Source organism: Jatrophihabitans sp., assembly GCF_035474675.1.
GTDB lineage: Bacteria > Actinomycetota > Actinomycetes > Mycobacteriales > Jatrophihabitantaceae > Jatrophihabitans_A.
The window spans coordinates 1-57,671 of sequence record NZ_DATINC010000029.1 but is presented as its reverse complement, the minus strand read 5'-3'; the positions used below and the strand labels follow the sequence as shown (position 1 = coordinate 57,671).

42 protein-coding genes and 2 tRNA genes (1 of these 44 running past the window's edge) are annotated in these 57,671 nt (G+C 70.5%); 15 read left to right on the top strand and 29 right to left on the bottom strand.

Annotated elements, in window-relative coordinates; translation table 11 throughout:
- Window positions 1-139, bottom strand: the 5' end (the start) of a protein-coding gene (locus VLJ82_RS02860; RefSeq protein ID WP_408661810.1) for a saccharopine dehydrogenase family protein. The gene continues 1,034 nt to the left of window position 1, outside the view; only the first 139 of its 1,173 coding nucleotides appear in the window; it begins with the start codon at window positions 137-139; its stop codon lies beyond the left edge, outside the window.
- Window positions 140-504: 365 nt separating this feature from the next.
- Between VLJ82_RS02860 and VLJ82_RS02855 the strand changes: the two genes are divergently transcribed.
- The 3 genes from VLJ82_RS02855 (at window position 505) to VLJ82_RS02845 (ending at window position 5,350) form a co-directional block, all read left to right on the top strand.
- Window positions 505-1,899: a hypothetical protein gene (locus VLJ82_RS02855; RefSeq protein WP_408661809.1), complete on the top strand. Its 1,395-nt coding sequence runs from the start codon at window positions 505-507 to the stop codon at window positions 1,897-1,899.
- Between the two features lie 113 nt (window positions 1,900-2,012).
- A complete protein-coding gene (locus VLJ82_RS02850) occupies window positions 2,013-3,746 on the top strand; it encodes a GTPase (protein WP_408661808.1) in 1,734 nt (577 codons plus the stop codon).
- Entirely contained in the window at window positions 3,743-5,350 is a 1,608-nt protein-coding gene (locus tag VLJ82_RS02845; protein WP_408661807.1) for a GTPase, read from the top strand. The genes VLJ82_RS02850 and VLJ82_RS02845 overlap by 4 nt, the downstream gene beginning before the upstream one ends.
- 71 nt (window positions 5,351-5,421) lie before the next feature.
- Here the strand turns inward: VLJ82_RS02845 and VLJ82_RS02840 are convergent, their stop codons facing one another.
- Together VLJ82_RS02840 and VLJ82_RS02835 are read right to left on the bottom strand one after the other, a co-directional pair.
- On the bottom strand, window positions 5,422-8,082 hold the full coding sequence (locus tag VLJ82_RS02840; RefSeq protein WP_408661806.1) for a hypothetical protein: 2,661 nt from the start codon (window positions 8,080-8,082) through the stop codon (window positions 5,422-5,424).
- Window positions 8,079-8,453, bottom strand: coding sequence for a hypothetical protein (locus VLJ82_RS02835; RefSeq protein ID WP_408661805.1), 375 nt, complete (start codon window positions 8,451-8,453; stop codon window positions 8,079-8,081). Before VLJ82_RS02835 ends, VLJ82_RS02840 begins: the two co-directional genes overlap by 4 nt.
- A 573-nt stretch (window positions 8,454-9,026) precedes the next feature.
- Here VLJ82_RS02835 and VLJ82_RS02830 point away from each other — a divergent pair.
- Both VLJ82_RS02830 and VLJ82_RS02825 read left to right on the top strand, forming a co-directional pair.
- Window positions 9,027-10,400, top strand: coding sequence for a sialidase family protein (locus VLJ82_RS02830; protein ID WP_408661804.1), 1,374 nt, complete (start codon window positions 9,027-9,029; stop codon window positions 10,398-10,400).
- A gap of 722 nt (window positions 10,401-11,122) precedes the next feature.
- On the top strand, window positions 11,123-12,553 hold the full coding sequence (locus VLJ82_RS02825) for a sialidase family protein (RefSeq protein WP_408661803.1): 1,431 nt from the start codon (window positions 11,123-11,125) through the stop codon (window positions 12,551-12,553).
- A 79-nt stretch (window positions 12,554-12,632) separates the two neighbouring features.
- On the opposite strand, the gene pulA is transcribed toward VLJ82_RS02825, so the two are convergent.
- The 11 genes from pulA to VLJ82_RS02770 form a co-directional block, all read right to left on the bottom strand.
- Window positions 12,633-16,019 (bottom strand): pullulanase-type alpha-1,6-glucosidase, encoded by a 3,387-nt coding sequence (gene pulA / locus VLJ82_RS02820; protein ID WP_408661802.1) that lies wholly within the window; start codon window positions 16,017-16,019, stop codon window positions 12,633-12,635.
- 169 nt (window positions 16,020-16,188) lie between these two features.
- On the bottom strand, window positions 16,189-17,538 hold the full coding sequence (locus VLJ82_RS02815; protein WP_408661801.1) for a peptidoglycan DD-metalloendopeptidase family protein: 1,350 nt from the start codon (window positions 17,536-17,538) through the stop codon (window positions 16,189-16,191).
- A 291-nt stretch (window positions 17,539-17,829) separates the two neighbouring features.
- Window positions 17,830-18,252, bottom strand: coding sequence for a PIN domain nuclease (locus VLJ82_RS02810; protein WP_408661800.1), 423 nt, complete (start codon window positions 18,250-18,252; stop codon window positions 17,830-17,832).
- A complete protein-coding gene (locus VLJ82_RS02805; RefSeq protein WP_408661799.1) occupies window positions 18,249-18,470 on the bottom strand; it encodes an antitoxin in 222 nt (73 codons plus the stop codon). Before VLJ82_RS02805 ends, VLJ82_RS02810 begins: the two co-directional genes overlap by 4 nt.
- 45 nt (window positions 18,471-18,515) lie before the next feature.
- Complete coding sequence (locus VLJ82_RS02800) at window positions 18,516-19,727, bottom strand: ATP-grasp domain-containing protein (RefSeq protein ID WP_408661798.1); 1,212 nt, start codon at window positions 19,725-19,727, stop codon at window positions 18,516-18,518.
- Between the two features lie 5 nt (window positions 19,728-19,732).
- A complete protein-coding gene (locus VLJ82_RS02795; protein WP_408661797.1) occupies window positions 19,733-22,564 on the bottom strand; it encodes an amino acid adenylation domain-containing protein in 2,832 nt (943 codons plus the stop codon).
- Window positions 22,561-23,442 (bottom strand): SDR family oxidoreductase, encoded by an 882-nt coding sequence (locus VLJ82_RS02790; protein WP_408661796.1) that lies wholly within the window; start codon window positions 23,440-23,442, stop codon window positions 22,561-22,563. Before VLJ82_RS02790 ends, VLJ82_RS02795 begins: the two co-directional genes overlap by 4 nt.
- Window positions 23,439-24,146: a thioesterase II family protein gene (locus VLJ82_RS02785; RefSeq protein WP_408661795.1), complete on the bottom strand. Its 708-nt coding sequence runs from the start codon at window positions 24,144-24,146 to the stop codon at window positions 23,439-23,441. The genes VLJ82_RS02790 and VLJ82_RS02785 overlap by 4 nt, the downstream gene beginning before the upstream one ends.
- Window position 24,147: 1 nt before the next feature.
- The gene (locus VLJ82_RS02780) at window positions 24,148-29,097 is read right to left on the bottom strand and encodes an amino acid adenylation domain-containing protein (protein WP_408661794.1); all 4,950 of its coding nucleotides are present in this window, start codon (window positions 29,095-29,097) and stop codon (window positions 24,148-24,150) included.
- A 55-nt stretch (window positions 29,098-29,152) separates the two neighbouring features.
- Window positions 29,153-32,782: an amino acid adenylation domain-containing protein gene (locus VLJ82_RS02775; RefSeq protein ID WP_408661793.1), complete on the bottom strand. Its 3,630-nt coding sequence runs from the start codon at window positions 32,780-32,782 to the stop codon at window positions 29,153-29,155.
- Window positions 32,748-34,004, bottom strand: a complete 1,257-nt coding sequence (locus VLJ82_RS02770; protein WP_408661792.1) for an MFS transporter — start codon at window positions 34,002-34,004, stop codon at window positions 32,748-32,750. The genes VLJ82_RS02775 and VLJ82_RS02770 overlap by 35 nt, the downstream gene beginning before the upstream one ends.
- Window positions 34,005-34,227: 223 nt before the next feature.
- On the opposite strand from VLJ82_RS02770, the gene VLJ82_RS02765 reads away from it, so the two are divergent.
- Window positions 34,228-34,644 carry a VOC family protein gene (locus VLJ82_RS02765; protein WP_408661791.1) on the top strand — a complete coding sequence of 139 codons (417 nt, stop codon included), beginning with the start codon at window positions 34,228-34,230 and terminating at the stop codon, window positions 34,642-34,644.
- A 7-nt stretch (window positions 34,645-34,651) separates the two neighbouring features.
- On the opposite strand, the gene VLJ82_RS02760 is transcribed toward VLJ82_RS02765, so the two are convergent.
- The 4 genes from VLJ82_RS02760 to VLJ82_RS02745 form a co-directional block, all read right to left on the bottom strand.
- Window positions 34,652-35,572: a glycosyltransferase gene (locus tag VLJ82_RS02760; protein ID WP_408661790.1), complete on the bottom strand. Its 921-nt coding sequence runs from the start codon at window positions 35,570-35,572 to the stop codon at window positions 34,652-34,654.
- A gap of 173 nt (window positions 35,573-35,745) precedes the next feature.
- Window positions 35,746-36,690, bottom strand: coding sequence for an RNA polymerase sigma-70 factor (locus VLJ82_RS02755; RefSeq protein WP_408661789.1), 945 nt, complete (start codon window positions 36,688-36,690; stop codon window positions 35,746-35,748).
- A complete protein-coding gene (locus tag VLJ82_RS02750; protein WP_408661788.1) occupies window positions 36,687-37,619 on the bottom strand; it encodes an NAD-dependent epimerase/dehydratase family protein in 933 nt (310 codons plus the stop codon). The genes VLJ82_RS02755 and VLJ82_RS02750 overlap by 4 nt, the downstream gene beginning before the upstream one ends.
- An 88-nt stretch (window positions 37,620-37,707) precedes the next feature.
- Window positions 37,708-41,481: a DUF4157 domain-containing protein gene (locus VLJ82_RS02745; protein WP_408661787.1), complete on the bottom strand. Its 3,774-nt coding sequence runs from the start codon at window positions 41,479-41,481 to the stop codon at window positions 37,708-37,710.
- Window positions 41,482-41,840: 359 nt separating this feature from the next.
- Here VLJ82_RS02745 and VLJ82_RS02740 point away from each other — a divergent pair, with 359 nt between their 5' ends.
- On the top strand, window positions 41,841-42,356 hold the full coding sequence (locus VLJ82_RS02740; protein ID WP_408661786.1) for a Calx-beta domain-containing protein: 516 nt from the start codon (window positions 41,841-41,843) through the stop codon (window positions 42,354-42,356).
- An 8-nt stretch (window positions 42,357-42,364) separates the two neighbouring features.
- Here VLJ82_RS02740 and VLJ82_RS02735 read toward each other — a convergent pair whose 3' ends face one another.
- Both VLJ82_RS02735 and VLJ82_RS02730 read right to left on the bottom strand, forming a co-directional pair.
- Window positions 42,365-43,261, bottom strand: a complete 897-nt coding sequence (locus VLJ82_RS02735; protein ID WP_408661785.1) for an SCO6745 family protein — start codon at window positions 43,259-43,261, stop codon at window positions 42,365-42,367.
- Window positions 43,240-43,968: an alpha/beta fold hydrolase gene (locus tag VLJ82_RS02730; RefSeq protein WP_408661784.1), complete on the bottom strand. Its 729-nt coding sequence runs from the start codon at window positions 43,966-43,968 to the stop codon at window positions 43,240-43,242. The genes VLJ82_RS02735 and VLJ82_RS02730 overlap by 22 nt, the downstream gene beginning before the upstream one ends.
- Window positions 43,969-46,840: 2,872 nt before the next feature.
- Here VLJ82_RS02730 and VLJ82_RS02725 point away from each other — a divergent pair.
- The gene (locus tag VLJ82_RS02725; protein WP_408661783.1) at window positions 46,841-47,353 is read left to right on the top strand and encodes a hypothetical protein; all 513 of its coding nucleotides are present in this window, start codon (window positions 46,841-46,843) and stop codon (window positions 47,351-47,353) included.
- 1,109 nt (window positions 47,354-48,462) lie between these two features.
- Here the strand turns inward: VLJ82_RS02725 and VLJ82_RS02720 are convergent.
- The 5 genes from VLJ82_RS02720 to VLJ82_RS02700 form a co-directional block, all read right to left on the bottom strand.
- A tRNA-Ala gene (locus tag VLJ82_RS02720) sits at window positions 48,463-48,539 on the bottom strand.
- Window positions 48,540-48,644: 105 nt separating this feature from the next.
- Window positions 48,645-49,385: a hypothetical protein gene (locus VLJ82_RS02715; protein WP_408661782.1), complete on the bottom strand. Its 741-nt coding sequence runs from the start codon at window positions 49,383-49,385 to the stop codon at window positions 48,645-48,647.
- A 130-nt stretch (window positions 49,386-49,515) separates the two neighbouring features.
- Complete coding sequence (locus VLJ82_RS02710) at window positions 49,516-50,139, bottom strand: GNAT family N-acetyltransferase (protein ID WP_408661871.1); 624 nt, start codon at window positions 50,137-50,139, stop codon at window positions 49,516-49,518.
- Between the two features lies 1 nt (window position 50,140).
- The gene (gene glp, locus VLJ82_RS02705; RefSeq protein ID WP_408661781.1) at window positions 50,141-51,478 is read right to left on the bottom strand and encodes a gephyrin-like molybdotransferase Glp; all 1,338 of its coding nucleotides are present in this window, start codon (window positions 51,476-51,478) and stop codon (window positions 50,141-50,143) included.
- Between the two features lie 84 nt (window positions 51,479-51,562).
- A complete protein-coding gene (locus tag VLJ82_RS02700; RefSeq protein ID WP_408661780.1) occupies window positions 51,563-52,480 on the bottom strand; it encodes a UTP--glucose-1-phosphate uridylyltransferase in 918 nt (305 codons plus the stop codon).
- 18 nt (window positions 52,481-52,498) lie between these two features.
- On the opposite strand from VLJ82_RS02700, the gene VLJ82_RS02695 reads away from it, so the two are divergent.
- The 4 genes from VLJ82_RS02695 to mscL all read left to right on the top strand — a co-directional run bounded on the left by VLJ82_RS02695 (window position 52,499) and on the right by mscL (window position 54,798).
- On the top strand, window positions 52,499-53,047 hold the full coding sequence (locus VLJ82_RS02695; RefSeq protein ID WP_408661779.1) for a 5-formyltetrahydrofolate cyclo-ligase: 549 nt from the start codon (window positions 52,499-52,501) through the stop codon (window positions 53,045-53,047).
- Window positions 53,048-53,168: 121 nt separating this feature from the next.
- The gene (locus VLJ82_RS02690; RefSeq protein WP_408661778.1) at window positions 53,169-53,522 is read left to right on the top strand and encodes an FmdB family zinc ribbon protein; all 354 of its coding nucleotides are present in this window, start codon (window positions 53,169-53,171) and stop codon (window positions 53,520-53,522) included.
- 116 nt (window positions 53,523-53,638) lie between these two features.
- The gene (gene cpaB / locus VLJ82_RS02685; protein WP_408661777.1) at window positions 53,639-54,304 is read left to right on the top strand and encodes a Flp pilus assembly protein CpaB; all 666 of its coding nucleotides are present in this window, start codon (window positions 53,639-53,641) and stop codon (window positions 54,302-54,304) included.
- A 56-nt stretch (window positions 54,305-54,360) separates the two neighbouring features.
- Window positions 54,361-54,798, top strand: coding sequence for a large conductance mechanosensitive channel protein MscL (mscL, locus tag VLJ82_RS02680; protein WP_408661776.1), 438 nt, complete (start codon window positions 54,361-54,363; stop codon window positions 54,796-54,798).
- A 14-nt stretch (window positions 54,799-54,812) separates the two neighbouring features.
- On the opposite strand, the gene VLJ82_RS02675 is transcribed toward mscL, so the two are convergent.
- Window positions 54,813-55,028, bottom strand: coding sequence for a hypothetical protein (locus VLJ82_RS02675; protein WP_408661775.1), 216 nt, complete (start codon window positions 55,026-55,028; stop codon window positions 54,813-54,815).
- 49 nt (window positions 55,029-55,077) lie between these two features.
- On the opposite strand from VLJ82_RS02675, the gene VLJ82_RS02670 reads away from it, so the two are divergent.
- Both VLJ82_RS02670 and VLJ82_RS02665 read left to right on the top strand, forming a co-directional pair.
- Entirely contained in the window at window positions 55,078-55,608 is a 531-nt protein-coding gene (locus VLJ82_RS02670; protein WP_408661774.1) for an Rv0909 family putative TA system antitoxin, read from the top strand.
- Complete coding sequence (locus VLJ82_RS02665; RefSeq protein WP_408661773.1) at window positions 55,608-55,850, top strand: MoaD/ThiS family protein; 243 nt, start codon at window positions 55,608-55,610, stop codon at window positions 55,848-55,850. Before VLJ82_RS02670 ends, VLJ82_RS02665 begins: the two co-directional genes overlap by 1 nt.
- 92 nt (window positions 55,851-55,942) lie before the next feature.
- On the opposite strand, the gene VLJ82_RS02660 is transcribed toward VLJ82_RS02665, so the two are convergent.
- From VLJ82_RS02660 to moaC, 3 genes are read right to left on the bottom strand one after another with little or no spacing between them, the layout of a single operon-like run.
- On the bottom strand, window positions 55,943-56,362 hold the full coding sequence (locus VLJ82_RS02660; RefSeq protein WP_408661772.1) for a molybdenum cofactor biosynthesis protein MoaE: 420 nt from the start codon (window positions 56,360-56,362) through the stop codon (window positions 55,943-55,945).
- Window positions 56,359-56,859 carry a MogA/MoaB family molybdenum cofactor biosynthesis protein gene (locus VLJ82_RS02655; RefSeq protein WP_408661771.1) on the bottom strand — a complete coding sequence of 167 codons (501 nt, stop codon included), beginning with the start codon at window positions 56,857-56,859 and terminating at the stop codon, window positions 56,359-56,361. The genes VLJ82_RS02660 and VLJ82_RS02655 overlap by 4 nt, the downstream gene beginning before the upstream one ends.
- Complete coding sequence (moaC, locus tag VLJ82_RS02650) at window positions 56,856-57,329, bottom strand: cyclic pyranopterin monophosphate synthase MoaC (protein WP_408661770.1); 474 nt, start codon at window positions 57,327-57,329, stop codon at window positions 56,856-56,858. Before moaC ends, VLJ82_RS02655 begins: the two co-directional genes overlap by 4 nt.
- 119 nt (window positions 57,330-57,448) lie before the next feature.
- Here moaC and VLJ82_RS02645 point away from each other — a divergent pair.
- Window positions 57,449-57,521: transfer RNA gene (locus tag VLJ82_RS02645), tRNA-Arg, on the top strand.
- The last annotated feature ends 150 nt before the right edge of the window (window positions 57,522-57,671 follow it).

The following is a 57,671-nucleotide window of genomic DNA, read 5'->3' as shown; positions in this document are numbered from 1 at the left end:
CTGCCAGCCTGGCCGCGTTGCGGCCGGCCAGCGCCCACCGGCAACCCGCCGGGGCATGCCGGGCCAGGTAGTGCGCGGTCAGCCGGCCGGTGAAGCCGGTGGCGCCGAACAGGACGATGTCGTAACCGCGTTCAGCCACCGGGCCGCTCCCTGATCTCGCCCTGCCGGAGGACCGGACGTCCTCCCGACAGGAAGTGTGCCGGGCCGCGACACCCGGGTTGCGGCCGGTGCGGCGCCGGAACTCCAGGCCCTTATCCGGCGAACAGCTTAAAAATCATTCTCACAGGGTATTGCCCGTTAAATTGGATAAGCCTAGTGTGTGGCTTCCACCCGCATCGCGCACACCGTCGGACCCGCCGTTTCCGCCGACATTCGCCGTATCACCCACCTCGTACCGCATTTTCCTTCTCTCTTCGGCCTGCCCAGGCCTGCTTTGCCCTGTCGCCTCTCCCCGCGCGGCGGCACCGCTCATCCAGACAGCGGGGCAGTCACTCGGGGGTCAGAATGCAGTCACACCAGAGCCTTACCGCCGGCTATCTCGAGGCGTGCGCCGCCGCCGGGGTGCAAGCCGGCGAGATCACCAGCACCGTCGCCGACAGCGTCACCGCCACCAGTTACGGCGCCCGGGCGCTGACCCGCCCGGTGTTCCTCGGTGCCGCCGAGCACCGCCAGCTGACCGAGGACCTGGGCAACATCCACGACGCGGTGGCCGCCATTCCGGCCCGGGTCTTCGACGGGGACCTGGCACGCTTCGGCCAGGCCGTCGGAATGAGCGAGCGGCAGCTGGCGGCGGTGCTGCGCAGCCACCGCGCGGTGCCGCCCCGGCTGTCCCGCGCGGACCTGGCCATGAGCGAGTCCGGGTTCAGGCTGATGGAACTCAACATGGGCAGCACCATCGCCGGCTTCGACAACGGGTTCCTCAACGAGGGCATGCTGCGGAATCCGTTCATCGCGCGGTTCGTCACCGAGCACGGCCTCGGCTACCTCGACACCGTCGCCGAGCTCGCCGCCACCATCCGGGCCGAGTGCCAGGTGCCCGAGGGCACCCGCCCGATGATGGCCATCGTGGACTGGCCGGACAGCTACCTGACCCTGGAACCGCAGTTGCGCAAGAGCTCGGAGCTGCTCGCCCGGCACGAGCTGGACCCGCAGCCCTGCCACATCGGCCAGCTGCGCTTCGCCGACGGCGCGGTGTGGCTGGGCGAGCGGCGGATCGACATCATCTACCGGCTGTTCACCATGACCGACTGGCTGGACGAGACCGGTCCCGCGCTGATCGAGCCGGTGCTGGACGCCGTCGCGCGGGGCGAGGTGAAGATCTTCACGCCGATGGAGGTCTACCTCTACGGCAGCAAGGGCTCGCTGGCGATCCTGTCGGACGAGGCCAACCGGCACCTGCTCAGCGAGGCCCAGCGGCAGAGCATCGACCGGCTGTTGCCGTGGACCAGGATGCTGCGGCCCGGGCCGGTCACCGTCGACGGCGAGCGGGTCGACCTCGAGCGCTACGTCCTCACCCACCAGGACGAGCTGATCCTCAAGCCGACTTTGCTCTATGCCGGCAAGGGAATCGTGCCGGGATGGCTGACCGCTCCGGACGACTGGCGGGAGCAGATCGCGGCGGCGATGGGCGGCCCGTTCCTGGTCCAGCACCGGATTCGCCCGGTGGTCGAATGGTTCCCGTCCGAGGACGGGCTCGCGCCGTGGACGCTGGTGTGGGCGGCCTTCACCATGGCCCGCGGCGCCGGCGGCATGTACATCCGCGGCGCCCGGGGCACGGTGTCCGGCGTGGTCAACATCGCCATGGGGGCGACCGGCACCTGCTGCTTCGTCGCCGGGGGCGCCGGCAGCGACCCGGCTCCGTCGGCGATGCCCGTCGCTGAGGCAGCCGTCGCCGGCTGAGCCCCGGGTCCGGAAAGCCGCGTCGCCCGGCCGGCGCGGAAGATGACGGCATCGGGGCCTGCATGGCAGGGTTGCACCGTGACCCTGTCCGCCTACCCGCTGTCGCCGGGCGCATGACACGCTCCGGGCCGGGGCCGCACGCGGCGCTGCTGGCGGCGCTGCGCGAGTTGCGGGACGTGGCCGCCGGCCTGCCGCTGCACCTGCAGGCGCCGGGCGCCGCCGAGGCCCGGACCCAGCGCGACCAGCTGGTGGCCCAGCTCGACGACTACCTGATCCCCCGGCTGGAGCAGCAGGATGCTCCGCTGCTGGTGGTGATCGGCGGCTCGACCGGAGCGGGCAAGTCGACCCTGGTCAACGCGCTGGTCGGCCACCAGGTCAGCCAGGCCGGCGTGCTGCGCCCGACCACCCGCTCGCCGGTGCTGGTCTTCGCGCCGGACGACGCCGGCTGGTTCACCGGCGACCGGATCCTGCCCGGGCTGGCCCGCACCACCGGCCCGGAGCTGGCCGGCAGCCAGCCGGGCAGGTCGCTGCGGCTGGTCGCCGCACCGTCGCTGACGCCGGGCCTGGCGCTGCTGGACGCCCCCGACGTCGACTCCTTCGTCGAGGCCAACCGGGAACTGGCCGTGCAGCTGCTGGCCGCGGCCGACCTGTGGCTGTTCGTGACCACCGCCGCCCGCTACGCCGACGCGGTGCCCTGGGACCTGCTGCGGGTGGCCCGGGAGCGGGCCACCGCGCTCGCGGTGGTGCTGGACCGGGTGCCGCCGGAGGCACTCGGCGAGGTCGAGGCCCACCTGCGGCAGCTGCTGGACCGCGAGGGGCTGGGCGACGCGCCGCTGCTGGTGGTCCCGGAGGCTCAGCTGTCCGACGGCCGGCTGCCGGAAGAGGCGGTGGCCCCGGTACGGAACTGGATCGGCGCGCTGGCAGCCGACGCCGGCGCCCGGGCCGAGGTCATCCGGGCCACCCTGACCGGCGCGGTGAACAGCCTGCAGCTGCGCGGGGCGGCGCTCGCCTCGGCGATGGATGCCCAGGAGCGGGCGGCACGCGAGCTGGACCAGGCGGTGCTGAGCGCCTACGACGAGGCCCGCGCGGCGGTGGGACACGAGCTGGCCGGCGGCACCCTGCTGCGCGGCGAGGTGCTGGCCCGCTGGCAGGAGCTGGTCGGTACCGGCGAGCTGATGCGCACCCTGGAGTCGAAGATCGGCTGGGCGCGGGACCGGGTGGTGGCGGCGATCCTGGGCCGGCCGTCGGCTGCCGCGCCGGTGGAGCTGGCGCTGGAGAGCAGCCTGGAGGGCCTGCTGCGCGACGCCGCCGAGCGGGCCGCGGCTGCCGCGGCCGCCGCCTGGGCGATCCGGCCGGACGGCCGGGCGTTGCTGGCCGGCAGCCGCATCGAGCTGGACCGGGCCGGCCCGGACTTCGCCGGCCGTGCCGAGCAGGCGGTCCGGGACTGGCAGGGCGAGGTGCTGGAGCTGGTCCGGGCCGAGGGTGCCGACCGCCGGCAGCTGGCCAAGCTGGCCTCCTACGGCGTGAACGGGGCCGGCTCGGTGCTGATCGTGGCGCTGTTCGCCCAGACCGGCGGCCTGACCGGCGGTGAGATCGCGATCGCCGGTGGCACCGCCGCGCTCAGCCAGAAGGTGCTGGAGGCGATCTTCGGCGACCAGGCGGTGCGCTCGCTAGCCGCCCAGGCCCGGCAGGCGCTGCTGGCGCACGTCGACACGCTGCTGGCCGCCGAGGCGGAGCGGTACTCCCGGCTGCTGTCCGAGGTCTCCCCGCCGGCCGGCGCGACCGGCCGGTTCCGGGCTGCCGTGCAGGCCGTCGCCGCCGCCCGCGCCGCGCAGGCCGGATCGTGAGCCGGCGGCCGGCGGAGCTGGGCGCCCGGCTCGACGCGCTGGACCGGGCGGTGCAACTGGCCGGCCGGCGCTGCGAACCGGCGCTGCTGGCCCCGGCGCGGGCCCTGCTGGACCGGGCCGCGGCCCGCCGCCGGTTGTCTCCGAACAGCACCGTGGTGGCGCTGGCCGGCGGCACCGGCAGCGGCAAGTCCAGCCTGTTCAACGCGCTCACCGGCGAGCCGCTGGCCCCTACCGGAGTCCGCCGGCCCACCACCAGCCGCTCCCGGGCGGCCCGCTGGCCGGCCGCCGGCGGCGCGGCCGAGGACGAGGTCACCGAGCTGCTGGACTGGCTGGAGATCCGTGACCGGCACGTCCTCGTCCCGGGCCCGGCCGGTTCGTCGCTGGCCGGGCTGGTGCTGGTGGACCTGCCGGACTTCGACTCGACCGCCGCGGCTCACCGGGCCGAAGCCGAACGGATGACCGGCGTGGTGGACCTGCTGATCTGGGTGCTGGATCCGCAGAAGTACGCCGACGCGGCAGTGCACCGGCGCTACCTGCGCCCGCTGGCCGGGCACCGCGAGGTGATGATGGTGGTGCTCAACCAGGCCGACCGGCTGGACGTCGACGCCCTGGACGCCTGCCGCCGGGACCTCAGCCGGCTGCTGGCCGACGACGGCCTGGCCGGGGTGCCGGTGCTGGCCACCTCGGCCACCCGCGGGGACGGCCTGGCGCAGTTGCGTGCCACGCTGGCCGACCGGGTCAGCACCCGGCAGGCCGCCACCGCCCGGCTGCACGCCGACCTCGACGACGCGGTGGCCGCCCTCGAACCGCTGTGCGTCCAGGAGTCCGGGGCGGCCCGCCGGGACGCCGGCCGCAGCGAGGACCGGCTGGTCGCGGCACTGGCCGCCGCCGCCGGGGTGGGGGCGGTCGCCGATGCCGCGGGGCGCTCCTACCGGATGCGGGCGATCGCCCGCGTCGGGTGGCCGCTGACCCGGTGGCTGGCCCGGTTGCGGCCGGACCCGTTGCGCCGGCTGCACCTGGGGACCGGCTCCACCGGGCTCAGCTCGCGGCCGGAAGCCACCGGCGCGCAGCGCGCTCAGGTGTCCAACGCGGTGCGCGAACTGGTCCGCGAGCGGGCCCGCGGCCTGGCGCCGGCCTGGCAGGCCTCGGCCGCCGCGGTGCTGGAGTCCCGCCAGCAGGAGCTGCCCGGCCAGCTCGACCAGGCGATCCGGACGGCGAAGCTCTCGCAGGCCGACCGGCCGGCCTGGTGGGCGGCGGTGCGTGGGCTGCAGCTGCTCTGGCTGCTGGCTGCGGTCACCGGCCTGGTGTGGTTGGCGGTGCTGGCGGTGTTCGGCTACCTGCAGCTGCCCGGACCCAGCCTGCACCTGGGCCGGGCGCCGGTGCCGACCCTGCTGCTGCTCGGCGGGCTGCTGCTCGGGTTGGCGACGTCCGTGCTGGCCCGGCCGTTCGTGTCCGCAGGCGCCGCCCGCCGGCGCGCCCGGGCCCGTCGGTCGCTGGATGCCGGGGTGCGGCAGGTGGCCCGCGAGGGCGTGCTGGCGCCGCTGGAGGCGGAGCTGGAAACCGCTACCGCATTCTGCCGGGAGCTGTCCGCCGCCCGCCGCTGACGACCGGTCCGTACGCAGCAGGCGGGCCGTGCCCGGCGGAGTGCGGTCCTGCCGGGCCCGGCCCGTTCGAATCAGCCTCCGAACGTGCGGAGCTGGTCCTGCAGCTGGGTGTGCAGTGCCGGGTTCTGGCGAGCGCCGCCGAACAGCGCCGTCACCAGCGCCATCGGATCGCCCCCGTTCGCCAGCGCCGCGATCTGGTCGGGGGCCGGATCCCCGCCGTGGATCGACTTCCAGACATCCAGCCAGCGGGTGGGGTCGAATGTCAGCTGGTCGACCGGCGGCCGACCGGACGACGATTCCGTGCCCTGGAGCTCGACCGTCCGGCAGACGGTCATCTCGATGCCGGACGCGTCGGTGGCGCGGACGCAGAGCTCTCCGCGCAGATCGCCACCCATGGCAGTGTGCACCGTGCAGTGGTCGTTGTTCACCTCGACCCGCGTGACACCTCCCGCCAGCGGACCGTCGCCGTTATGGATCACCGACCCGTTCCAGAACCACTGGTAGGTCACCGGGGAGTGCAGCGTCACCGGGACGGCGAGGCAGGCAAGATCCCAGCTCACCTGCCAGCTGGCCTCGAACGGCCGGTCGGAGGGCATCGTCGGGCCGCGGCGTGACGAGGTGTTGAGCACCAGGCGGAGTACCGCGGGCGTGTCGAAGAGGGCGAAGCGCAGGTGCAGCCGGTGGGTGGCATCCTGCCAGGCGGCACACTTGGCGTACCGCCCCTCACCGGTGCGTACCGCGAACAGCAGCGGATGTGCCGGTTCGAGAACGTCGGTCGGAACACTGGTGGCGAACACCGAACCACCGTGGGCCGGATACGGCAGGCCCGCGACGTGCGCGAGGTGCAGGCCGGCGTAGCTGACGCCCGTCACGGTCGACATCGCCGCGCCGTGCGCGGCCTCCAGCGTCGGTGGAAGCGTGGGACGTAGCCCGTCGAGGGCCGGTGGAAGTTTCGGTCGAATGATCGGGCGAGCCACTTCGGCCCCGGACAGCGCCGCCGTCGTGCGCTGCGGCTGGTAGACGTGGACCACGCGCCACTCGATGTCGCCGCCCGGATCGTTCGCGGCCACCACGGCGCCGCGGTCGAGATCGACGCTCATGCCCGGATCGACGACGAGTTCGGAGACGTTGAGCAGGAGGTGTTGATCCGCCGGCGCCGGGGCGGTGACGTGACCGAACACCGCGAGGTCGTCGAAGTGCAGCGTGGCGGCCTCCAGGCGCCCGAACGCCTGCTGCAGCTCGGTCGGGATCACGTTCAACGCCGTCGACACGCCGTTTCCGATCGCTCCGAGGGCACCCGAGACCGTCGCGGGCAACGCGCTGTTGATCGCGTTGTTGACGGCCACGATGATGATGATTCCGACCACGATGCCGACCACGGCACCGATCGCGGCACCTACGACCACCGCAGTCGTCACGCTGACCGCCGCCGAGACGGCGGCCGCGATCGCGGCGGCGACCCAGCCGAGCGCGCCGCCGATCACCGCGCTGACGACGGCGAGAATGGCGACGATCACCACCTCGATCGCGTAGACCCACCACGCGAGATCGACCTGGACGTCGATCCGCGGAGTGCCGACGATCGGGACCACCGAGCCGCTCTGTACCTGCAGGGTGATCGGAACGTCGACGCTGGCGCGAGCCGACCAGCCGGTGTCGGAGGTCGTCATCTCCAGGTGCATCAGGAACGACTTCGCCGACGGGTTCGACCCGTCGAGCGTCACGCGCACGTCGTGCAGATGGAACTGGCGCCCGTTCATGTCCATCGACACGTCGATCCCCGACCACTCGCAGAACGGGCTCTGGTCGCCGCGCACGGGCTCGACATGGGTTCCGGGCAAACCCCGGAACTGGGGCGCGTGCTCGACGGCGCAGCAGATCGCCGAGATCAGGAAGAAGTTGTCGAAGAACAGGCCGGCGGGCTGCCCCATCGGAAGCGGCGAGGTCAACATCGAGACGTTGCCCGTCGAGGACGGCAGCAGCACCGTCGCGATCGCCAGGCACGGGTCCGTCGCGGGCGTCCCACCCGCTGCCGGGGCACCGGGCAGCAGCACCGCCCGGACGTCGCGCAGCCCGATGTTGCAGAACGCCGCCGGATCGACTGCCGGCAGGGTGAAATCGATCGGTAGCGGGAACAGTCCCGCCAACCGGTTCTGCACCAGGTCGTGGACTGAGGTGGGGATCGCGGTGGCGAGCGCGTTCGCGGTGTTGGTGACCAAGGTCGGCTGCACCGTCCCGATCCCCGTGAGGATCGCGGTCAGCTCGCTGGTGAGCCTGCTGGCGATCGTGGACGACAGGTCCGCCGGGGGGAAATCCGCGCCGAACGTGACCGTGGGGGCGGCGCTGTCGATCACGACCTGATGCACGCCACCACCCGCGGACGCGATCGTGAGACCGAGCGTCACGGTGATCGGGATCGAGACCGCCACCGGCACGTTCGCCAGCGCGCCCGGCACCACGCTACCCACCGGCAGGGACACCATCGACTGCCCGTTGACGCCCATCCGCAGGTCGCCGGTCCCGGTGCCGGTGATCGTCGCGCGGCCCGCGGCGATCGTCGCCGCCGGGGCGAGACTGAGATTGACGTCGAGTGTCGCGAAGGGCGTGTTGGGCAGCGCGAGGTTGGCGTTGCGAAGGGCGTCCCGCGCCAGCGGCTGCAGCCGGCTCTGCAAGGCCTGCCCGACAGCGGTCGACCCCAGGGCGAAGCACACGTCGAAGCCGCCGAGGCTCATGAGGCGCTCTCCTTGCGGTCGACGTTGATCGTGAGCGAGGTGAGCTTGACGTCGGGAACGTCGGCTACGGTGGCGTTCTTGGTGGCCCGCATCGCGGCGAGCTCGGTGTACAGCGCCTTCTCGTCCGGCACGATCTCGCGCAACACCCCGAGCGGGTCGGTCATCAACCGCGTTCGCTCGGCCGGATATTTCTCGAGGTAGTCCAGTACCGCGTGCTCGTGCTTGCCGAGCAGCTCACCGAGCTTGCCCGGCGGCTTGCCGCCGCGGACGTTGACGGTCAGCGTCACCTCCGGCACGAGCGGCGATCCGCCGGCCTGCTGGTACGCGTGGCGCAGGTCAGCTGCCGCGCGAATCCAGGTGTTCCTGTCCATGGGCACCCTCCTAGGGGTCAGATAGGGAGGACACACTCTCACAAGAGTGGCGCCTCCGCAGGGTGTGACAGGTGGCCCGCGAGGGCGTGCTGGCGCCGCTGGGAGGCGGAGCTGGAAACCGCTACCGCATTCTGCCGAGAGCTGGCTGCCGCCGCCGCTGATTAAGTGGCACGGTGAAACCCGAGCTTGCGCAACTTTCTTTCACATGCCGTCCGAATATTTTGTTCCGAACCATATCCCGGAGATCGTCTTGAGCAATTCTTGAAACCATGACTCGGACTCTTGACGAGTTGTCATGATCCAGGATCCTGCGGTAACACAAGGGGATCCAAGCCAGCCTGTTTGCACCGGTGCGTTGGAAATTGTCATTTCCGACCGAGCGGAAATTGCGCGAGAATTTCGCGCCGACCTCTATTTTCCGACGGCTTCGAGGAGTACGTTGCGGGCCGCCCATCTCACCCGAAGGAGCACGCCATGCATCCTATTCGATGGTCTGCGAAAGCTGCCGCACCTGTAACCGCGGCAGTGGCAGTCACCCTGTTGAATCTGCCGGCCGCACATGCGGCGGTTCCGTTGACGCAGATCATTACCGACCCGTTCACCAACAGCACCAGCCAGCACAAGACCGAGGTGGAGCCGGACACCTTCGCCTTCGGCAGCACGATGGTGGTCGCTGCCCAGAGCGGCCGGTTCAACGACGGTGGCGGGTCGGACATCGGCTACGCCACCAGCACCAACAGCGGCTCCACCTGGACCCAGGGCACCCTGCCGGGCATCACCAACAACAACGGTGGCACGGGCACCTTCCAGCGGGTCAGCGACCCGAGCGTGGCCTACGACGCCGCGCACAACGTCTGGCTGATCTCCACCGTCCCGATCACCTCGTCGGTGACCGTGCCCAACGTGTTCGTCAGCCGGTCCACCGACGGCGGCCTGACCTTCGGCAACCCGGTCACCGTGGCCTCCGGCAGCACCAGCTTCGACAAGAACTGGACCGTGTGCGACAACACCGCAGCCAGCCCGTTCTACGGCCACTGCTACACCGAGTTCGACGACAACGCCGACGGTGACCGGCTGAAGATGTCGACCTCCACCGACGGCGGCCTGACCTGGGGGCCGGCCAAGAACACTGCCAACAACGCCACGGGGCTCGGCGGCCAGCCGCTGGTGCAGGCCAACGGCACCGTGATCGTGCCGGCGGCCAACGCCTCCGAGTCCGGGATCATCGCCTTCCGCTCCACCGACGGTGGCGCCACCTGGAGCTCGACGGTGACGATCGCGGCGGTGGTTGACCACGCGGTCGCCGGCAACCTGCGTACCGGTCCGCTGCCCACCGCTGAGATCGACGCGGCCGGCAAGGTGTACGTGGCCTGGCAGGACTGCCGGTTCCGCACCGGCTGCAAGTCCAACGACATCGTGTACTCGACCTCGACCAACGGCACCACCTGGACCGCGGTCACCCGCATTCCGATCGACGCCACCAACAGCGGTGTCGACCACTTCATCCCCGGTCTCGCTGTCGACCCGAGCACCTCGGGTGCCACGGCCAAGCTCGGGCTGACCTACTACTTCTACCGGACGGCCAAGTGCGGCACGAACTGTCAGCTCGAGGTCGGCTACATCCAGTCCAACAACGGCGGCTCCACCTGGAGCGCGCACACCGACGTGGCCGGGCCGTTCAGCATCTCGCTGACCCCGAACACCACCCAGGGCCGGATGGTCGGTGACTACATCTCCACCTCGTGGATCGGCGGCAAGGCGGTCGGCGCGTTCGCGGTTGCCCAGGCACCCAGCGGCGGCTTCGCCTTCGACCAGGCGATCTACGTCCCGGCCACCGGCTTCACCGCAGCGGCGGGCTCCTTCGTGGCCACCTCCAGCGGTGACCACGCCATTCCGGGCGCGGTGGCCGACCACGCCTCGCCCAAGTCCCCGATCCGCAACCGGTAATCCCACTCCACCCTCCAGGGAGTAGACGGGCGGTCGTCGAACGCTTCCGGCGTTCGGCGGCCGCTCCGTTGTGGGGCCGGCACGCATTCATTCTCGGCAACAGCGCAATACCGGAATATGGCTGCCGGCCACCCCGCGCTATTCGGCATCGGAATTGGGACGCACCTGTTGCGGGAGCGCCGCTGAGAAATCGGCGGTGTGCCCCTCGGCTTTCGGCCGCGTAGTCCCCCTGAGGCCGCGCAGCGGCGCATCGAGTTCTTTCCTAGCTGTGGTGGACGATCGGGTCAGCAGCGTAATCGCGAGCCGGACCGGTGGTGAAATCCGAAAGCCGCTCGGAAAGCCGGCTGATCTCCGCCATGCCTGTGCCGCCGCTTGTCAAACCTGCGGTGGAACAAGGCTATCCGAGCCCGACCAGGGAGCTCGGGCCTCGGTCGGACCGGCACGCGCAGAGCATATGGAGAGCATCTTGAACATCTCTAGAGAATTCGCTCTGCTTTCGACGTTCGGCAGCGGCACTGATGTGAATATGATTTGGAATTAGCTGCTCCCTGCAGTAATGGTTGTTCCGCATACCGTACTGGATAGGTATCTCGCAGTCAGAACCTTTGCTCGGGAAAGCTATTTCCAATATGCATTGCGGCGGGTACGTTGCCTGCATTCACCCACTCTGCGAGGAGCAACCTATGCGCCTTATCCGATGGTCTTTGCGAACTACCGCGACGGTGGCCGCGTCGGCAACCGTGCTGGCCCTGAACCTGCCGGCCGCACACGCGGCGGTTCCGTTGACGCAGATCATTACCGACCCGTTCACCAACAGCACCAGCCAGCACAGGACCGAGGTCGAGCCCGATACCTTCGCCTTCGGCAGCACGATCGTGGTCGCCGCCCAGAGCGGCCGGTTCAACGACGGCGGCGGCTCCGACATCGGCTATGCGACGAGCACCGACGGCGGCACCACCTGGACCCAGGCCACGCTGCCAGGAATCACCACCAACAACGGCGGCACCGGCAGCTACCAGCGGGTCAGCGACGCCAGCGTCGCCTACGACGCCAAGCACAACGTCTGGCTGATCTCCTCGATCCCGATCACCTCCTCGGTGACCGTGCCGGTGGTGTTCGTCAGCCGGTCCACCGACGGTGGCCTCACGTTCGGCAGCCCGGTCACCGTCGCCAGTGGCAGCACCAGCTTCGACAAGAACTGGACCGTGTGCGACAACAACGCCACCAGCCCCTTCTACGGCAACTGCTACACCGAGTTCGACGACAACGCCGCCGGTGATCGGCTGAAGATGTCCACCTCGTCCGACGGCGGCCTGACCTGGGGCGCGGCCAAGAACACCGCCAACAGCGCCACCGGTCTCGGCGGCCAGCCGGTCGTGCAGCCGAACGGCACTGTGATCGTGCCGGCGTCGAACGCCAGCGAGTCCGGGATCATCGCCTTCCGCTCCACCGACGGCGGCGCCACCTGGAGCTCGACGGTGACGGTCTCGGCGGTGTCCGACCACGCGGTGGCCAACAGCCTGCGCACCGAGCCGCTGCCTTCGGCCGAGATCGACGCGGCGGGCAAGGTCTACGTGGCCTGGCAGGACTGCCGGTTCCGCACCGCGTGCCGGGCCAACGACATCGTCTACTCGACCTCGACCAACGGCACCACCTGGACCGCCGTCACCCGGGTGCCGATCGATGCCACCAACAGCGGGGTGGACCACTTCATCCCCGGCCTGGCCGTGGACCCGTCGACGTCCGGCAGCACCGCCAAGCTCGGCCTGACGTACTACTTTTACCGGACCGCGGCCTGCGGCACGAGCTGCCAGCTCGAGGTCGGCTACATCCAGTCCAACAACGGCGGCTCCACCTGGAGCGCGCACACCGACGTGGCCGGTCCGTTCGCGGTGTCGCTGACCCCGAACACCACCCAGGGCCGGATGGTCGGTGACTACATCTCCACCTCGTGGGTCGGCGGCAAGGCCGTCGGCGCGTTCGCGGTCGCCAAGACCCCGAGCGGTTCCGCCTTCGACCAGGCGATCTACGTGCCGGCCACCGGCTTCACCGCGGCGGCGGGCTCGTTCGTGGCCACCTCCAGCGGTGACCACGCCATCCCGGGCGCGGTGTCCGACCACGCCTCACCGAAGTCGCCGATCCGCAACAGCTAGCTCCCTCGGTAACACCACGAGCGGCCGTCGGTCCCTGACCGACGGCCGCTCGGCCGTGCCGAGCCGGTAGCAGCGAAGCTCAGTGCTGGCGGGCGACGAACACCGCGACGGTCCGGCCGGGCACGGTGAACGTGCCGGTGGCCGAGTCGAAGCGGGCGGTGCGCACCACCCGGTCCGTACCGCCGGCCTGGATGGGGTCCAGCGCGTAGTGCCGGCCGGCGAGCGCGCTGACCGTCTGGGTGGTGGCCTGCGGCGTCGCGTTGAACACCACGACCAGGCCGGACAGGTGCCGGTCGACATCGGCGCCCACGGTGTCGTCGATGCGCATGGTGATCACGCCCGGGGTGGCGCCCGGCCCGCTGTTCGGGAAGCTCAGCTTCTGCTGGATCAGCGCCGCGGTGCCCAGGTGGAACAGCGGGGTGCTCTTGCGCAGCCGCAGCAGCGTTTCCGACTGCCCCAGTGCGGAAAGAATGTCGGCGCGGGCCGGCTGTAGCGCCGGGTCGGCCAGCAGCGGCTTGAAGTACGGCCACATCGCGGAGTTCGACGCGGCCGGCGGCAGTCCGCGACCGAAACCGTTGGTGGCGTAGGACCAGTCGAGGACGTTGAACCAGTCGCCGGAGTTGTAGCTGTTGCTGTCGAAGGACTTGCTGCGCAGGTTCTCGGTGCCGGCCTGCCAGAACGACACGCCCTGCGAGAGCGCGGTGGTGGCCAGCGACAGAGTCTGCATCCGAATCCGGTCGGCCATCGAGGTCGGCTGCGGCAGCTTGAGGGCCAGCGTGTCGAACAGGCTCTGGCCGTCGTGGGCGTCGACGTAGGTGATGGCCTCGGCCGGGTCGGCGGTGTAGCCGGCCGGCTGGCCGTTGTAGTCCACCCCGGCGCCGGTCACCGTCTGCCCTGCGGCGTCAACGAATCGGTAGTCCCGCAGGTTGCCGGCCAGGCCCACCTTGACCAGGTCCTCGTCGTGCAGCAGGGTCGCCTTCCGGGCGGCGGCATCGCCGTTGACCGGGTCGCCGTTGGGGTCGGTGTACTGCCCGCTGCCGAATCCCTGGATGCGCGGGTTGGTGTCGAACGGGCCGCCGCCGCGCACCGCGTCGCGCAGCCGGTCGTTGAAGGTGCCGATCCCGGTGCCGGCCATATTGACCTGGGTGGCGTTGACGAACAGCGCGTTGCCGGCCACCTCGCCGAAGTCCCAGCCCTCGCCGTAGAGGTAGATCTTGCGGCCGTCCACGCCGTCCTTCGCCATGGTCAGCCGGTTCAGCGCGGCCCGGACGTCCAGGATGTTCTGCTTGGGATGATGGCCCATCAGGTCGAAGCGGAAGCCGTCCAGCTTGTACTGCTTGGCCCAGGTGACCACCGAGTCGACCACCAGCTTGCCCATCATGGTGTGCTCGGTGGCGGTGTTGGGACAGCAGGTGGACGTCTCGACGTTGCCGGTGGCGTTGAGCCGGTGGTAGTAGCCGGGCACGATCCGGTCCAGGTCGTTGGTGCCGGACTGGCCGGCGTCGGCGGTGTGGTTGTAGACCACGTCCAGCACCACCCGCAGGTGCTGGCGGTTCAGCGCGGCGACCATGGCCCGGAACTCCCGGGTCCGGGCGGCGCCGTTCGGGTCGGTGGCGTAGGACCCTTCGGGGACGGTGTAGTGCATCGGGTCGTAACCCCAGTTGTAGCCGTCGGTGTCGGCGACCGAGGTGGTGCAGGCCTGCTGCTGGTCGCTGTCGGGCGGGTAGGAGGCCAGGTCGCACGGCGGATTCTGCCAGGCTGACTTGTCCTCGTTGACCGAGCGGGTCGCGAAGTCGAAGGACGGCAGCAGGTGCACGGTGGTCAGGCCCGCCCGGGCCAGCGAGCGCAGGTGCTGGACGGCGTTGCTCGAGGTGTCGGTGAACGCCCGGAAGGTGCCCCGGTCGGCGGCCGGCACGGTGGGGTCGCCGATCGAGAAGTCCCGGACGTGCAGCTCGGTGATCGACTGGTACTCGGGTATGGGCAGCGCGGGCTTGGCCAATCGCGTCCAGCCGGCGGGCTTGAGGGCCGGGTCTGAGAGGTTGACCAGCAGGCTGCGGGTCGAGTTGGCCGACAGCCCCACGCTGTACGGGTCGGTGACCAGGTTGTGCTCGACCTTGCCGGTCTCGGGAACGTAGACGCTGATCTCGAACAGGTAGTAGTCGCCCCGCCAGCCGCGCGGACCAGTGACGCTCCACACCCCGTCGTGGTCGCGGGCCAGCCGGATGCGGGCGAGCGGGGTGGCGCCGGTGGCGTCCGGGTAGACCAGCACCGAGACGTCCTGCGCGGTCGGTGCCCACAGCGCGAGGTTCGGGCGGCCGGAGCGGGTCCAGCCGATGCCCAGCCGGCGGTGCGCGGCGCCGGCGTAGAGGTCGTCCAGCACGCCGGGGATCTGCAGGCCGGCCCCGTCGACCAGGGTGCCGGCGGAGTCGAAGGCGGCCACCGCCACCTGCCCGGTGAGGATGCTCGGCAGCAGGCCGAGGTAGGAGTCCGGGATGCCCAGCGCGCCGAGTGCCGCCTGGGCCGGGAACTTCGCCCGCAGCGCGGCCGGCAGGCCGTTCGGGTCGTAGCTCAGCGGCAGGTAGTTGCCACCGGTGACTCCGGCCTCGTCGACGCCCAGGCCGCCGGTGCGGGAGTAGTACAGCCGGTAGCTGCGGTCGGCGGCCGCGGCGCCCAACGCCCAGCCGATGTAGTGCCGGGACAGCCAGTAGGCGGTGGGGGTGGTGAGGTCGACACTCGCCGCTGCACCGGCCAGCACCGTCAGCAGGTGGCTGGCGGAGTCGAAGCTGAAGGTGATCGACTCGCCGGCCGCCGAGACCTCGAACGGGATGTTGGCGCCACCGGGCACCCCGCCGGCGCCATAGTTGACGTCCCAGGACAGGCCCACGGTGGCCTTGACCTCGTAGTTGCCAGGCGGGATCGCGGTGGTGGTGAAGGTGTAGGTGCCGTCGCCGTCCGGGTCCTGCAGCCAGGAGGCCAGGCAGTCCGGCGACCAGTCGGCGGGGCAGCCCAGTTCGGACTGGAAGCTGCCGGCCGCCGTGACGATCGGGGTGTTCAGGTCGTCCGTCACCCAGTGGGTGGCGTTGTCGTAGTAGAAGGTGACGTTCTTGCCACCGGCCGGCACGGTGATCGCGATGTTGGGACCGCCCTGCACGCCGCCCTTGCCGTAGTTGACGTCCCAGCTCTTGTCCAGCGCGGCCTTGTACTCGTAGCTGCCGGCCGGCAGTGCCAGGGTGCGCGACCAGACGCCGTCGTTGGCGCGCCGGGTCAGCTGCACCTGGTCGCAGTCCGGTTGCCAGTCGCCGGGACAGCCGACCTCGGAGCCGAAGCTGCCCGGCACCGAGACCGCGCCCGGCTGCGGATCGGCCGCGCCGGCGGGGGCCGCCAGGGTCAGGGCCGTGATCGCCGCCGCTGGCATCAGCAGGGCGATCAGGCTGGTCAGCAGGGTCCGCGGCGTCCGACGCTTCATGGCGCTCCCTCAGCTGGTACTACCCGCAGAGCCGCCAGCGCACGGTAACAGCGAGTAACAACTCTCTACTCGACGCTAGCAATTCGGCACCGGCATGGGAAGCGCCGGACTTGGGCGCAATCACCGGCCCGGCTGCCGGCGCCGCGCCGGGCGCCAGCTGCCGACGGTCTCAGATATAGACGCCGCGCCGGGCCAGGAACACCTGCGGATCGACCCGCGGGCCGAACATCCCGCCGACCCGGACCTCCAGGTGCAGGTGCGGTCCGGTGGACTGGCCCTCGCTGCCGACGTAGGCGATCTTCTGCCCCACCGAGACGTACTGGCCGGCCGAGACGGCGAGCACCTTCATGTGCCCGTAGATGGAGGTGAAGCCGTTGCCGTGGTCGATGACCACCCAGTTGCCGAAGCCGGACGCCGGCCCGGCCGCCACCACGGTGCCCGAGCCGATGGCATAGATCGGGGTGCCGTATCCCGCCGCCAGGTCGTCGCCGGTGTGGAACTCGCCCCAGCGCATGCAGAAGCAGGTGCTCATGTAGAAGCTGCCGGCCGGCAGCGGCAGCGTCCACGGCTGGTCGTCGGACGGCGGTGCGGCCGACGGCAGCGGCGCCGGGGACGGAGCGGAATGCTGCTGCTGTTGCTGCTGGCGTCGCAGCGCCTCCTGGCGGGCCCATTCGGCGGCCTGCCTGCGGCGCTCGGCGGCCTGCCTGCGACGCTCGGCCGCTTGCCTGGCCCGCTCGCGGGCCTGCCTGGCCCGCTCCTCGGCCTGCCAGCGTTCGAAGGCACGGCGCTGGTTGGTCAGGGCGGCCAGCCGCTTGGCGGCAGCCGCCGTCTGGGCGGTCAGCTCGGCGCGGCGCCGGTTGAAGTCGGTCTGCTGCTGGCGGAACGCGGCCAGCTTGGCCATCGCCCGGTTCTTCTGGTCCTCGGCCTGCCGCTGCAGCCGCTCGGCGCGCTGCAGGGCGCGCTTGCGGCCGGCCTCGGCGTTCGACAGCGCGACGGTGTTGGTCTGGGCGGTGGCCAGGTGCTGCTGCTGCGCGGCACCGAGGTAGCGCTGGTAGGCCATCGCCTCCAGGGCACTGTTCGGGTCGGTGCCGGACAGCAGCGTGGTGATCGAGGGCTGCCGGCCGTAGACGTAGGAGGAGAAGACGTAGTCGGCGATCTGGTGGCGGGCCTTGGCCACCGTGGTGCGGGCGGTGTCGACGGCCTGGTTGGCGGCGGTGACGTCGTCGACCGCTTCGGACAGGGCGATGTTGGTCGCGTCGTAGGCGGCGATCGCGGCGTCGGTGTCGGCGGCGGCCCGGTCCAGCTGGCCCTTGAGCAGCACCAGCTGGGCCGTCACGGCGCCGAGCTGCTGCGCGGCACGCTGCTTGGTGGCCTGGGCAGCGGCCAGTTGCTTGTCCGTCGGGTTCACCGGTTTCGGGGCTGCCTGTACCGGGGTGCTGAGTCCTAGCAGCAGGCCCAGCACGGTCACCGAGGCGAGAGCAGCGCCGGAACCGGTCCGGCACGCGGTGCGCAAACCCACCCGGTAGCCCTCCTCACACTGCTGCGACGGCACATTGCACTGGCCGTGCGACAGCATGACACACCAGTCACATCTGTGCCGTGCGCCTCATCCGTAACACAACGGCGAGTTTTCCCGGCCGGCCCGTCCTCACAGCCGGGAAACTCGCCCTGCTTTCCCTTCGGCCGGAGGCGGCGGGGACTTGAGAGCGACGAGGCATCGGGATTTCCGGCGGGTGTCCCGGAACGAAATCAGGTCAAGCCCGCAGAAGCTGTAGCAGAAACTCTTGGAACGCGCCCGGTCATGACGGCGCTACTGAAGACGAAGACGTTCCATCGGCTGGGAGGTAACTTCCGCGATCAGTTCGAAGTCCTTGTCGACGTGCAGCACGGTGAGCCCGGCCAACTCGGCAGTGGCGGCGATGATGAGGTCGGGAATCGATGGTGCTCGATGCTGACCTCGCTGAGCCAGCAGGTGCTGGATCTCGACGGCTCTCGACTCGACCCGCGCGGTCATGTATTCAATCGGCATTGCCGCGAGAGGAGACCTGCTCAACAGCTGACCGAGACCTTCCGCCGACCGGGCGGAGTACCCCACTTCCAGGACCGTAACGGTAGCGATGCGTACCAGCCCGCGCTCGATGCGCGCAATCCATTCCGGCCCGTCGACGCTCTCGCTCAACCGGACCAATGCCGACTTGTCGATGAGCCAGTGACGGAGTTCGCCAGCCGTCACGACCAAGCCTGGCGCATCACCTCTGGATCGGTGAGATCACCGAAGGTATCGGTGAACCACTGCAGATCCGCCATGGTGACCCGCACTGCAGACCGGTGCGCATCCTGGGCGAGTTGCCGGCGGAGGTATTCGTTGCGAGAAAGACCCAAAGTCGCGGCATGCGAATCCACTGCGGCCAGCACCTCTTCAGGGACGTCCCGGATCAGGATGTCAGGCATCGGCACCTCCTTGATATCTGATGATATCAGGGTACCTCGCTTCCCCTACAGCCAGCGCAGCACGTTCAGCCGAACCGCGGCGGCGGCCTTGTCCAGGCCGGCCAGGCAGTCGGCGTCGCTGTCGGCGACCGTGGTGATCAGGGCGTACCGGCTCGCTCCGAAACCGTGCGGCGGCAAGCGCAACTCCTGGCCGGGCAGCACCACCGGGGTGGCGCTGTCGACTTCAGCCGGCAGCGCCGCGGCGTCGACCTCGACCGAGCGCACGATGCAGTCCCGTTCCGGATAGCGGAAACGCACCGCCGCGACCCGGTCCAGCGTCGGCTCCAGGTCCGGACGGCGCCCGCAGGCCAGCGCCGCGGCGGCCCGTCCGGTGTCCACCCCGAGCGCGAGCCTGGCCAGGTCCGGGATCCGGTCGCCGCCCACCCTGGCGTTGATCTCCACCACCTTCGGTCCGTCCGGGGTGAGCCGCAGCTCGGTGTGCGTCCAGCCGGTGGTGTAGCCGACCGCGGCATGCGCTGCCCGTAGCACGCCGAGCAGCGCCTCGTCGCGCAGCAGCGGGTCGTTCGCCCGGACCAGGTGGCCGACCTCCTCGAAGTACGGCGGGAAGTCGCACCGCTTGCGCGCCACGAACCCCATCGACAGCTCACCGTCCAGCCAGCCGGCATCCACGCTGATCTCCGGGCCGTCCAGGTACTGCTCGATCAGCACGTCACTGCCGGCCAGTTCGCCCCCACCGTCCCGGCTCGCACCCCGGGCCACCCGGAACCGGCCGGCCAGCTGGTCGGCCGTGTCCACCCGCACCACCCCGACGCTGGCGTAGAGCGCGCGGGGTTTGAGCACCAGCGGATAGCCCAGCCCGGCGGCGGCCTGCCGGGCCTGCGGCAGGGACGTCACCAGCACCGAGCCCGCCTGTGGCACGCCGGCCGCCCGCAACGCCTGCCGGGTGCCGTGCTTGTCCCGGCACAGCAGCACCGCCTCCGGCGGGCTGGTCGGCAGGTCCAGCCGCTGCGCCAGCCGGGCGGCCTGCACCACCAGGGTGTCGTCCCAGGTGAGCACGCCGGACGGCCGCACCGGCCGGGCCGCCGCGGCCAGCGCGTCGGCATCGGCGAGGTCGAGCACCGTGGCACCGGCCAGGTAGCGCGATTCCCAGGTCGGCGGGTGGTCCGACAGCAGCCACACCTGGTGTTCGCGGGCCAGCGCGGCGAGCAGGTACTCCCGGTACACCGGCAGCCGGCGGATGGCGAGCAGGATCAACACGGAAGCTATCCGGCTCTCCGGTCCAGCACCTCGGCGAGCCCGCGCACCGTCCGGTTCAGGTACAGCTCGCGCAGCCCCGGAGTGGGCAGGCCCGCACCGCGCATCGCGGCGAACAGCTGGACGCCGAGCAGCGAATTGCCGCCGAGGGCGAAGAAATCGTCGTCCAGGCCGACCCGGAAGCCGAACACCTGCTGCCATACCGCGTGCAACCGGGCCTGCAGGTCGGTGGCGCCGTCCGGTGCGTCGAGCTCCCCATCTGGTGCCGTCGGGTCGAGCGGCTCGGGCAGCCGGGCGGAATCCAGTTTGCCGTTCGGGGTGAGCGGCAACGCCGGCAACACGGTGAAGGTGCTGGGCACCATGTGCTCGGGCAGGAACCGGGCGGCATGCGCGCGGACCTCCTCGACGTCGCCACCGGACAGCACCAGGTAGGCGTCCAGCCGAGCATTCGCCGCGTTGTCGGGATCCTGGCGCAGCAGCACCGCCGCCGCCCCGACGCCCGGCGCGTCCAGCAGCCGGGCCCGGATCTCGTCCAGCTCGATCCGGAAGCCGCGCAGCTTGACCTGGTTGTCCAGCCGGCCCAGGTGCTCCAGCCGGCCGTCGGGCAGCAACCGGCCCCGGTCACCGCTGCGGTAGCGCAGCCCGGCCGATTGCGAATCCCCTTCCGGATCGGGGACGAAACGCTGCGCGGTCAGCTCGGGCCGGCCGAGGTAACCCGCGGCCACCCCGGCACCGCCGACGTAGATCTCGCCGGCCACTCCGGGCGGCACCGGCCGGCCGGCCGGGTCCAGCACGCTCACCGACCAGCCCGGCAGCGGCCGGCCCACCGACTTCGAGCCAGCCAGTGCCTCGCGCCGGCCCAGGGTCTGGGCGGTCACGTGCACGGTGGTCTCGGTGATGCCGAACATGTTGACCAGCCGGCACCGGCTTTCCGGATGCCGGTCGAACCAGGCCAGCAGCGGCCGGGTGTCCAGCGGCTCGCCGCCGAAGATCACCAGCCGCAGCGAGTCCGGCAGCCGGCGGGTGCGGTCCACCTCGGCCAGCTGGCTGAACGCGCTCGGGGTCTGGTTCAGCACGCTGACCTGCTCGGCGTGCAGCAACTCGGCGAACTGCTGCGGGTCGCGGGCGGTCCAGTGCGGCACCACCACCAGCCGGCCGCCGGTGGCCAGGCATCCCCAGATCTCCCAGACCGAGAAGTCGAAGGCACTGGAGTGGAACAGCGTCCAGACGTCGTCGGTGCCGAGTCCGAAGTCGGCTTCGGTGGCCGCCAGCAGGCCGGCCACGTTGCGGTGCGAGACCAGCACTCCCTTGGGACGGCCGGTGGACCCGGAGGTGTAGATGACGTAGGCGGTGTCGTCGGGAGTGCCGGGCTGCTCCGGTGCGGTGCTCGGTCCTTCCCGCAGGGCAGCCGGGGCGAGCACCCGGACGCCGGGCAGCTGCGGGAACTCCTCGGCGATCACCACGGCCAGCCCGGCGTCGGTCGCGGTGTAGGCCAGCCGCTCGTCCGGGTTGCCGGCGTCCATCGGGACGTAGGCCGCGCCGGCCCTGAGCACTGCCAGCAGCATCACCACCAGATCGAGCGAGCGTTCCAGGCAGACCCCGACCCGGTCTCCAGTCCGGACGCCGGCCGCCCGCAGCGCGTGCGCTGCCCGGTTGGCCCGCTCGTCCAGCTCGCGGTAGCTCAGCCGGTTCGCCTCGAAGCACAGCGCGATCGCGTCCGGACGGAACTCGGCCTGCGCCCGGACCGCCTCGTCGATCCGCCGGCCGGTTCCGGACGCCGGCAGCGGGCGGCCGCGGCCGCCGAGTTCGGCCAGCTCGCGCAGCTGCCCGGCGTCGAGCAGCGCCAGCTCCCCGATCGGGGTGTCCGGGTGTGCCGTTGCCAGGCCGCGGTAGGCGGTGCCGAGCATTCCGGCCAGCCGTTCTGCCACCGCCGGCGCGAAGGCGCTGCGCCGGAACCAGAGGCTGCCCGGCAGCTCGCCGCCGGCGGCTTCGCCGATCCAGATCGCCAATGGATGCAGCGGATCCAGGAACGGCCTTTGCGCACCGACGGCCAGGCCGGCCACCGGTGCCGTGTCGGCAACCGGGTGGTCCAGGGCATGCCGCACCGCGGCGAGGTAACCGGCCACCGGAGTGCCGCCGGCACAGTCGAGGTCCGCGCTGTTCAGCGGATCGAGCCCGATGCCGGCCCGCTCCGCGCCGGTGCAGCGGGCCAGCACCAGGCCGAGCGCGCCGGCCAGCAGTGCCTCGGGGTCGGTGGTTTCTGCCGTTGCGGAAAGGGTGAACGGCAGCACCTCGGCACCGGTTGCCTCGGGGTTGCCGAGGCCCCAGTCCGGAGCCCCGACCCGGTCCAGCCGGGCCAGGCCGTCCCGCAGCCGCTGGTGCAGCTGAGGATCTGTCGCTGGGAGCGGGGTGGACGAGAGCACCGCCCGCAGCACGGAGCGCGGGTCGGCCACCGCCCGATGCGCCACCACCACCAGGTCGGCGACCTGGTCGGCGTAGCGCAGCAGCACCACCCGGACGCCCGGGCCGGTCGCCGGATCGGCCGGCCGGGCCAGCTCGCGGTCCCGCCGCTGCGCCGCGGCGCCGGAATCGGCCGGGCCCGAAACCCATTCCTGCCAGAGCCGGGTGCCGGTGGCCCGGCTTACCCGCTCGGCCAGCCCTTCCAGGTCGGCGCCGGGGTCGAGCCGGGCCAGCACCGACTGGCACAGCCGGCCGGCCTCGGTTCCGGCCCGGACTCCCCCGCCGGCCAGCGGCAGGCAGGTCCGCAGCTCGGCAGCGATCGGCCGGATGGCCTGAGGTTCGAAGGGCAGCTGTTCGGCAATCGTCAGTTCGGCGGTCATCGGCTGGTGAACCCCCCGTCCACCGGCACCGCGCTGCCGGTGACCTGCCGGGACTCGTCCGAGGCCAGCCACAGGGCGGCGCCGGCGATGTCGTCCGGCTCGAGAAGGGCATTCATCGGCTGGGCGGTGACGAAGGTCTGCTCGTGCTCGGCCACCGGGACGTCCAGGGACCGGGCGATCTCCGACAGCATCCGGCCCTCCACCGCCGGGTCGTCGCGGACCGAACCGGGGCACAGGGCGTTCACCCGCACCTTGAACGGTGCAAGGTCCAGCGCAGCCGCCTTGGACAGCCCGACCAGCGCGTGCTTGGCGGTGACGTAGCCGGCGAAGTTGCGGTAGCCCACCAGCCCCGCGGTGGAGGCGACGTTGATGATGCTGCCGGAGCGTTGCGCGCTCATCACCCTGCCGACGGCCCGGATCATCCGCCAGGCGCCGGAGACGTCGACGTCGAGCATCAGGTCCCACTCGTCGGCCTCGATGTCGTGCACCGGCTTGCCGGACGGCGCGGCGATGCCTGCGTTGTTGAGCACCACGTCGATGCGGCCGAACCGGGCCAGCGCCAGCTCGACGGCATCCTGGACCGCCTGGTAGTCGCGTACGTCGGCTTGCACGCTCAGTACGGTGGCCGCCGGGCCGCCGGCCTCGCGGCACAGCTCGGCGGTGTGTTCCAGCTGGCTGGCGGTGCCCAGCGGGTACGGCACTCCCGCCAGGTCGTGCGCGATGTCGAGCAGCAGCAGGTCGGCGCCGGCCCGGGCGAACGCCACCGCGCAGGCCCGTCCGATGCCGCGTGCCGCCCCGGTGACCACCGCCACCTTGCCGGCCAGCCGCCGATCGGCCGGTCGCCGGTCCGCAACGGTCTGGGCCAGGCCGGCGGTCACCGGAGCACCGCCAGTTCGGAATCCATCAGCCGCACCAGCTCGACCGGGGAGTCGACCAGGTACATGTGACCGCCCGGCACCTCCCGCAGCTGGCAGCCCGCGGTGCTGGCCGCCTGCCACTCCGCTGCCTGCTCGCGCGAGACCAGCTCGTCCTCGCTGCCGCGGATCGAGGTGATCGGCACGTCGACCAGCTGGCCCGGCTGCGCCAGGTAGTTCTCGTGCATCTCCACGTCCGCGCGCAGGGTGGGCAGCAGCATGTCGCGCAGCTCCGGGTGTTCCAGCGCCGGGTGGCTGTAGCCGGCGAAGCCGCGTACCTGCCGCAGGAAGTCCTCGTCGCTCATGCCGGTGGCCCGCACCGCGCGCCCGGTCCACGGCCCCGGCGAGCCGCTGACGAAGATCCGCACCAGGTCAGGCTGGGGAAGCTGGCGCAACCGGTGCGCCAGCTCGAAGGCAAGCACCGCCCCGAGGCTGTGGCCGAACACCGCGACTGTCGCGCTGCCGGCCACCAGGTCGAGCGCCGCCGGCAGCAGGTCGTCCACCGCGCTGACCGCGTCGGTGAACGGCGGCTCGCCGAACCGCTCCTCCCGGCCGGGCAGCTGCAGCGGCACGATTCGCACGATGTCACTGGGGTATTCCTGCGCCCGCCGGAAGGCGGTGGCGCCCGCTCCGGCGAACGGCAGGCACAGCACCGGGATCTCTGCCATCTCAGACCTCCCACTCGATCGACGCGGCCTGGGTCTGCCGGACGGACTCGAGAACCAGCTCGGCGGTGGCATCGGGGTTGGTGCGCACGAAGTAGTGGCCGCCCACCGGCAGCCGGCAGAACCGGACGTCGGAGGCGAGCACTTCCCAGCCGGCGTAGTCCTCGCTCGCCCGGGTCAGTCCGCGGTCGTCGTCCGCGGCCACCACGGTGACCGGGGTGGCCAGCTTCCAGGCGGGCCCGCCGGTCACCGCGCCGATGAGGTAGCGGTACCCGCCGCCGACGTCATGCCGGAAGATCCGGCCCATCCGGTCGGTGTGCTCGCGGTCCAGGCCGTCCAGCTCGGTGTATCCGGTCTCTTCGACCATGTAGCGGATGATCTGCTCGTCGCTCCAGGTGTCCATCAGGGCGATGTTGTCGGCCATCTCGGGCACCGGGGGCAGCAGCTTGGAGCCGAGGAACACCTGCCGCAGGTCGAAGCCCTCCTCCTCGAGCACCCGGGCCAGCTCGATGGCGACCGCTGCGCCGCCGCAGTGTCCCCAGACGACCAGCGGCAGGTCGGCCTTGGCCTCGATCTCGGCGACGGTCTGGCGGACCGCCTCTTCGATGTCGACGAACTCGCCGTCCGAGACCGGCGCATGGCCGGGCAGCTCCAGCCCCCACACCACGATCTCGTCGGTCCGTTCGGCCAGCGCGTCGGCCAGCGGCTTGAAGTTGATCGGGTGCCCGCACGGGTGCGGCACGCAGATCAACGCGCAGCGGGCGCCGGCCGCGGTCGGCGAGAGCAGTTGCAGCAGTTCCTCGGCAGGTTGCTGGCGCCGGTCGGCCAACCGGGCCAGCTCGTCCAGCACCGGATGGCGGGTGAGGTCGCCCAGGGTGACCAGCCCGTCGAGTTCCAGCACCACCCGCAGCGCCGAGAGCGAATTGCCGCCGAGGTCGAAGAAGTTGCCGGACGCCCCGATCTGGGACACCGGCAGGTCCAGCACGTTCGCCCACACCGCGGCGATCGCGTCCCGGGTCGCCTGGTGCGCCTGACGATCCTCAGCCGCCGGGGCCGGGAAGGCGACCGGCTCGGCGGCCGTGGCATCGCTCGCCGCACCGATCAGCGCCGCGTCCGCGGCGGCCAGCAGCGGCCGGGCGGCATGCGGTGCCGCGGGCTCGCCGGCCATCAGCTCCAGCACCCGGACGAAGTACCCGCCGATCCGGTCGATCTGGGCCTGGTCGTAGAGGTGGCTGTGGTAGTGCAGGCACAACCGCAGCTCGTCGTCGGTGTAGTGCCGGGAGAACTCGGTCCGGAACGCGAACTCGGTCTCGGAGTCCACCTGTATCTGCAGCAGCGAGAACTCCGGCAGTTGCTGGAGATTCTTCATCAGGTAGAAGTGGGTGTAGTTGAAGGTGGTGTCGAACAGCGACCGCTGGGTGCCCAGGTCCTGCTTCATCCGGGCCATCGGGTAGCGGCGGTGCGGCAGCAGGTCGAGCTCGGCCTGGTACACCCGGCGGACCAGCTCCGCCCAAGATTCGGCAGCCTCCCCCGGCTCCGCAGCGGCCGAGTCCAGCGCCATTCGCAGCCGCAGCGGCACGCTGTTGAGGTGCAGTCCCAGCGTGGTCTCGGCACCCGGCAGCTCAGGCCGGCCGCTGTGCTCGTAGCCGGTGGTGACTTCGGGCTGGCCGGACACCAGGGACAGCACCTTCAGGTGGGCGGCCAGCAGCACGTCCTTGAACGGCACCGACAGCGAGTCGGCCAGCGCGCTGACCCGCTGGGTGAGGCCGGCGGGCAGCGGTACGTCGCGCATCACCACCCGGAAGTCGTCGGTGTCCCGGGCGCCCGGCTGGCGCGGCACGTTGGTCGAGACGGAGCCGTCCAGCACCCGCAGCCAGAAGTCTCGGGACTGCGCGGAGCGCAGTGCCTCGCGCTCCAGGCCGATGAAGTTGCGCAGGTGGTTGTCCACCGCCGGCTGCCGGGACGGGTTCGTCCCGGCGCGCAGCTGGTGGTAGAGGCTGAACAGCTGGGTGTGCAGCAGGCTGATGCTCCAGCCGTCCAGGGCGGAGTTGTGCTGGCTGACGGTGTAGCGGTAGCGGTCGTCGGAGAGGATCTGAACGTGCAGGGTGACCAGTTCGCCCCGCTCCCAGTCGAAGCGGCGGGCCTTCTCGGCGGCCAGCCACTGCTCGTGCCAGTCCGCCTGGGCCGCCGCGTCGAGGTGGCGCAGGTCGGCCACCGACAGCGGCGGGCGGACTTCGCGGTGCACCACCTGCAGGAACTCGCTGTACCCGGTGAGGTGGTAGGTGGTGCGCAGGATCGGGTGCCGCAGGCTCAGCAGCCGCACCGCCTCGGTGAACGCGGCCTGGTCGAAGCCGCCGTTGATCGAGTAGCTGAGCACGTCGTGGTACTGGCCGAGCCCGCCGGTGATCTCGGTCTGGAAGATCAGCCCGGCCTGCAGCATCGACAGCGGGTAGGCGTCCTCGGCGTCGGCGGGCAGCAGCGCCCGGTCCTCGCCGGAGATCAGCTCGAACGGCTGGAAGCCGCCGCGGGCCGCCACGTCGGCCTGCTCGGCCGCCGTGCCGGCGCCGGCCCCGGCCCCGGCGGCGATGCTCTCGGCCAGCGCGGCGATGCTCTGCGCCCGGAACAGCTGCGCGAAGGTGAAGTCCAGCCCGGCGGCGCGGGACTTGGCCAGCACCTCGACGAAGTGGATGGAGTTGCCGCCCAGGGCGAAGAAGTTGTCGTGCACGCCGATCCGGTCCTTGCCGAGCACCTCGCGCCAGATCCGGGCCAGGGTCTGCTCGGCGGGGGTACGCGGCTCGACGTGGTTGCCGGCCTTGGCCCGGGCCCCCTCCGGGCCGGCCAGCCAGCTGCGGTCGAGTTTTCCGTTCGGCGTCAACGGCAACGCATCCAGGGCCAGGATCCGGCCGGGCACCTCGTGCTCGGGCAGCGCCTGCCGCAGGTGCTGCTTGAGCACCGACTCCGGCACCTGCTCGCGCAGCACCACGAACCCGCGCAGCGAGGTCTGCCAGCCGTCGTCGACGGCCACCACGGCGGCGTCGGTCACCGCCGGATGCGCCCGCAGCCGTTCCTCGATGCCGCCGGGTTCCACCCGGAAGCCGCGCACCTTGACCTGCAGGTCCACCCGGCCCAGGTAGTCTAGCCGGCCGTCGGGCAGCCACCGGGCCAGGTCGCCGGTCCGGTACAGCCGCCGCTCCCCCACCGCCGCCCCGTCGACGAACCGCTCGGCGGTCAGCTCCGGACGGTCGAGGTAGCCGCGGGCCAGGCCCACGCCGGCCGCGTGCAGCTCGCCCGGCATGCCGACCGGTGCCGGCCGGCCGCGTTCGTCCAGCACGTACATCCGGATGTTGTCGATCGGCCGGCCGATCGGGATCCGGGCCAGCCCCGCCAGCCCGCGAGCCGGCTGGCAGGTGACGTCCACCGTTGCCTCGGTCGGGCCGTACAGGTTGACCAGCTCGGCACCGGGAAGCAGCCGCTCGAACTGGCCGACCTGGCTGGGGGTGAGCGCCTCGCCGCTGGCGAAGACCCGCCGCAGCCCGGCCAACCGGTCCGCCGCGCCGGCACGTTCGGCCCACACCAGGAACAGGGTCAGCATGGACGGCACGAAATGCATCGTGGTGACCTGATGATTCTCGATCGCCGCCGCCAGCCGAGCCGGGTCCTTCTCGGCCCCCGGCTCCGGCAGCGCCAGTGCCGCGCCGGTGAACGACCACCAGAACAGTTCCCACACCGACACGTCGAAGGAGACCGAGGTCTTCTGCACCAGCACGTCCCCGGGCCCGATCGGGTAGGCGCGCTGCATCCAGGCCAGCCGGTTGACCACGCCGCAGTGCTCGACCAGCACGCCCTTGGGAGCGCCGGTCGAACCGGAGGTGTAGATCAGGTAGGCCAGATCGCCGGCGCTACCCAGTGGCTCGACCGGGCCGCGGTCGGCGGCGTAGCTGGTCTCGGCGTCCAGTTCCAGCACCGGGGTGTCGCCGGCCAGGCCGGCGAACCGGGCCTGGCCGAGCACCAGCCGGGCAGCTGAGTCGGCCAGCAGGTAGCCGATCCGGGCGGCCGGGTAGGACGGGTCGACCGGCAGGTAGCCGGCGCCGGCCTTGAGCACCGCCAGGATCCCTACGACCAGCTCCGGCGAGCGTTCGGCCAGCAGCGCGACGACCGCACCCGGGCCGGCGCCGTGGCCGCGCAGGGTGTGCGCGAGCTGGTTGGAACGGGCGTCGAGCTCGGCATAGCTCATCGTGCCGGCGGAGCTGAGCAGCGCCGGTGCGTCCGGGGTGGCGGCGGCCTGCCGGGCGAACAGGCCGTGCAGGGTGGCCTCGGACTCGAAGGCCCGCTCGGTGTCGTTGGCGGCGGCGATGACGGCCGCGTCCTCGGCAGTGCTCAGCTCCAGGTCGGCCACCGGACGGTCCGGCTCGGCGGTGGCAGCGGCGAGCAGCAGCAGGTACTGCCGGGCGATCCAGCCGATGCTGGCCTCGGCGTAGCGCGCGGGGTCGTAGCCGGTGCCGAGCAGCAGCGCGCCGCCGGCGCGGTACGCAGCGAACCGGACGCCGGCTCCTCCCGGGGCGTCCGGCGGAGCGGCTGCCAGCTCCACCCGCACGTCGGCCGCACCCGCGTCCGGCGTCCCGGACTGGACTGCGCCGGCCACCCGGCCGAGCAGCTCGCGCAGGGTGCCGGCCGGATCGGTGCGCAGCACCAGCCCCCCGGGCAGGCCCAGCGACACCTCCTCGGCGCGGGTGTAGCGGCCGAGCAGGGCCAGCGCGCCGGCGGCCAGCACCACCTGCAGCATCTCCTCCCGCCCGCGGCTGATCCGGTCCAGCCGGGCGGTCAGCTCGGCGGGCAGTGCGACCGGGGTCAGCTCCGCCCAGCGGCCGGCTGCGTGTCCGGGAGCAGCGGGCTCGATCGGATCGGGCTCGATGTGGGAGAAGTCGGCAGGAAAGCCGGTAACGCTGGAGAACATGAAACGTCCTATGCGGTTGAGCGGGCGGGTAGGGGAAGGGCCGGAAGTCGCGGGGTCAGAGGTCGAAGTCGAAGGCGGCGGCGGTGTTCGCCGGAGCGGTGAAGGCACCCACCGGGGTCGCCGGGTCGGCCAGCACGGTGTCGAGAATGTGCAGCAGATCGTCACGCCACTGCTCGATCTCGGTGCGGCGCAGCAGGGTGGCCGAGTAGTGCCAGGCCACCCGCAGGCTGTCGCCGGTCTGATAGATCTGCATGTTCAGGTCGAACGCGCTCTGGCCGGTGGGTTCCAGGGTCACGTCCACGCCGTGGCCGGCGAAGTCGAGGTGCAGGTAACGGCTGCTGTGCAACGCGATCAGCGCGTCGAACAGCGGGGCCCGGCGGTAGTCCCGCTGCGGCGCGGCCAGCGCGACCACGTCGGAGAACGGGACGTCGGAATGCGCGAAGGCCTGCTCGGCGGTGCCGGCGACCTGGCGCAGGTAGTCGGCGAAGCCGGCCTCGGGATCGGCCGCCAACCGCAGGCAGACGGTGTTGGCAAGCATGCCCACGGTGCGGTGCAGGCCCGGCGCGGTCCGTCCGGACACCGGGGTGCCCAGCAGCACATCGGCCGAGCCGGTGAGCCGGGCCAGCACGATGCCGTGCGCGGCGGCCAGCACCGCGAACAGCGGAACGTCCTGCCGGCGGGCCAGTTCGCGCAGCGCGCTGGTCCGGGCCCGGCCGAGGTCGAAGCCCAGCACGTCGCCGGCCAGCGGGCGCAGCGGCGGGCGCGGGGCCGACAGCGGCAGGTCGGCGCGCCGCGGCGGGACGGCGAACACCTGCTGCCAGTAGCCGCGCTGCTGCTCGCGCAGTGCCGCACCGGCGGGCCCGGCCAGCCAGCTCGCGTAGTCGCGGTACCGGACGCCCACCTCGGCAACCGGCCGGCCCGCGTAGAGCGCCGCCAGGTCGCTCAGCAGGATCTGCAGGGAGAACCCGTCCACGATCAGGTGGTGCAGTTCCAGGCGCAGCCGCAACCGGTCTGGCGACCGGCGCAGCTCGGCTCGCCAGAGCGGGGCGACCTCCAGCGCGAACGGCCGGACGCCGGGGCTGTCGGCCGGTTCGTCGATCACCGGCACCGGCAGGGCGATCTCCGGCTCGATCCGCTGGCGTACCTCACCGCCGTCGAGGACGAAGTGGCTGCGCAGGGCCTCGTGGTGCTCGGCGAGCCGGCGCAGCGCCCCGGCCAGCCGGGCCGGGTCGGTGCCGGCCGGCAGGTCCAGGCTGACCGGCACGTTGTAGTGCACCGCCGCCGGATCCTTGAGCTGTTCGAGGTAGAGCTGGCGCTGCTGCGGGGTGACCGGGTAGCTCTCGGCCGCGGCGGCCGCCGGGATCGCCGGTGCGGCTGCGGCGTCGCCGTGCCGGACCAGCTCGGCGAGCCGGGCCAGCGAGCCCGCGTGCAACACCCGGCTGACCGGCACCTGCCGGCCCAGCCGCTCGGCCAGGCCACCAGCCAGCAGGGTGGCGGTGAGCGAGTCCGAGCCGAGGTCGCGCAGGTCGTGCTGCATGCCGATGCCCACCATGGCAAGGGCATTCTCGGCCAGCTCCACCAGCACCCGCTCGAACTCGTCGCGCGGCGCGACGTAGTCGGTGCCGGTGACCAGCTGGGAGGCCTCCGGTTCGGGGAGCCGGCTGCGGTCGAGCTTGCCGCTGGCGTGCAGCGGCAGTTCCGGCAGCTCGATCAGGTAGGCCGGCACCGCGTGCGCCGGCAGCATCCGCTCCAGGTAGGCCCGCAGGCCGGTCACCGGGCGGCGCGGCACGTAGTAGCCGCACAGGTACTTGTCGGCGCCGCTGGGCCGGGGCCGGGCGGTGACCGCGGCCTCGGCGACGTCCGGATGGCCGAGCAGGACGTTCTCCACCTCGCCGAGCTCGATCCGGAAGCCGCGCACCTTCACCTGCTGGTCGCGGCGGCCGAGGAACTCGACGGTGCCGTCCGGGCCGAACCTGCCGAGGTCGCCGCTGCGGTACATCCGCCCGCCGGTGAACGGGTCCGCAACGAACTTCTCCGGGGTCAGCTCCGGGCGGTCCAGGTAGCCCGCGGCCACCCCGTCGCCGCCGAAGCACAGCTCCCCCGGCACGCCGACCGGGCACAGGTTGCCGTCCGGGTCGAGCACGTAGGCCGTGGAGTTCGCGATCGGCCGGCCGATCGGGATGCCGGCCCGCTCGTCGAAGCCGGCGCGCTCGATCCGGTGGGTGAGGGAGTAGGTGCCGTTCTCGGTGGGCCCGTAGGCGTTGATCAAGATCAGGTCCGGACAGGCTGCCAGCACTTTCGCGACGTGCGGCGGCGACAGCACGTCCCCACCGGTGTACAGCTCGCGCAGCGGGGCGAAGGCAGCCGGGTCCTGCTCGACGATCTGGTTGAACAGCGGCGCGGTCAGCCACAGGGTGCTGATCTGCTCGGCGGCCAGCTCCGCCCGCAGTGCCCGGGCGCTGAACAGGACGTCATTGCCGACCAGGTGCAGGCTGCCGCCGTTGAGCAGGGTGGCCCACAGCTCGAAGGTGCTGGCGTCGAAGGAGATCGAGCCGGTCAGCAGGATCCGGGTGTGCGGCCCGAGGTCGGAGTACTCGACGCCGCGTACCAGCCGGACGATGTTGCGGTGGGTGACCCGCACGCCCTTGGGACGCCCGGTGGTGCCGGAGGTGTAGCACAGGAAGGCCACCGCCCGGTCGGTGGGAAGGTCGGGCGCGACCGGCTCGGGCTCGACCGGTCCGGCAGCCCGGGCAGCCGTGGCCGGGTCCAGCACCGTGCCGTCGAAGGCGGCGTCGAGGGCCGAGTCGGTGACCAGCACCCGGGCCCGGGAGTCGGCGAGCAGGAACTCCACCCGGCCCTGCGGGTAGTCCGGGTCGATCGGCAGGTAGGCGGCGCCGGTCTTGAGGATGGCCAGCACGCCGGCCACCAGGTCCGGCGTGCGACCGGTGCGCAATGCCACCAGATCGCCCGGCCGGACGCCGGCCGCCCGCAGCGCGCCGGCCAACCGGTCGGCCCGCTCGTCGAGCTGGGCGTAGCTCAGCCGCTGGTCACACCAGCTGACGGCGAGCGCGTCCGGTGCCCGGCGGACCTGCTCTTCGAACAGCCGGTGCACCGGCACGTCGGCCGGGTACGGGCGGCGAGTGTCGTTGAACCGGTCGAGAATCAGCGCTCGTTCCGGCTGGTCGGCCAGCTGCACGGTGCGGACCGGCTGGTGCAGCTGGGCCAGCGCCCGGCGCAGCTGCTCGGCCAGCCGGGCGGCGGTGGCCGAGGCGAACAGCCCGGTCCGGTAGCCGATCCGCAGCTCGGTGCCGGCGTGCAGCACCAGGTCGGCATCGGCGGCCTGGTCCGGCGCCCGGTCGGTGAACCGGACCGGGGTGTGCCGGACCGGGCCGTACCCGGCGGTGTCCGGCAGCCGGTGCCCGGGCGCGTCCGGGTCGACGGTCAGAGACAGCGCGCCGGCCCGGCCGGCCAGCTCCGCGTCGAGCAGCAGCTCGGTCTGGCCGGTGTACTTGTAGAGCAGCACGGCGAACGCCGCGAGCACCGCGTCCGGGCCGTGGCCGTCGGCGGGTGCCGAGAGCCAGGCGAGGCCGGACGAGCCGGCCGCGGTCCGGGGACGGTCGGCGACCAGCTCGACCGGTTCAGGACTCGACTCAGGATTCGACAGCGGCCGGCTGGCGGTCGACAAGGGCGTTCACCCCCAGCCGGAACGGAACGTTGCGGAAGATCAGGACGGTCAGGAAACCGGGTGAGGCAGCCAGGATCGTCATCACGACGACCAGCCCGGTGTAGTGGCTGCCGCTGAGCAGGATGCCGCCGAGCGCCGCCCCGACCGGCAGCGAGCCGGCCATCGTGGTGCGCATCAGGGTCATCGCCCGGCCGCGCATCTCCGCCGGCGTCCGGGTCATCCGCACCACCCCGCCCAGCACCGTCATCGGGGCGGACAGCACGCCGATGAGGATCAGGGCGAGCGAGATCACCGCCAGGTTGCGCGGGCCCAGCAGCAGGAAGAGGCCGCCGGTGACGATCTGCAGCTGGCCGATCCGCAGCATCTGCTTCTCCGAGGTCTTGAGGGCACCCGAGACCAGCGAGCCGACCAGTTCAGCGGCGGCGAAGAGGGCGAGCAGCAGGCCGAGGACGCCGGGGCTGTTGGAGAACTCGAACTTCGCCAACCAGGGCAGCACCACCAGCAGCGCGCCGGCGGCCATGTTGAACAACGCGAACGACAGCGTCAGCAGCAGCAGGAACTTGTCGTGGACGATCATGTCGAACACCGGGGTCCAGCCCGACACCCGCTTGGCGGCGCCGTCCTCGACCGGGGCCGGGCGGTCCAGCGGTGCCGAGATCCGGCTGATCAGGAACGCGAACAGCAGGTAGCTGGCGGCGTCGAGCAGCAGCACGTTGGACGAGCCGATCAGCGTGATCAGCAGCGCCCCGATCGCCGGGCCGGCGACGTTGGCGGCTCCCATCGCGGTGGATTCCAGGCCCATCGCGGCCTGCAGCTCGCTCTCGGGCACCAGTTCCGGGATCACCGCCGGGGTGCCGGCCAGCGGAATGATCTTGAGCAGCCCATAGATCAGGGCCACCGTGTAGAGCTGCCACATCGCCAGCCAGCCGAGCGCGTGCGCCAGCGGGATCATCGCCACCACCGCGGCCCGGAACACCGAGTCGTAGATGAACAGCTTGCGCCGGGAGAACCGGTCCAGCAGCGGGCCGATCACCGCGCCGCCGACGATCACCGGCAGGGTGAGGCAGACCCCGAGCACCCCGAGGCCGCCGGCGCCGGCCCGGTCCACGGTGATCCAGGCCAGCGCGGTGTAGGTGGCCCCGTCGCCGAGCAGGTTGATCGTCAACGCCGTCCACAGCAACCGGTAGTCCGTGATCCGCAGGACAGCTACGTACGCCTTCACAAAGAACCCTTTCGAAAGGTCGACGACTGGAACGCGCCTGCTGGCGCACCCGGTAGACACCGAGCGCGCATACGATGACATCTTTTCTTCCGGCGAGCACCTGTACTCCGGAGGTTGGATTCCGGCCTTTGATACCTGCGGTCATCGGGCTGGTAGCGCTGTGCAAACCGGTGCTCGGCACCCGCCGGCGGCAGGAGAACCTTCGGTGTGCGATGGTCGTGCCATGACGAGCACGGAGCAGCCCGCCGCGGACCCGGAGCCGGTGGGCCGGCTGGCCTCGGTCTCCCTGGACACCACCGACCCGGAAGCCCTGGCCGACTTCTACGCCCGGCTGCTGGGCATGCGGCGGATCTACCAGCGCCCGGACGGCAGCGTCATCGCCCTGTCCGACGGTCGCATCGCGCTGACCGCGATGTACGCGGCCGACCACGTCCGGCCGACCTGGCCGGAGCCGGGCCAGCAGCAGCAACTGCACCTGGACATCGCCGTGACCGATCTGCCCGCGGCGGTCGCCACCGCGGTGCGGCTGGGTGCCGTCGAGGCGGCACATCAACCGGGGCCCGAGGTGTGGCGGGTGCTGCTGGATCCGGCCGGGCATCCGTTCTGCCTGACCACGGCGGGCAACAAGGTGCAGCTGTAGTACCCGGTTAGCCGGCTGCCGACCGCTGGCGCAGGTACTCCCGGCAGTCGGGCAGCCCGCGGGCCGTGATCAGGCCGTTGATGTTGTAGCAGTGCAGGGCGCCGCCGAAGGACTTCAGCAGCCGGCCGACCGGGGTGTCGTACTTCTGCGCCATGTACCGGTAGTTGGCGCGGGCCTGGTGGTTGAGGTCGCCGGGGTTCTTGGGGTGCGGGTAGTGCACGGAACTCGCCGCCCGGTTGAGCACGAACCGGGCGCCGTCCAGGAACAGCCGGTACCCCAGGTCGATGTCCTCGCCACCCCAGCTGCGGAACTGCTCGTCGAACCCGCCGACCGCGCGCAACCGGGCGGTGGGGGCGGAGACGTTGCAGGTCCAGTAGAACACCCAGGGCGCGGGCAGCCGGTCGAAGTCGTTGTCGGGGTTGGCGTAGAACGGCTCCCGGGTGTCGGTCCACCGCCCGCTCCGGGAGATCCGCTCGATGCCGGCGTCCAGGTCGCCGGCATCCAGGATGCCGGTCAGCTCCTCGACCTCGGTGGGGGCGCAGTCGAAACCGAAGACGTAGCCGCACACCGCGACCGGGCCACCGGCCTCCTGGTGGCTGCGCAGGTGGGCGGCCAGGCACCCGGAGTGCAGCAGCACGCCGGTGTCCACCATCACGCACACCGCGCCGGCGGCGTGCGCGATGCCGACGTTGCGGGCCTGCGCCACCCGCCAGCCCTCGTCCGGCTGGAAGAAGTACTTCAGGTCCAGCCGGTCGGTATAGCTACGGGCCAGCTCGGCGGTGTCGTCGCCGGAACCGTCGTCGACCACCAGCACCTCGAAGTCCGCGTGCGGCAGGGTCTGGGCCACCAGCGAGTCCAGGGTGCGCCGCAGCAGCCCGGCCCGGTTGTAGGTCGGGATGATCACGCTGCACCTCGAGACAGTGGCCACCGACAAACTCCTGCGTCGCTCGGGGGGTCAAGCCCGGCAGATCCGGGGCACGTTCCGGGGCGAGTATGTCTGCAGCGGCGGCCCGCGGACAAGGGGGTGACCGGCTGCCGCGAGAGCGCTCCCAGCTGCGCTGGGCCGAGCCCTTCCCGAGCCCTTCCCGAGCTTCCCCGGACTCAGTCGCCGGACCGGCGGGCCTGGGTCGCCTCGCGCAGCACCGCCCAGGCGTCGGCCACCGGGCCGACGTGGGCGAGCTTGTCGGGGTTGAGCACCGTGCGGATGGCCTGGATGCGCCCGTCGGAGATGTCCAGCGCCCAGGTGTTGAGCACCTTGCCGTCCCGGTCGCGGAAGACCGCGCCCGGCTGGCCGTTCACCTGCTGCGGCTGCCAGCTCACCTCGATCCGGACCATCGGGGGCAGCATCGAGGTGAGCACCCGGGCCACGTTCTCGGCGCCGGAGATGCCCCGGGCCCACTGCGGCGCCTTGCCGCCGCCGTCGCCCACCATCTCGACGTCGGCGGCGAGCAGGTCCCGCAGGTTGTCGACATCGCCCTCCCGCAGGGCTTCGAAGAAGCGAGCGGCCAGCCGGTCGCGTTCCCGCCGGTCGGCTTCGAACCGCGGGCGCCCGGCGTCCATGTGCCTGCGGGCCCGCGCCGCGAGCTGCCGGCAGGCCGCCTCGGAACGTCCCACGGCGGTGGCGACCTCGCCGAAGCCGAACCCGAACACCTCGCGCAGCACGAAGACCGCCCGTTCCAGCGGACTGAGCCGTTCGAGCAGCAGCAGTGCGGCCATCGAGACCGAGTCGGCCAGTTCCGCCGAGCGCTCCGGGTCCTGGTAGGGGTCGGTGAGCAGCGGCTCGGGAAACCACGGCCCGACGTACTGCTCGCGCCGCACCCGCGCCGAGCGCAGCACGTCGATGGAGATCCGGGTGACCACGGCGGACAGGAACGCCTTTACCGACGTGGGCTGGGTCTCGGTGGCCTGGTAGCGCAGCCAGGTCTCGGACACCGCGTCCTCGGCCTCGCTGACGCTGCCCAGGATCCGGTAGGCGATCGAGAACAGCAGTGGGCGCAGTTCTTCGAACTCCTCGGCCTTGGTCTGCTCGCCTTCTGGGCCGGTCACGTCAACGCTTCCTTAAAGCCCTGCCGCCAGGAGGGGTAGCGCGGCTGCCAGCCGAGCTGCCACTTGGCCTTGGCGTTGGAGAAGCCACGACCCTCGGTCATCATGATCACCGCGACCTCGCCGGCGAGCAGCCGGGCCAGCCAGACCGGGACCCGCCTCGGTGGCTTGCCGCCCGCGCAGGCTGCCAGGTAGGGCAGCCACTCGCTGGCCGGGGCGGGTTCGTCGTCGACGACGTTGAACACCCCGGTCGCTCGCTGCTCCACAGCCAGCACGGTAGCGCTCGTCGCGTCGTCGAGATGCAGCCAGGAGGTGTGGCCGGTGCCGGCTCCGACCAGCGGGAACTGCCGCTTGCGGATCATCTCGATCTGGTCGTCGGTGGCGCCCGGGCCGTACAGCCCGCCGTAGCGCAGCACCGCGCCGCCGGCCTTGCCGACCGCCTCCTCGAGGTAGCCGATAGCGGCGGAGACCGGGTGCGCGGCGGTCCCCTCGTGCAGGTCCAGAGGATCGTCCTCGGTCTTGACCCAGCCGCCCTCGCGGATGCCGTTCCAGCTGGCGTAGCTCTGCGCGACGACGTGCCGGACCCCGGCCGCCTCCGCGGCGGCCAGCAGGTGGTCGGTGCCCTCGGTACGCAGCCGGATGGTGGGGGCGAACCACCGGTCCAGGTGCTTGAAGTTCGGCTTGCCGGCGTGTGCCGGGGAGATCGCCGTCATCTGGTGCACGATCACGTCCGGATGTGCTTTGGCCACCGCTTCGCCCACCTCGACGGCGTTCAGGCCGTCCATTACGACGGCCTCGGCGCCCAGTCCGGTCAGCTGGTCCAGCTTGGCCGGGCTGGTCGTGGTCGCGGTCACCTGGTGGCCGCGTGCCACCAGCTGAGGCACCAACCACCGGCCGAGCACTCCCGTTCCGCCTGCCACGAATATCCGCACAACCACTCACCTTCTCGTCTCCAGGATGTGACTCTCACCCTCTGAGACGAGACAGCGCGGCCGGCTGTGACATGGCCGGAAGGCGACCTCAGCCGGTGCGGATCAACGCCACGTAGTGATTGCCGCCGGTGTGCAGCAGCGCGTAGTTCTCGCTGATCGCGCCCACCGTGCCGTAGTTCAGCTGAGCCTGCACGACCGGGGGCAGCACCGGCGCGACCGCCACCGGCTTCGGCTTGGCGGGCGCCGGTGATCGCTTCGACAGGCCCAGTTTCTCCCTCTGCCGCTCCTCCTTCCTGATCTCGGCGCGCTTCTGCTTCTCGGCCTCCTTGGCCGCCAGCTCCTTCTCGGCCTCCTGCCGCCGCTTGCGCCCGCGCACCACCGCGGCGGTGTACTGCAGCCGCCGGTTGCGGATCAGCTGCCGCATCGCCGGCCCGAGGCCCAGGGTGCCCCGGCCGTCCACCTCGCTGAGCACCACGTCGCGGACCGCTTGGTCCAGGGCATCTTCGGCCATGCCGACCGAGACGATCCCGCGGATCCGGCTGACCTCGCCCCCGGCCACCGCCCGGCCCGCGGCCGGGCCCAGCCGGGCCGGGATCTCCGCGCGTGGCACCCGGTGGTCGCGCTCGAGGGCCATGGCCGCGCGGATGTCGGACGAGGCGTGCAGCAGGCAGTCGCCGCCGGCGATGTTCTCCACCCGGGTGAACCCGCCCGGGGCCCGGTCCCGGTAGACGTTCACCCGGATCCCGAAGGCATCCGCGACCTGGTTGCCCTCGGCCTCGGCCAGGTAGGTGCCCGGCCGGGCGACATCGGCCCGGTAGGCGTCGCGGAACTGCGGCAGCCGCTCGTCGAGCAGGTTGCCCTGGGCGTCCAGCCAGTCCCCCTCGGCCGGCTCCTCGTCCTGGCGGGCAGGCAGCGATGCCCCCAGCCCGCCGAGCAGGCTGCCGGTGAACTCGAAATCGCCGTCGAAGAGGAACGACGAGGACAGGCCGAACAGCGAGGGCGCCCACGGCGAGTCAGAGTCCGGCGCCGGCTCGGCCTCCTGCTTGGACTTCTTCTCCGGGCGTTTCTTGGCCTTCTTGGCCTTCGGGTCCTTGTCCTTGTCAGTCTCCTTGACCACCTTGGCGACGGCGGCCTTCATCGAGGACGGCAATCCGGCGGCGTCGAGGGCGCCGGGGTAGCTCGCTTCGATGGTGGTCAGGTGCTGCTCGACCAGCCGGTTCAGCGGGTTCTCGTCCTGGTCGACCACGAGCTCGGCGAACCGGTCGTCCTCGGACTCCAGCTCGGCACCGAGACCGCCGACATCGAGCAGGCCGACGATCGCCTCCAGCACCTGCGCCTTGGAGTAGGCGACGGACTTGCCCTTGTACTGCTGCAGGCCGAGATGTTCCAGCAGCACCCGCCGGTACTTGCCCTCGCTCTTGCCACCTACGTCGGCCGCCGCCAGCGCGGCGCCGGGGATGAGGTTGACCGCCTCCAGGTGGCTGATGATCGCGTTCTGCAGTTGCAGCAGGTGATTCTCGCCGCTGGAGCCATCCGCGCCCATCGGCAGCTCGCTGCCCTTCGGGAAGGCGAAGGCTGGAGTGAGCTGCTCGGCCATCTCCTCCCGCTCGGTTTCCAGCTTCTCCACCGCGGCCAGCGCCTCGTCGACCGACGAGCCCACGATGAGCTGGCGGACCCGGTCAACGTGCACCGTCCACGCGGTGGTGTGCGCGCCCATCGTGCTGCCCGCGAACGGGGACGGCGGGCGGCCGGCCGAGCGCACCGCGGTGACGGTGCCGGCATCGTCGACGATCACCTGGATGGCCAGCGCACCCTGGCTCTCGGCCTCCTCCTCCAGCTCCTCGGCGTCGAGTTTCGGCTCCGGCGCCTCCAGCGCCTTCATCTGCTCCTGGACGTGCCGTTCGTGCGCCAGCGACTTGGCCCGTTCGATCTCGGCGGAGGGGCTGTACTTGACGACGCTGGATGAGCGGGCCCGGCCGGACCGGCGTTGGCCCTCGGGGACCTTCAGCTTCCGGCGCTTGGAGACGTCGTCCACGGCCGGGGTCAACGGCCGGCCGAGCACCGCCTCGATGGCGTTCACCTGTGCCCGCAGGGTGTCCTCGTCGGCTTCGAGTTTGGCCAGCTGCGCCAAGGCACTCTTGGTCGTCTTGCCGCTGTCGAGCTCTGATCGCTTGCGCTTCTGTGCAGAAGGGTCGCCCAAGGAGACCGGCCTGGACGAGGAGATCTCGGCCTGCAGGCTGGCCAGGTTCTTGAGCAGGATGGGCAATTCCTCGTTCAGGCATTCCACCGCCCGGGGCAGCACCACCCGGTGCAGCAGCTCGGGAAGCACCAGCGGGATGGCCAGGTCGTCCCGGGCCCGGGCCGCTGCCCGCGGGTCGCTGGGCGGCAGTAGCACGATCTCCGGCGCCAGGAAGCCGCGCTGCTCGGCCAGTGCGGCCAGCGCACCGGGAAACGCGGTCTGCAGGCTGCGCAGGTGCTGCTCGACGTACAGGGCGGCACGCTTGGTGGCATCGGCCGACACCGGCAGGCCCGGGGCCAGCGCGGCCAGCTTCGCCGGATCGGTCTCGGCACAGGCCAGCGCCACCGCCCGGACGTCGAGCAGGCCGACGATCTCGGCGGCCAGCTGGTCCGGATGCTGCGGGATGCCGGATGCCTGGCCGCGCAGGGCCGCGCAATCCTCGCCCTTGCCCTTGCCGGAGGTGGCCTTCGACACCGACCCGGTGTTGATGGTGCTCAGCGGGATCAGCTCGCGCAGCTCCAGGTAGGCGGCCACGTATTCCTGGATGGCGGCGGCCACGTCCAGGCCCTTGGACGGGACGTTCAGCCGGCCCTGGATCTCGACCAGCCGCTCGTGCGCCTCGCGCAGCATTCGGACGTGCCGCGCCGGCAGGTCGGCCAGCAGGGTTGAACCTGGAGTGAAGTTCAGCCCGTTCACCAGCTCCTGCATCCGGGCCACCGCCTGGTTCAGCGGGCAACCGATCAGGGCCAGCTGGACCGCGTTGACGTGCACGGTGAAGGCGGTCGAGTGGTCGCCCATCGAGTCGCTGAAGGTCGGTGGCGGACGGCCGACGATGGAGACCGCGGTGATGCGGGCTACGTCGTCGGACTCGTCGATCCCCTTGTCCATGTGCAGCTGGGCCACCACCGCGCGCCGGACCGGACCGGTGGCCTCCGGCGAGACTGCGTGCGCCAGTTCGTGGGCCAACAGGTGCTGGCCGGACTCGGTGCCGACGTCCGGCAGGCCGTCGCGGAAGAAGATGTCCCGGCCCGTGGTGAACGCCACCGCGCCCACCTGGTGGTTGAGTGCGGTGGCCTGGGGGCCGACGTGCAGCCGGACGGCGCTCAGATCCGCACCGATGGCCGGCTCGAACGCTGCCCGGGTGTCGGGAGGCAACGGCGCGCCGCCGGTGCGGGCCTGGGCCAGCTGGGAGGCGGTGTCGGTGGACACCGGGCCGCCGTCCCGGCCGATGGGCAGGTGGCCGGTGCTGCCTCGATCGGCTTGTCGGCGCAGGGCATTCAGCGATGCCGCGACTCGGACGACGGGGTCGGCATGGGCGGTGGGATCGGCTGGGTCGGTATCCGGCTCGGGCGTGGCGGTCGGCGCCGGGTCGGGCGTGGCGGTCGGCGCCGGGTCGCGCCGGCGGCGGAGCGCGGCCACCACCCGGCTGGCCACGGCATCGGCGTGCTGCTCCTGTTGGTCATCGGCCGAGCCGACCATGACCGGCGACAGCTGCATGGTCAGCCCCGCCACGGCCGGCGGCAGGGCCAGCTGTTGAGTTGCCGGCTCGTCGTGGTCGGCGGCCGGCTCGTCGCTGTCCACCCGAACCGACACGCCGCGCCGTACGGTCGCGGGACGGGTCATGCGTCAAAGGTTAACTGGCTGTGAGCTGGTCTGGCCGGATTTGCGCGTGCAGGTCTTAGTCGCTGAGGCAGCTCATCCCGCCGGCCAGGGTAGACACGGCCACTAGGCAGGAATCGGTACGGGTGGGATAGTTACGTCGCCATCCGGCCGGAGTCGGCGAATCCTATTCCATCGCTCCACCAGGAGTCCCAGATGAGAATGGCACGTCGCTGTATGTCCATCATCGCCGCGGCCGCACTGTGCGTGCTGTCGGCGCAGGCCGCCGAGGCGGCCCCCAGGGGCCACGGCACGACGGTCTCGGTGCTGGGTGCGACCAGCTACGAGTACGTCAAGTCCTGCTCGAACACCGCGCCGTACCCGTGCGGCACGTACGACAAGCAGCTCCAGTTCACCATCTCACCACCAACCAGGGCAGCGCCCCGATCACCGTCGGCTACCAGACGGTGGACGGCAGCGCGGTCGCGGGCAGTGACTACCAGGCCACCTCGGGCACCGTCACCATCCAGCACGACTTTCCGCAGGCCTACGTCCTGGTCACCGTCTTCAATGACGGGGTGAGCGAGCCGAGCGAAACCTTCCAGCTGAAGCTGACCAGTTCCAGCTCGCCGGCCGACATCAGCTCGGTCGGTACCGGCACCATCCTGGACGGCGGCCAGATACCTCTCGACTGCAACCTCGGCAAGAACGCACCGAACCAGGAGTCGATGACCTGCACGAACCGGCCGGCTGGGCAGACCTGGTACCTGGACGTCGAATGCCACTACCCGCTCGGCGACCCCGAGCTGGTCGGCAATCAGGTCACCGGCAACGGAACCTCCGCCGGCACCTGCAACTTCGGCAACACCACGAACAACGCGACCTTCCAGACGGTGTAGCCGGCTCCTCACTGCGTGGGCCGGGGCAGGCCGATCGGGTTGGGATAGGGAACGATTCCACTGGCGGCCTCGGCCAGCGGTGCCAGCAGCTGCGTCAGCCGGCCCTGCTCGGACGGGTCGAGCGCAGTCCAGGGCCGGGCGGCCAGCCGGTCAGTGCGGCTCTCCACAGCTTCGTGTGCGGCCTCTCCTGCGGCGGTAGGCCGGCCGTCCTCGGTCAGCCAGCCGCGTCGTGCCAGGGCTTGGGCGGCGGCGTCCCATTCGCTGTCGGTCCAGCCACGGTTGGGTTGCAGCTGGTCGCGGCCGCCGTACAGCGCGTCGCGCAGCACCAGCGCCTGGCAGCCGTCCAGCTCGGCGTCGACCAGCGCGGTGATGTGCCCGTCGCCCCGGTGCTCGCGCAGTACCGTGGCGGCCTGCCACAGCCGGGCGAGCGGATCGGTGGGCTGGGGCAGGGCGGCGTTGGCGGCGCCGAGCACCCGGCCGTCTGTCACCGCCGCCCCGGCCGGCGTCTCCAGTAGGCCGGCGGCTTGCGCCCACTGTTCCGGCTCGTCGGGCAGCACCGCGCGCAGCGCGGCCACCGCGCCGTCCAGGCGAGCGGCGAGGGCCTGTTCCGGCGACGCGCGTTGCCACACGTCGGGTATGGCGCGGGCCACCATGCCCGGGGCGAAGGAGAAGAACGCAGCGGTGACCGGTGCCGCCATCACCGCGCCGAGCGGAGCGGCCCGCCCGGCGAAGTAGCCGCGCCAGAAGCCGCGCAGTCCAGCGCTCTCGAAGGCGGCCCGGGCCTGGGTACTGAAATAGGTGACCGCGTGCAGTGGCTCGTACAGCTGCCACACGCGTCGGGCGAACTCGGTCGGCGTGGCCTCGGTCGCGCCTGGTTGGCCCGCTACGCCAGCAGTGTCAGGCATCGCTCAGGACTTTCCACGTGGGAGTTGTGGCCGAGGCCGGGCAAGGTCACCACTGGCACGCCCCACTGCCCTAGCTGTTCGTCACTGTTCATCGGGTCGTTCTCGCCGCGCACCAGCGTGACCGTTGCTGGAGAGCGGTTTATGAGGTCGGCCATGTCCGGCGCTCCGACCGCGAAGGCCCGCGGGTCCAGCGCGAGCCGCCACCGGCCGTCCTGCTGCACCAGCCCGGGGGTTATTGCCGGATCGTCGGTTTTTAGCAGACCGGTGAGCCCAGACACCCGCAGGTACCGGGCGGCTGCCTCGTCCCGCGAGTCGAACCAGGCCACCGGCCGCTCGGCCAGCGCCTGGGCCTTGGTGAGTTCCTCGTCGGTCCAGGCAACCTTGATCCCCAGCCCGACAACTTTGGCCACCGGCGCGCCGGCCGCAGCCAGCGCGAGGCCGACCACCCCGCCCAGGGAGTGCCCCAGCACGACGGTTCCGGGTTCCACCAAGGGGCGCAGTTGTGCGGCCAGGCCGTCGAAGGTGTATTCCAGCAGCGGTGCCGAGCCGCCGTGGCCGGGCAGGTCGGGCGCCATCCAGCGGCCCGGCCAACGCTCGGCCAGGAACGGTTGCCACCCAGCCCACACGTCACCGGTTGCGCCGAGCCCGTGCAGCAGAAGCAGCAACGGCTCGCCGTTCCCGCCGCTGAGCACCCGAAGATCGTCCATACCGGGATTCTGTCAGCCAGACCCCTCGCAGGCCTCAGCGCCTAGGCTCTGCCAATTGAATCTGATCGCGTAGCTCGTCGAGGTACTCGAGCAGCCAGTCTGTGCCGGTTCCGGCCTCGATTCGTTCGCGGAGCGCATCGAACTGCTCAGTACCGCGTAGCTGCTGACAGGTGTCACACGCCACCAGATAGGGCGGCCATGCCAGCTGCGCACGGGGGCTCAGTCGGCTTCATGTGGAGGATCCAGCGCCAGTCGGGTGAGGTGCAGATCGCGCAAGTGTGAATGTCGGTGGCGTCAAAGGGAGAAGGATCTATGTCGAGGACTTCGTAGCTGGCGCTGTAGGTAACCTCGTCGGGTGGTTCGACTGGCTCACCACACTCATTAAGGATTTGGATGCGCAAAGGCTCGGGGTGGTGGGGGTGCATGCTTCAGCTCCCTGTGCCTGAACCAGTTGACCGCATCAGCGCGCACCGCGTACTCGCCGCCGTCTTTCAGGACCGGGTTTCGAGTAAGCGTGTCATGGTGGTCCTGACAGGAGTCAGTTCAAACTCCCGGAAAGGCTTTCTGGTCTTGGCGTCCCGGACGCGGGGCGAGCGGCCGGTGGCCGCTGGGCGGTCGAAACGGCAGGTCCAGACCCGGCTCCCCAAGGCCGAAGTGACTCGCTTGATCGCGGCCTACCAGGCCGGTTTCAAGATCAACCAGTTAGCCGCCGACTTCGGCCTCAACCGTAATACTGTCAGCTCGATTCTGCGAAGAGGCGGGATCGAGGCCCGCCGTCGAGGTCTCTCGCCTGACGACATCGCGCAGGCAGGATCCTGTACCTAGCCGGCTGGTCGCTCAGCTGCGTTGGTGAGCAGCTTGGCTGCGCTGCTGAGACGGTGCGGCAGGCCTTGATCCAGTCAGGTGTGGAGTGTCGGAAACCGAATCGTATGGCCACGAGAAGGGTGTGAAAGGTCGCTACAGAGGCATACCTTCTGCTTCGTCCCGACCTTGGCTGTAGCCGTTGACCCATGCCACGCGCGCACCGCGTTTCAACATCTCCATCATCTGGACCTCGTCCAAATCAGTGGCTCTTGTAACACCTGCTTTGGTGCAGTAGGCCGCCATGTTGTCGATAGCGAGGCTAGTGATCAGCGCATCGTCAGGTTCAGGAATGCTTCATGAAACTGGAGCATACGGAACATCACCTGTGAACGAGGTGGTCGTCGATCTCGGATTGGGTCTAGGCAGGAGATCTAGGCAGCTGCCGCGCGGGCCGGTATGCCGGTGAAGTGTGCCCGCGGCGTGCATGATCTCTACATGACATGGGAGGTAGGAGCGGCGTGGACTGGAATTGTAGTCGCGATCGTATTTGGCGTGGCCAACCTGTACCGCTCAAAGGCAACGAGGCAAGCAGCCGCCAGGGCCATGGAACGCTCAGAAGAAGCGCTCACCGCTTACAGGAGTATGGCGCAGTCACTTGATGCGATCGCCGAAAGCTTCCGAAGCCATCCGATCCAGGGCCCTCAAGGTCCGCAAGGCATTCCCGGGAACCAAGGCCCGCAGGGCTACCAAGGTGCTCGAGGGGCGGAAGTAGCTGGGACGCGGCCTCCTGCCTGGAACATCGAGTACCGAACAGGCCAGACCTATGCACTGCGCAATGTCGGCGCGGGCCCATCAACTCGCGTCATGATAGACGCCGGGTCCAGTATCGCTCGGAACCTCCCCGAACCGCCAGGCGTCACGCTTGAACCAGGCCAGGCTCACACATTCATGCTCATCGGCGCCATGGGTGCGCCGCTTCCCACGGATGTCATCGTTACCTCTGCGGAACTCGGATCGCAGCATGTTCCCGTTCCCGGCAACCTGGCCTGAGCTGGCTGGCCTTCTGAAGAGCTGGCACGAGCGACAGGTCTAGACCCAGCTCACGGTGCTGAGGTGGGCCTGCCGATCATTTCCTACCCATGCGGGTGCCAAGATCCAAGCAAGCTGTACCGCCGACTCGGGCATCAACCACAACACTGTTAGCTCAATCTTCCGGCGAAACGGGGCCGAGCCCAGCTCCCAAGATCTCCGGTAGACGCCTCATCAGTTTAACGCGGTGGAGACTTGAAAGCCGTCACGCGGGCGCCTGAGCATCCTTCTAACCTCACGTCAAGCCTACATCGGGCCCTCGATGTAGTGCGCCACCAGGAGGCAGGCTGGCCGGAGACCACACTTCACAGCCACGGGACGCCCCGAGATGAAGCCGTTCACCCCGGCATCCGGCAGACCCAGCATCATTTTTCTCCCTCCGAAGCTGGCGCATTGGTCTCGGCATACCAAGCCGGCCGATCGGTTGCCGCACTAAGCCGAGAGTTCAAGATCAACAAGAGCAGGGTTCAGGCTCATCTTGTGCGGGCCAACGTCCCGCTGCGCCCGCAGAAAGTCCTGACACCTGACCAGGCCGCGGAAGGTCGTAAGTCTCTACTTAGCTGGCGAGACCCTTAAGCAGCTCGGGTCCAAGTTTGGCGTCGGCCACACACCGCCCGGAACCACCTGCTCCGAGCTGGCGTGGAGCTACGAGCCGCCAAGCGGCGACCCTTGTTAGGCAGAGGGCGTCCGGATTGATGGCCGCAGTGTTTGGAGTAAGCGTGTCGTTGTGACCAGGAAAGCAGTCGATGGTTACGAGGCGAGCGAGTGTCCACGGGCCACGGCAATCCCGTGCCTCCACGTTGATGACACTCATGCATGACGGATCCTGCGTTGCGACGGCTCGGGCCATAGGACCGATGAGTTCGTTTTGATAAAACTGCCCCGGGCTGCCCTTGATCTACTACTGTACGGCGGCAGCGCGCAGCTAAGGACTAAGCCCGTGATGCGCCGTACCACTCAAAGAGACCTAAGGAGCTTCATGTCCTCACCTGGGACGCCGGCATCAGAACGCCGATGGCGCCGTTGGGAAGTTATCGCAGCCATTGTGGCTGCGGTGACCGCATTAATAGGCCTCGGTTTCCTCAGCTATCAATCACAACAGTCTGCGCAAGCATTAAATGCATCCAAACATACGGAGCAGGTCCAGTATAATCTTCAGATTATGGAGCGGACGGACGATACACTGCTTGCGATTTCTCGTGATAAGTCGTGCGTCACATACGTGTGGGGTCCGAAGCTTGCAGTTCGCCCTAAAGAAGGTTCAACGGCTATGGAGTGCGGTGATGCGCTTATCGACGAATTGTCAATGGCGATGAAGGCACTTTACTGCCTGCCTGGTTTTTCGTCGAACGGCAACGACTGGACTGAGTATGTGAAGTTTCAATTGAAGAATAGCCCCAACTTGGTTCGGCGGATTCGTGACAAACCCGATTGGTGGCCCGAGGTAGCGCCCTTCGCCGGGGTGCAGCAGCCCAAGACAGACTGCGGATGATCTAGTGGCCCTGAGTCAGATCGGGCCGATCAGCCCGTGGGCGAGGGCACGACATACCGCTCACCGATCGGCCGTGTCGACCTCAGACCGTTGCCAATAGACGGCTGCCGCATTTGCAGCAGCACCTTACTGAAGGCGGAATAGCGAGAGCTTCCGAGGAGGGCCCATTGTATGTCGAACTCAGTCTCAATCCAGCGTATTTGGCGTGGCTTCAAACGAGTGGTTCGCAAATTCTGGCATTGGTTAAAGGAGTCCTCAGAACGCATCACCGCCATTGTGGCAGTGATTGGCATCTTTCTTGTGGTCTACCAACTTCACCAATCGAGCCGTAGTGCTCACGATACGGCCAAAACGGGCACGGTCCAATTCAGTCTGCAGGTCATGCAACAGCTTGATGAAGTGCTGCAAACGATTGCTGATGATCGCAGTTGCTACAACTACATATGGGCACCGCCGACATCAAGTCCGCCTACACCGGGTTCGAAGGGCCATGCAGTGCGGCGATTCCCTACTCGATGTGTTATCCGTCGCTATAAAGGCAGTCAAGTGTCTGCCAGGTTTCGCTAGTAACGAGCACGATTGGGACAATTACGTGCAGTATCAATTTGATCATAGTCCCAACTTAGGAAAGCGTGTAGCGGCGGAACCTTGGTGGCCGGAACTTAACCGTTTCGTGCCCATCCAGGGCGGGGGCGCTGCCTGCTAGTACATCGCGCTGGCGACATAACCAAGGAAACTGTGGTTCTAGCCAGCCACTTGTGAAGGACACCGAAGCAGCCTCGATGCCGTCCACGCCGACCATGCGGGCCTGGTCCGCGCCGCCACCGACCTTGTCGCGCACTGCGGCCAGGCCTACGCCCACAGCGACGACCCGACCCGCCGGCTCTACAACCAAGCCTGGTTCGAGGGCCTCTACCTCGACATCCATGATCACCAGATCTCGGTAGACCGCACGGCCCGGACCGACCTCATCGAGGCCATCCAAACCGCCATGATCACCGAGCGGTCGGAAGCCGGCGCGCGATCAGATCGAGCTGCCACGGGCGAGGACAGAGAGGGCGGCACCTACCGCGTTCTTTCCCATGTGAAGGGTTCGAACGTCGCCTGTTTGGTGGAGCTGAGGGGATTCGAACCCCTGGCCCCCTCGATGCGAACGAGGTGCGCTACCGGACTGCGCCACAGCCCCCAACCAGTCCCGAAGATTACCAGCCCGCCGGTCCGGCCAACCAACCGGCCGCGACGACCCGGGTAGCCGCCGTCGCACCACCCGGCGCGAGAACCGACGGCGCCGTCACACCGCCCGGCGCATGGACCGCTCGTCGAACTCCTCCTCGACATACAGCCCGGTCAGGTCGATCGTGTCGGCGATCCCCTGTAGCTCCACGTCATCGTCGTCGATCCCCACGGCGTCGCTGGGCTCGACGCGAAAGGGAAACTGCTCGGTCGCGTCATACCCCCTCGGCCTCGCCACCTCGGACCGCTGCTGGCGCTGCTGCCGCCGGTCCCGGTCGCGCAGCGCTTGGTTGCGCAGGAAGAACAGGTAACCGCCCAGCGAGGCCAGGGACAGCAGGCCAACCGTCCAGGCCAGCATTCCGCCGGCGGCCACCCCCCACAGCAGTCCGAGCACGGTTCCGGCGATGAGGATGGCCAGCGACCGCCGTCTGCGGGCCATCATCTGACGGCGAGCGTCGGACATGTCGGCCTTGGCGATCTGGTCGGGGTACATGACTGCCTCCATGGCGGCGGGCACCGGCCGGCGTCCCGCGGGTGGAACCTGTGGCAGCCGCGGCGGGCCACCAGGAATAAAGACTTGAGCGTGACTGGCGGGCCGGCGGTCGGCGGCCGGCACGGCGTCGGTGACCGCATCGCGGCTGGACAGCGCCCGCATGGCCCCGCCGAATCGGGCAACCGACCGTTCGCCCGCCCGGTCGTCCTTGCGCTTGAGAACCATCGGCACCGCGACGATCAGCCAGAGGACGGCGAGTACCAGCACCGTCATCGTCGGCGAAACCATCGTCAGCTCTCCCGTCACACCTGTCACACGCTGCAGTCAAAGTTAGGGTGCCGATTCGTCCGGAGACCGCAGGCGCGCCGGGTGTCAAGGTCAAGTGCCGCTTTACAGTTCGACCGAGTAACAGGAAGAAGAGCGGTGGGTTTCGGGCTCAACCGGGCGGCACGGGCAGGGCACTCAGCCGGGACAGCACCGTGCCGGACAGGATCTCCTCGGTGGTGATCGCATAGGACAGGTGGTCCCGCCAGCCACCGTCGATGTCGAGGAACCGCTCGTGATAGCCCTCCTGGCGCAGGCCGAGCTTCTCCACCACCCGGATGCTGGCCTGGTTCTCCGGCCTGATGTTCACCTCCACCCGGTGCAGCCGGGCCTCGGTCAGGCAGTGGTCGATGGCCAGCGCCAGCGCGGTCGGCGTGATGCCGCGACCCGCCACCGCCGAGTCGATCCAGTACCCGACGCTGGCCGAACGCAGCGCCCCGCGCACCACGTTGGACACGTTCAGCTGGCCGACCAACCGGTCGCCGTAGACCATCCCGAACGGCAGCATGGCGCCGAGCCGGGCAGCCGAGCGCAGCCGCGACAGCGTCCGGTGGTACTCGAAGACCGAATTGCGGGTCTGCCAGGACTGGTTCGAAGTCGGTTCCCACCGCGCCAACCACTCGGCGTTGGCCAGCCTGCTGCGGCTCCAGGCACCCGCGTCGCGGCGGAGCAGCGGCCGCAGCATCACCGGCCCGGCCACCAGCACGGCAGGCCAGCCAGGATGCAGCTGCGACATCTCAGCGCTGGGCAAGCATCAGCGGCTGGACGGTCACCCGCGAACCCGGCACCACCTCGGTGGTGTCCTCGTCCAGCACGATCAGGCAGTTGGACGCGGCCAGCGCCGCCACCAGGTGCGAGCCGTTGCCGCCGACCAGCGACACCGAGTACCGGCCGTCCGACTCGCGGTGCAGCAACCCGCGACGGTACTGCCGCCTGCCGACGGGGCTGTCCATCCGCTCCAGCGCCATCGCCTGGACGGTCTGCCGGTGCACGTTGCGCTTGCCCAGCAGCTTGCGGATCGCCGGCCGGACGAACACCTCGAAGGACACCAGCGACGACACCGGGTTGCCCGGCAGGCAGAAGATCGGGGTGCGCTCCCGGCCGAGCGTGCCGAAGCCCTGCGGCGATCCGGGCTGCATGGCGACGTTGGTGAACTCCACGGTCCCGAGCTGGCTGAGCGCCTCCTTGACCACGTCGGAGCTGCCCATGCTGACGCCGCCCGACGTGATGATCAGGTCGGCGCGCAGCAGCTGGGAGTCCAGCACATCCAGCAGCCGGGCATGGTCGTCGGGGATGATGCCGACCCGGTAGGCGTCGGCGCCGGCGTCCCGGGCGGCGGCCGCCAGCATGTAGGAGTTGGAGTCCGACACCTCGCCGAAGCCGGCCTGCTTGCCCACGTCGACCAGTTCCGAACCGGTCGAGATCACCACCACCCGGGGCCGCGGCTGCACCATCACCCGGTCGTGCCCGACCGCGGCCAGCAGGGCGATCTGCTGCGGCCCCAGGGTCGCGCCGGGAGCCAGCGCCAGCGCGCCGGCGGCGAGGTCCTCGCCAGCCCGCCGGACGCACTCGCCGGTACGTACCGGACGGTGGATCTGCACCCTCGCTACGCCGCGGTCGGTGTGCTCGAGCGGGATCACGGCGTCCGCACCCGGCGGGATCGGCGCACCGGTCATGATCCGCATGGCCAGGCCCGGCCCCATACCGGACACCGAGCGAGCCCCGGCCAGCACGTCGCCGACCACCGGCAGCGCCACCGGATTCGTCTCGTTGGCCTGCCGCAAGTCCACCGCCCGGACCGCGTAGCCGTCCATCGCGGCGTTGTCGAAGCCCGGCAGCGGGGCGTCGGCATGCACCTCTTCGGCCAGCATCAGCCCCTGGGCGTCCAGCAGTGCCAGCTGGATCGGGTCGATCGAGCCGATGGTGCTGAGCACCTTGGCCAGTTGCTCGGCGACCGGGCGCAGCGCAACCCGGCCTCGGCCGGCAGCCTGCTCACGCGCGGCGCCGGGCTCGGCAGCGTCCGCCGGCACCACCGGGATCGTGTCGGTGGGCCAGTCGCTGCTGCTCTCGCTCACTTAGGGTGCGCTCCTCCGGCTCGGGCGGCGGCTCGGGCGGCCGGCATGTGCCGGCGCGGTTGCCATCCAGGCTGCCAACTGCGGCTACTCCAGGGTGCGGACGAACTCGGTCAACCAGGCGGAGAAGTCCGCGCCCAGTTCCGGATGCTCACATGCCAACCGCACCACCGCGCGCAGGTAGTCCTGCCGGTCACCGGTGTCGTACCGGCGGCCGGAGAACACCACTCCGTGTATCGGCACCCCATCCTGCCCCAACACCCGCATCGCGTCGGTCAGCTCCAACTCGCCACGCGCACCCAATTCGGTGCGGCGCAGTGCGTCGAAGATCTGCGGCGGCAGCACGTAGCGGCCGATCACCGCGAGGTTGGACAGCGCCTCCTCCGGCTTCGGCTTCTCGATCAGGGTCTCGATCGCGATCACCCCGTCGACCACCTCGCCGGCCGGCTTGATGCTGCCGTACAGCGAGATCGCCGCCCCCTCGACCTCGATCAACCCGACCAGGATGCCACCCTTGTCGGCCTGCACCTCCAGCATCCGGGCCAGCAGCACGTCCCGCTCGTCGATGATGTCGTCGCCGAGCAGCACCGCGAACGGCTCGTCGCCCACGAACGCCTCGGCGTAGCTGACCGCATCTCCCAGGCCGCGCGCCTCGCGCTGGCGGGTGTAGTGCATCCGGGCCAGCTCGTTGGACCGGCGCACCCTGGTGAGCCGGCGCTTGTCGCCCTTGCGCTCCAGGGCCTCCTCGAGCTCGGGAGCGGCGTCGAAGTGGCCCTCGATGGCGTCCTTGCCCCGGCCGGTGATGACCAGGACGTCGGACAGGCCCACCCGGGCGGCCTCGGCGACGATGTACTCCAGCGCCGGGACGTCCACCACCGGCAGCAGTTCCTTGGGCACCACCTTGGTGGCCGGGGCGAACCGGGTACCCAGGCCGGCGGCCGGAATGACCGCCTTGCGGGCGCGGGACACGGCGGCGGCGGGGGGCGCCTGCTCTGCGGACGTCATACCCGCGAGACTAGTCAGGTGACCGACAAGACTGCGCTGCGCGCGTCCGTGGCGGCTGCCCGGGCGGCCCGGACCGAGCAGCAACGCGCCCGGGACCGGGCCGCGATCCGCGCGCACGTGCTCGCCGGCTGCCGGGCCGGCCGGGTGCCGCCTGGCAGCCTGATCGCTGCCTACCAGCCGTTGCGCACCGAACCCGGCTCGACCGAACTGCTGGCCGGACTGGCCTCCGACGGGCACCGGGTGATCGTGCCGGTCACGCTGCCCGACCGGGACCTGGACTGGGCCGCCTGGCCGCCGGCCGATCCGGTGCCCCGGCTCGGGGTGGCCGCGATCGCGGCGGCCGCGCTGGTGCTGGTGCCGGCGTTCGCGGTGGATCCGGCAGGCCACCGGCTGGGACGAGGCGGCGGCTCCTACGACCGGGCCCTGGCGCGGGTGCCGGCCGGTACGCCGGTTGCGGCGCTGCTCTTCAGCGACGAACTGCTGCCCGAGGTGCCGGTGGACAGCTGGGACCTGCCGGTCAGCTCGGTGGTGACACCGGACGGCTGGCGTGATCTGACCGATAGCTGAGCAGCTGGAGCACGACCCGGGTGGACGCAGGAACACTCCATGCCGCACCATTGTTGGCAGTCGTAAGGCGAGAGTGCTAACTCGCCACCCAGCGCAGGATGCGAAGAGGAGCCTGACCCCGATGCCGACGTACCAGTACGCCTGTACCAGCACCGACTGCGGCCTGCGTTTCGAGCGGGTCCAGGCATTCACCGACCCGGCGATCAGCGAGTGCCCGGAATGCAACGAGCGGGTGCGCAAGGTGTATGGCTCGGTGGGTGTGGTGTTCAAGGGTTCGGGTTTCTATCGCACCGACAGCCGGGAGAAGACCGGAGCCGGCGCGAAGTCCGACGGCTCCGCCAAGAGCGGCGACGCCGGCAAGGGTTCGGACGCGGCCAAGAGCGCTGACGCAGGCAAGGCGAGCTCCTCAGGATCGTCGGGTTCGGGCGAGTCCGGCTCGGCGGCCAAGGCTCCGGCCGCGGCGACCGCCAGCTGACCACGAAGTTTGGCAGCGGTCCAGGCGGTTCCGCCTGGTTGTGGACAGCCGGAAAGTTGTCCACAGATCGGTCGGCTGACCGTTTGACGTGAGCCGGGCGGTCCAGGCTCTCGTTCATGGTGATCTCTCGACTGCGTTGGTCCGGCCGGCTCTCGACCCTGGCCGGTTGGCCACGCCGCACAGCCGCCCTGCTGTGCCTGGCGCTGGCGGTGCTGTCCGCCTTCGCCGGGCACGGCAGCCCCGCCCCGGAACACCGCTCGACGGTCGTCGTGGCGATGCGGGCGCTGCAGCCGGGCACCGTGCTGGCTGCCGCCGACCTGGCAACGGCTCGCTGGCCGGACGGGCTGGTGCCGGGCAGCGCGGTCCGCGAGCTGTCCTCCGCCGTCGGCCATACCGTGGCTGCCGCCATGACCAGGGGCGAGCCGCTCACCGTAGCCCGGTTGCTCGACACCGGCATGTCGGCTGCCTTGGAGCCCGGCCAGGTGGCCCTGACGATCAGCCTCGCGGGTGGCAACCAGGCGGCGATCCTGCAGGCCGGCGCCCTGGTCGACGTCTATGCCGCGGGCTCCGACGCCGGTTACGTCTCGGGCAGCCCGCTGCCTTCGAGCACTGGTCGCCGGTTGGGCACGAGCCTCAGGGTGCTGGCCGTCCTGCCGGCCGCGAACGACCCGCCCGGCAGTGCCGGACCGAGCCTGGTGCTTGCCGTCGATCGGAGCACCGCTGCCCGGCTTGCCGACGCGCCGGCGGGACAGTTCCTGGCTAGTCTGGTGCCTCCGTCATGAGGGCCGCGGATGCGACGAACAGCGGCGTCCTGCGACCTCCCAGTGGAGGGTGGAACATGTTCAAAGGCTTCCGGGACTTCGTGCTGCGCGGCAACATCGTCGACCTGGCGATCGCCGTCGTGATCGGCACCGCGTTCACCGCCGTGGTCAACACAGTGGTTTCCTCGATCATCCAGCCCATTCTCAACGCGCTGCCGGGCCTGTCGGTGAACGGGCTCAGCTACACCATCCGCGGCGGGGCACTGGCCGCCAAGACCACCATCAACTTCTCGGCCATCATCAGCGCGATCATCACGTTCCTGCTCACCGCCGCTGTCGTCTACTTCGCCTTCGTGGTGCCGATGACCAGGATCCAGCAATTGCGGGCCAGCGGGCTGACCCCCGAGCCGGAGGCGGTCTCCGAAGACGTCCTGCTGCTGCGCCAGATTCGGGACGCCCTCGGTGCCCGGCCGGAAGGCACCGCGGGCCCCACGCCGCAGCATCCGCAGCTCTGAGGAACCTGCCGGGCTCAGCCGTGGTGCGGCGGCCGCTCGGCTAGATACCAGTCGTCGCCGTACTGGTCCGGACGGTCGCCCCAGCCGAGTTCGGCCTCGTCACTGGAGCGCTGTGGCAGCAGATCCTCCCCCGCCTGGCGTCGAGGGCCGGCGGAAGGCGATGATGGAGGTTCCAGTGTTTCGCTGTCAGAGGGTTCGGGGGGTTGCTGACTGTGCTGGGATTCGGTCACCCCGCCAGTGTGCGCGCCCTGTCCTGAACACCACGAGGAGGCCATAGCGATGTTGGAGAAGTTGAAGAAGATCGCAGATCAGGCGAAGGAAAAGGCTGGCCCGCTGGCCGAGCAGGCCAAGGAACGAGCCACCGTGCTGGCCGCCGAGGCCAAGGAGAAGGCCGGCCCGCTGGCCGAGCAGGCCAAGGAACGAGCCACCGAGCTGGCCAGCAAGGCCGCACCCGCCGTCGCCCAGGGCATCGACAAGGCAGCCGACAGCCTCGACAAGGCGACCAAGGGCCGCTACAGCGGGCAGATCGACAAGGTGCAGGGCGTCGTGCACGACACCGCGCAGAAGGTGGGCGACAAGGCCGGCGGAGCCGGCGCTGCGGGGGCGGCCGGCGCGGCGGCTGCAGGCGGCGCTGCGGCCACAGACCTCGGGGAACCGGACGCCGTACTGGTCGAGCCGGTGTCACCAGTGGTCATTCCGGCCGAACCGGTCGAGGTCCCACCGCCGGCTGCGACGCCGACCCTGGAGACCGATCCCGGCCTGACCTCCCCGAGCGCGAACCCGGACGTCCACAAGGACGAGCAGAGCTGATGCCGTCCCAGGTCACTGTCCGGTACTGGGCAGGAGCCCGCCGGGCAGCCGGCCTGGCATCAGAGGTCCTGACCGCCGACACCCTCGCCGACCTGCTCGGCCAGCTCCGGGCCCGCCCGGGGCTGGCCGAGGTCGTCGGGGCCAGTTCCGTGCTGGTCGACGAGGTCAAGCCCAGCCGGGAGGACCATCCGCTGACCGCTGGCGCGGTGGTGGACATCCTGCCGCCGTTCGCCGGCGGCTGAAAATCACCCCGCCGCCGTTCGCCGGCGGCTGAGAACTACTCCGCCCGCCATCGCACGCGCTGAAACCGACGGTGGCTGGGCGTCCGGCGGAACTAGGGGCAGTTGACCCATTCGTCGGTGCCGTCGGTGAACACCTGCCGCTTCCAGATCGGCAGCCGGGCCTTCACCTCATCGACCAATCGCTGACAGCTGTCGAACGCCTGCTTGCGGTGCGCCGCAGTGACCGACGCAACCAGCGCCACGTCGCCGATGGCGAGCATGCCGATCCGGTGGCTGACCGCCACCGCGAGCACCGCCGGGTCGGCCGCGATCTCCTCCGCGACCTCGCGCAGGATCCCCGCCGCGCTGGGGTGCGAGGTGTATTCGAGCTCCACCACCGTCCGGCCGTGGTCGTGGTCGCGCACCACCCCGCAGAAGCTCACATCAGCCCCCGCCGCGGCATCTCGGGTAGCGGCCGAGTGGGCGGCCACGTCCAGCGGCGTCTCGCTGACCTCGGCGATCCGGACCTTCATACGCCACCACCGGGGCGGTGATCGCCACCGCTCACCTGATCCAGCAGGTGGCCCACCAGCGGCTGCAGCACCGCCAGCCCGTCCCGGACACCGCCCGGTGAGCCCGGCAGCGTCACCACCAGCGCGTCCCCGATCAGCCCGGCCACCCCGCGGGACAGCACCGCGGTCGGCACCGCCTCGGCATTGGCCAGCCGCAGCCGCTCGGCGATGCCCGGGATCGACCGCTCGATCATCGGAGCGACCGCCTCCGGCGTCACATCGGTCGGGCTCAGCCCGGTGCCACCGGTGGTCAGCACCAGCCGGGCACCGTCGGTCAGCACCTGCCGCACCGCCTTCTGGATCAGCGCCACGTCGTCGGGCACCACCAGCTTGGCCAGCACGTCATAGCCCCAGTCGCGCAGCGTGTCGGCCAGCAGCCGCCCGGAATCGTCCGGGCGCTCGCCGGCCGCCGACCGGTTCGAGCAGGTGATCACCGCCGCCGAGGTCGAGCCGGTCATGAGCCGTCCCGTTCCCAGTCCCCACGCCGCCCGCCGGACTTGCGTTCCAGCCGGATGTCGGTCAGCACCGCCGACCGGTCGACGGCTTTCACCATGTCGTACAAGGCCAAACCGGCTGCGGCTACCGAGGTGAGCGCCTCCATCTCGACCCCGGTGCGGTCGGCGGTCCGGACCGTCGCGGTGATCGTCACGCAGTTCGTGCCGAGCTCCAACTCCACCGTCACACCGTGGATCGCCACCGGGTGGCACAGCGGGATCAACTCCGGTGTCCGCTTGGCCGCCGCGATCCCGGCGATCCGGGCCACCGCCAGCGCGTCGCCCTTGGGCAGGCCGTCGGCGCGCAGCAGCCCGATCACCTCGGCGGTGGTCCGGAACACCCCGGACGCCCGCGCCTCCCGGACGCTGACCTGCTTGTCCGTGACGTCCACCATCCGGGCAGCGCCGCTAGCATCGACATGGGTCAGTTCCACGCTGCCAGCCTAACCACGTACCCGCACTCCAGCACTTGCCCTGTGCTCGGCCGGGCACGACCGGTCCGGTGCCCTAGACTGCGAGGCAGGCCGACCGTACGCCTGGCGTCACGGTTCTCGCCCTCGTAGCTCAGGGGATAGAGCGCCGGACTCCTAAGCCGGGCGTCGCAGGTTCGAATCCTGCCGGGGGCACATCTGGGCTGTGTGCCTTCGGTTGATGGTTCCCATTCGGCCTTCGGGTGATGGGTGTCGGTGTTTCGGTTGATGGGTTACGCCTACTTCGGTTGATTGGTGACACTCCTGGGTTCATGCGGGAGTTGTCTGTGGCTGAGCAGCGGTATG

What these genes read in the sequence shown, in the direction of transcription:
- VLJ82_RS02840 (WP_408661806.1), bottom strand. Translation starts at nt 8,082, where the DNA reads ATGAGCCTCGGCGGCTTCGACGTGTGCTTCGCCCTGGGGTCGACCGCT.
- VLJ82_RS02700 (WP_408661780.1), bottom strand. Translation starts at nt 52,480, where the DNA reads ATGACGTCCGCAGAGCAGGCGCCCCCCGCCGCCGCCGTGTCCCGCGCC.
- VLJ82_RS02735 (WP_408661785.1), bottom strand. Translation starts at nt 43,261, where the DNA reads ATGCCTGACACTGCTGGCGTAGCGGGCCAACCAGGCGCGACCGAGGCC.
- VLJ82_RS02835 (WP_408661805.1), bottom strand. Translation starts at nt 8,453, where the DNA reads ATGGACAGGAACACCTGGATTCGCGCGGCAGCTGACCTGCGCCACGCG.
- VLJ82_RS02795 (WP_408661797.1), bottom strand. Translation starts at nt 22,564, where the DNA reads ATGACCGCCGAACTGACGATTGCCGAACAGCTGCCCTTCGAACCTCAG.
- VLJ82_RS02765 (WP_408661791.1), top strand. Translation starts at nt 34,228, where the DNA reads ATGACGAGCACGGAGCAGCCCGCCGCGGACCCGGAGCCGGTGGGCCGG.
- VLJ82_RS02690 (WP_408661778.1), top strand. Translation starts at nt 53,169, where the DNA reads ATGCCGACGTACCAGTACGCCTGTACCAGCACCGACTGCGGCCTGCGT.
- mscL (WP_408661776.1), top strand. Translation starts at nt 54,361, where the DNA reads ATGTTCAAAGGCTTCCGGGACTTCGTGCTGCGCGGCAACATCGTCGAC.
- VLJ82_RS02655 (WP_408661771.1), bottom strand. Translation starts at nt 56,859, where the DNA reads ATGACCGGCTCGACCTCGGCGGCGGTGATCACCTGCTCGAACCGGTCG.
- VLJ82_RS02850 (WP_408661808.1), top strand. Translation starts at nt 2,013, where the DNA reads ATGACACGCTCCGGGCCGGGGCCGCACGCGGCGCTGCTGGCGGCGCTG.
- VLJ82_RS02805 (WP_408661799.1), bottom strand. Translation starts at nt 18,470, where the DNA reads ATGCCTGACATCCTGATCCGGGACGTCCCTGAAGAGGTGCTGGCCGCA.
- VLJ82_RS02730 (WP_408661784.1), bottom strand. Translation starts at nt 43,968, where the DNA reads ATGGACGATCTTCGGGTGCTCAGCGGCGGGAACGGCGAGCCGTTGCTG.
- VLJ82_RS02670 (WP_408661774.1), top strand. Translation starts at nt 55,078, where the DNA reads ATGTTGGAGAAGTTGAAGAAGATCGCAGATCAGGCGAAGGAAAAGGCT.
- VLJ82_RS02660 (WP_408661772.1), bottom strand. Translation starts at nt 56,362, where the DNA reads ATGAAGGTCCGGATCGCCGAGGTCAGCGAGACGCCGCTGGACGTGGCC.
- VLJ82_RS02780 (WP_408661794.1), bottom strand. Translation starts at nt 29,097, where the DNA reads ATGTTCTCCAGCGTTACCGGCTTTCCTGCCGACTTCTCCCACATCGAG.
- VLJ82_RS02665 (WP_408661773.1), top strand. Translation starts at nt 55,608, where the DNA reads ATGCCGTCCCAGGTCACTGTCCGGTACTGGGCAGGAGCCCGCCGGGCA.
- cpaB (WP_408661777.1), top strand. Translation starts at nt 53,639, where the DNA reads ATGGTGATCTCTCGACTGCGTTGGTCCGGCCGGCTCTCGACCCTGGCC.
- pulA (WP_408661802.1), bottom strand. Translation starts at nt 16,019, where the DNA reads ATGAAGCGTCGGACGCCGCGGACCCTGCTGACCAGCCTGATCGCCCTG.
- VLJ82_RS02785 (WP_408661795.1), bottom strand. Translation starts at nt 24,146, where the DNA reads ATGGCAGAGATCCCGGTGCTGTGCCTGCCGTTCGCCGGAGCGGGCGCC.
- VLJ82_RS02725 (WP_408661783.1), top strand. Translation starts at nt 46,841, where the DNA reads ATGTCCTCACCTGGGACGCCGGCATCAGAACGCCGATGGCGCCGTTGG.
- VLJ82_RS02745 (WP_408661787.1), bottom strand. Translation starts at nt 41,481, where the DNA reads ATGACCCGTCCCGCGACCGTACGGCGCGGCGTGTCGGTTCGGGTGGAC.
- VLJ82_RS02855 (WP_408661809.1), top strand. Translation starts at nt 505, where the DNA reads ATGCAGTCACACCAGAGCCTTACCGCCGGCTATCTCGAGGCGTGCGCC.
- VLJ82_RS02710 (WP_408661871.1), bottom strand. Translation starts at nt 50,139, where the DNA reads ATGTCGCAGCTGCATCCTGGCTGGCCTGCCGTGCTGGTGGCCGGGCCG.